Consider the following 46,277-nt stretch of genomic DNA (forward strand, 5'->3'; position numbering starts at 1 on the left):
TTCTTTTTCCATTTTTTCTAATCTCCGTAGACTTACAGTATGGACAATGCACAGTATGAACCCTCTCCTCATCCCTTTATTATGCAACACCGGAACATTTTATTAATTCGTAATTCGTAATTCGTAATTTTTGAGGTAATTGCCCTTTTTTATATATACGTGGCTTTATTTCAGTTTGGCTCTAAATAAGAGTCTGAAACAGTCTTTAATTACGAATTACGTTAGCGCAGTAGTAGCGAGTCCGCAAGCGATTAATTATAAATAATTTTGGACTATCCAGACTAACAGTAAATCCCCAGCACGCGCCACGGAGGATTAGTGTTATGAATCAAAGTAGAGTGGATATTGAATCAACTTTACCTAGACTAGCTATTTTTAATTACTAGCGCTACTACCTATAGTTGTGAGTTAATTTCATACTTGGGAGGGATGTTGTTACTCACCTTAAAAATTTAAGCATTAACGTGAGCTTTTGTTGAAGGCTCACGTTAAGCATTAGTGCAAAGCGATCGCTATACTTAATTCTGGTGTTTGTCTAGCAGAGGTTATGGCAAAATCAATTCCTATTCTTTTGCAGATTATAATTCTTACGACTGAAGCAGTATAGTTCATGTTTCTCCACCAACTACTACATCTCGAATTCGGAGGCTAGGGCCACCACAACCCACTGACAAGCCATTTTGCCCTCCTTTACCACAACCGCCGGATTCATCCCAATAAAAATCATCGCCAAGTGCCTCAATATCCGCTAAAGTTTGGAATACATTTCCTGAAAGCGTCACATCCCGAACAGGTTCAGCAATTTTGCCGTTCCTAATCATCCACGCTTCCCCAGCACTAAAGGTGAACATTTCCCCATTCGTCATCCCACCCAACCAATTACGGGCATAAACTCCTTCTTTGATATCGGTGAATAAGTCTGTGACTGGTGTTTTACCCCGTTCAATCCAAGTATTTGTCATCCGCACAATGGGAGTAAAGTGATAGTTAAGACAGCGGGCGTTACCTGTAGGCGCTTCCTCTAATTTGCCAGCAGTTTCACGAGAATGTAAACGTCCCACTAGAACTCCATCTTTAATTAGTTGAGTAGTAGTGGCAGATGTACCTTCATCGTCGTAAAAATAGCTACCGCGATGTCCCTCTGGAGCCGCACCATCAAAAATTTGCAGTTCTTCTGGGCCAAACCGCCGTCCAATGGTCATAACTTCCAACAGATCGGGGTTTTCGTAAGCCATATCAGCCTCAGAAAGATGTCCGAAGGCCTCGTGGACGAATAAACCCGTAAGAATTGGGTCAATGACTACAGTGTAAGTATTGCCTTTGACCGGTGGTAGAGATAAAGCGGCGATCGCTCTTTGAGCTGCACCTTTTACCTGTTCATCCAAACCAGCTAAATCTTCGTAAGCTTTGCGAGAGCCAGTAGTTTCCCGTCCAGTTTGTACGGTTTCGCCATTTCTAGCGGTGGCGGCAAAGCGCATTTCCATATCCACCCAAGATTGCTCGATCAAAGTGCCTTCGGAAGTAGCAATGATTACTTTTTGGGCGCTGTCACCGTAACGCACTGAGGTAGTGGTAATCCGGCTATCGACGCTTTTGAGCAATTGGGCATAGCGATCGCACAATTGTTTTTTCTGCAAGAGTGGGATTTTTCGGGGATCGGTACCTTTTAGGGGTAGAATGCATACTGCTTGCACCGGATCAATGGGTGCAAGTAAAGTTTCTTCATCACCAACCATCCGTGCAGCAGCGATCGCTTCTTCTATGCGATCCTTGATTGTCGCTAGTTGGTTAAAGCAGCTCAACCCCCATCCGCCTTTATAACAAGCGCGAATATGTCCACCAATGGAGATGCCTTCACTGAGAGTTTCCACCTTGTCGCCACGCAACAAGATATCAGTCCCTTCTGCTTCTTCCAGGCGAATCATCAGATAATCTACACGTCCACAGTAGCGGGCGATCAGGTCAGAAAGTAAATTTTGTGCGTCAGCAAGTGTAGTCGGCATTTCCAATTAGTAACAATGACTAACTGCATTTATTTTGCAATTATTTGGAGAATTTCTGCTAATCAATATTATGAGGAGACTCGGTACTAAGGGAGATGAAGAAGTGGAAAAACAGGGGAAAAGTTGCAGTAAGTTTTCCTCTTTGCCCCTTTGCACCTCTACCTCTTGTGCCCAATCTCTAATCCCCAATCTTTAGTTACAGTGGGTAAGAACTCAATGATGTGCTAAGGTAATCAAGTGAGAATAAAATTCGGTTACATTGTTTGTTTTTAGTATTGACAGGCTTTTCCCTTTTGGTCTTAACAAGCTTGCCTCCGAAATCTAAATCTCTACACACCTATGATTTTGGAGATAATGCATGTCAATTTATGTAGGTAATCTATCCTACGAGGTTACACAAGATGACCTCAATTCTGTGTTTGCCGAACACGGTACTGTAAAGCGGGTTCAGTTACCTACTGACCGTGAAACAGGACGTCCACGCGGCTTTGCCTTTGTAGAGATGGGCACAGAAGCTGAAGAAACAGCTGCCATTGATGCTCTTGATGGGGCTGAGTGGATGGGACGCGACCTGAAAGTGAATAAAGCTAAACCAAAGGAAGATAGAGGTGGTTCTTTTGGTGGTGATCGTCGCGGCGGTGGTGGCGGTGGATACAATAGATCGCGCTACTAAACTTTAAGATCGAAAATTAAGTTATAACGTCTAAAGGGCAGAATCATTATCTGCCCTTTTTGCGCTCCGGTCTACTGGATGGCTTAAATTGCCCAGTACCAATTAAGTAGGAGATGATAAATGACCCAAGCCTGACGGGGTGACAAGGAGGCTAGAGCGCTGATTGAATAAGCGTCATAGTACGTAAACCCCGCTGAAAATAGGGTAGTTTACCGGGCTTGAGACGCACAAGTGCGATCGCCAAATCTGACTAAAACTCCATAGCACCTACCCATAAACACTCATATAATCCAACCTAAAAAGCACTATGTCGGCGTGCATAACTTTAAAATTATTGAAACCGACCAACATATTGTTATAGTCCCATTTTTCGGGAGTTGCGACCAGCTAAAACTGCAATTGTGTAGGCGATCGCTGTACTCCAAAGGAGAATCTAATGAGTAAGTTTTGAACTTCAAAAACTTTTCCTGATATAAGCTATCTATCAAAATCATTATAAATTTGTTTGAGTTACTGTTGTTCTGTATCAATCAGAATTTCCAGGGGTAACTAATTAGAAAATAAGTCAAAAATATTCTTAATAATAAGCTGTACCAATCAATGCCAATAAAAAGCCCTCAAGTAAAGATGAGGGCTAGGCAATTTTTTTGCTAGAGATATCATCTCAATTCTTTCTAAGCACGAGCACGCGTAATCTGAGTAGTATCAAAGTCTTGTAGTCGAGTCATATTTCCACTGTTCTTGTCAACAATATACACAGCATTAGGTGTCTCATATCTCATAGCTCCAAAGGCGAGGAGTTGACCCGTTGCAGAGCAAACTAAGCTTTGTAAGCCATTATTCCATGCTTGACCATTAACTTTCAATTGTCCTAGTTTAATGGGCTTTTTTTGATTTGAATCTAACTGCACCAGGGTTGTATCACCATAGGCACCAACTATAGAGGTATAAAGTATTCCATCTGGGCACTCAGCTAAATTGTCGACCCGCTCATCGTCCAGGAATTTAATTTTACTAATAGAACTTATCTCTCCTGTTTGAAGGTTAATATCTACCAATTTGATTGGTGGTGTACCGTTCTTCTTACCTACTAGACCAATGAGTCGCCCATCATTAGTACCTAGCAAGCTCCCAAGCTGTTGATTTTGTTTAAGTCCTGAGACTATCAAAGTTTTTATAGGCGTACCTAAAAATGTAATACGAGTAGGTGTCGCCTGTCTTTGACTAATCGCAACCGGGGTAATGGCTACAACAAGTGTGCCATCGCTTAAAGAGGTAAAACCACTCAATATCTCATTAGGCTCTAACAGAGGTGTACTTTTATCCGTAAGTACCTGAGCCTTTCCTGTAACTAAGGATTGCAAAACTAATCCTACAGGCTTAATATCTGTGCTTACACTGTTTAAGGCAGTGTTCTCTACTAATTCAGTGGTGTTTACCTCTGTAATAGCCGTTTGGTCAGTAGTAACCATCGGGCTGGAACCTATACCTACAATATTTAAACTTGGTGTTTCTGCCAAGGCTTTCTTGGTGAGATAACTAAGTCCAGATACTACAGTTCCAGCAAGTGCCAATTGTCCAAACTGTCGACGTGATAGCTTGTAATTCATATTTTCCTTCCTAGAATTAATGACTTTTATTAGGTAGCAATGCAAACATAAACAGATAAGGCTAATATATTTGCGTCCAGGTTGCTACTGAGGGTGTTCCATTGTTGTCACTAATAAAAAGCATGTACCAGCCTGGGGGTGCGATGTTTCGATTGTTTATTACCGTGGCCTTAACAGAAGTAGCGTTTCTAGAAGTAATGGGTGCATCCACTAACCTTTGTTCTGTATCGCAAGAATGGGTAGTTGCCATTGGTCTAATAAAACTAACCCATTTAATATTCGCAGCCTGGGGTGTCTGAATTGTAAATTGCTGCCCGTAGGTCACTGTTTGAGGAGCGCTCTGAATAACTGGTCGCGATCGCGACATATACGCAGGACTGTAGATTTCTAATCGCAGTTCATTGACCGTCCGTTGAGGGTTCCCCCCAGCTGTGACGACCCTACCATCTGGTAGTAGCAAGGCCACTGAGTGATATACACGGGGGACATTTTGTTTAGCTACTACTGTCCAAGTATTTGTAGCTGGATTGTAGATTTCTGCTGGCAGCATTGATTGTTTTGTATCCTCATTCATTTTGCTACCATTGCAAACAAATACTGTGCGATCAGGCAATAAAACTGCGCTGTGATGCATCCGAGCATAGTTTAAAGGCTTTGCTGCTACGTAAGTTGGATTACTAGCTTTTAAATCGACAATATTTACCCTCTTTGTTGCTGTCTTACCACTACCTCCACCGAGAATCATCACCTTTTGATCTTGTGCAGGTGGTAAAAGCACACTAGCAGCTTGATCGCCAAAAGCTATGTCTTGCAGCCCTGTCACCACTTTTTCTGTAATGGATTGTGTAAATGTCTCTGGCAGGGTTAATATCCTTGGTGTCACTCCAGTAACACCCATCTGACCACCTGAATAAAAAATTTTTCCACTATTTAGTAGAAACAGATGCGCGTATGCTGGTAAACCACTAGTTGTTGGAAAAGCGTTCCAACCATTTGGAAAGAAAGCAGAATAAATTTCTGGTTGTTTATTGAGCTTGCCATCTTTATCCAGCCCAGACACTGCTAAGACTCGACCGCTGCCTAGTGTTAACACAGTAGGATACCAGCGACCATTATTCATTGATAGTATCTTGACCCATTTCTCAGTAATGGGATCGAACATCAAAGCATAGGGTGAACCATAAAATGGGTCATAGCGCAAAGTTCCACCTGCAACTAGTAACTGACCATCAGGGCGGAAAGAGTGACCAGCGCAAAAAAGATCCATCGGTTGCTTGTTACTATCCAATGGAGGCGTTTGACGGGAAAAGGTTCCCTTGTTTACATCCCAGACCACACTGTCATAGGGAGTATTTAACCGATTGGGATCGTTACCTGAGCCACAGAAAAAGAATATTTTACCAGTACGAAGTAGAGCGGCATGTATAGGTACAATTGGAGCACTGTACGACAATACTTGCCATTTATCTGTAGTAGTAGCCAGAGCAATGGAAGTCCCTAAATTTGTTTCCTCTTGAAGGTTAGTCTTGTTATTAGGTTGAGTCACTTTATTTACAATTCTTCCTACGTGAACTTGATTTTTTGTACTTTATTTTATTAATTTATTTCTTAATTCATATCTATACTTCTTTAGGCTTATTTAGCATCAAGATATGATGTGTTTTATAAGAAGGAGATGTAAAATCAGCTTTATAATATAGTAATTGCACTATCAATCATTCATCCTGTAAAGGATCTAATTAAGCCTGAAATACATTCCTACTATCAAGAATACTACATCTCGTTGATAAACTTTTTTCATATTTTATTTTCTCACAGAAGAAAATAAACATCTTTGGTTTTGCGGCCTCAGTTTGTGAAATAATCGAAAATCTCTAGTCACTTTTGGATAATCAGATAAATTAATAAAAAGCTTGTATAATAAGGGTTTTGTAGGTTCAAAATAGCAATATTAATTTGTGAATGTATATTAATCAAGAATAATTATCCAAGACCATCTGTATCCCTACAACTATTTAATGTGGCGGATTACTTCGGCAACTGACCAAGCTTGAGCGATCGCTCCTCTAGGTGTGTGAGGTGAATCGCCATCAAAAATCTCAGAAATAGAACCAAGACAAGCGTCAAATAAAAAATGATCTAGCAAGGGTTGCCAATCAAAAGGCAGCGACCGCTGTGGATAAAAACGTTGCCAAGCCCGAATATATGGCCCAATTAGCCAAGCCCAAACAGTGCCTTGATGATAAGCGCGATCGCGTTGCTGTTGATTACCCTCATATTTCCCTTTGTATTCGGGATCTCCTGGATCGAGACTGCGAAGACCATAAGGGGTGAGCAAGCTGGTAGTTGCCAAATCTAATATCTGACATCCTTGCTGTTCAGAAAACCCACAATGGTGTAGTGATAGAGCCAAAACGGCATTAGGACGAATTTGAAAATTCCGGCGATCGTCCGGCTCAATAGTATCGTACAGATAACCTAGTTGAGGATTCCAAAACTTTTGCAGTGAAGTTTTCACGTGTTGTGCTTGTTTAGCATAACGCTGTGCTTGCTTATTAAGACGTACTGGCGAGCCATACTCCATCAGGCTCAAGCGCTCTGCCCACTGACTCAGCCAACATAAAGCAGAATACCACAGCGCATTAATTTCCACTGGCTTCCCGTAACGGGGTGTGACGGGGTGTGCTCCAATTACCACATCCATCCAGGTGAGGGCTACACCACGAGCATCCCAACTAACTAGCCCATCTGTAGCATCGACCTGGATATTGAAATGTGTACCACCGACAAATGCTTTATAGATTTGCTGTACTACAGGGAATTGCTCTGCCAAAAAATCCCAGTCTTGGGTAGCTTCTAAATAAAGTCCTAAAGTTTCAATCCACCACAACGCCGCATCAATACTGTTATAAATTGGTTCGCCATTAAGATCGGGAAATGCATTCGCAATCAAACCGTGGCGACAATAATGTCCAAAAGTTCGCAATATTCCCTTTGCTAAGTTAAAGCGCTGTGGAACTAGTGCCAACCCCGGTAAAGCGATTAATGTATCGCGTCCCCAGTCATTAAACCAGTGATAACCAGCAATAACCGTAGGACCTGCAATTGAGGCTCGATAGACGATAAATTGATCGCTTGCTTTGAGTAGTTTTTGCCAGATTGGAGAGTGGGCATAAGAGGCAGAGACGTAAAGGGGCAGAGGGACAGAGGGGAAAAACTGACTGTAACTTCTCCCCTGCTCCCCTGCTTCCCTGCTTCCCTGCCCCTCTGCTCCTCTACCTCCCTCTCTCCATCCAAAAATCTGTGAGAGCCTTTCTTGCTCTGCCTCCACAACTTCTGCAAAGGTTTTGAGGGTGAGAACACTTGGCACTGAGTCGGGAAAACCTACTCGTGCTTCTAAAGTCACCGCATCTCCTGGTTGGAGTGTGACTATTAAGTAACCAGGACTGTGGAGGTCTTCCTTGTCGCCTAATCCCCGTTTTGTCTCCTCAGACAATCCATAATCCCAATACCAAACTGCATCCGGTTGATAATTTCCTTGTGTCCAGCGCAAATGCCAAGGTATGCCGAAGCGCCCAGAATTGATTGCTTGCAAACAGACTTGCTGTTGCCCTAGCAGTTGTGAGAACTGTAATTCTTGACTAACAGTCTGCTGGTGGTGAAAGTCACGTTCTGCTATCAACAGTCGCAACCGTAAAATTGCTGTATGACTTCCCTGGTAGCGATACTGAATTAAAATTCGATGGCAAAATTGGGCATTGGGCCATTGCTTATCCCCCCTTGTCTCCTTGTCCCCTTGTCTCCTTCTGGCTTTGTCCCCAATCCCCAATTCCCAATCCCCAGTCCCCATCAAACCATAGGGCATTACCAATTGTCTAGTTAATTGCCAGTTATCTTGACCCCAAGTCCATTTGGGAACTGGATTAATATCAAAATGGTGTAGCTGCTCGTAGCCTGTCAGCTCAATCTGACCGTTACTCCAAAAATTTGTCCCCAGTGCTACAACGCTTCCTAATATTTCCAAGCTAGCTTCTAGGTGCGAAAACAGCAAAGTCCGCCCAGAAGGTGGGTTTGTCGCAGCAAACAGCCAGCCATGATAAGTGCGCGTGCGAATATCAGAAACTGTACCGCTGGCAAAACTTCCCAAGCCGTTGGTAAGCAACCATTCTCTTGTATCTAAATCAGGCATTTGCTACTCAAAATCGTTATGAGTATGATATAGTCGTAACAGATCGTAATTAAACTGTGAGAGCGTGGATGGGTGAATTTTACTTGACCCAAATTCCAACGCTACTAAACCGATAAAGGAGAATTAGGTTAATGTCTCTTACTTATGGAACCGAAGGAAGCCTCCGCGTTGGTCAACAAACTCCCGATTTCACAGCAACGGCTGTGGTAGATCAGGAATTTAAGACAATCAAACTTTCCGATTATCGCGGTAAGTATGTCGTCCTGTTTTTCTACCCACTTGACTTTACCTTTGTTTGTCCTACTGAAATTACAGCATTTAGCGATCGCTACGAAGAATTCAAGAAAATCAATACTGAAGTCCTTGGGGCTTCTGTTGACAGTGAATTCTCTCACCTCGCTTGGATTCAAACAGATCGTAAGTCTGGTGGCGTCGGCGACCTGAATTATCCTCTAGTCTCTGACATAAAGAAAGAGATTAGCGCCGCTTACAACGTTCTTGACCCAGCAGCAGGCATTGCCTTGCGTGGTCTGTTCATCATCGATAAAGATGGTATCATACAGCACGCCACCATTAACAATCTAGCTTTTGGTCGTAGCGTTGATGAAACCTTGCGGACATTACAAGCAATTCAGTATGTTCAGTCTCACCCTGACGAAGTTTGCCCAGCTGGTTGGCAACCTGGTGATAAGACAATGAATCCTGACCCAGTGAAGTCTAAAGTCTACTTCTCTGCTGTCTAAATTTTGCTAGCTAAAAACTCTAATCGAGCCTTTTGAAGTTGAGAGCAAAATCAATGAAAACCACAGATAAATAGAGATACACATTAAACAATGTTAACCTCCGTATATATCTGTGGTTTTTTATAAAATAGTATTTAAATAGTCAAGAATCAAGGTTAAAAATATGCTGACTTCAACTGACTTTAGTGGCTTATTAAATGAGCGATTCTTCCGCAATTTTTTACCAATTCCAGCAACACATCAACTCAGATTGGGAGTGGGAACGCCAGACTTTCAACTGCCAGATATTACCAATGGTACTTTAGTAAAATTGTCTGATTATAAAGGCAAGCAACCAGTTTTACTCGCCTTTACTCGCATCTTTACCGAAAAGCAATATTGTCCTTTTTGTTTTCCTCACATCAAAGCTTTGAAAGAGAATTACGAGCAATTCAAAAAGCGCGGTATAGAAGTTTTGATGATTACTAGTACCGATGAACGGCAGAGTCAAATAGTTGTGAGAGATTTAGGCTTACAAATGCCGTTGCTGAGTGATCCAAGTTGTCGCATATTCCGTACCTATGAAGTAGGACAAGCACTGGGAGCGCCTTTACCAGCACAGTTTGTATTAGATAAAGAAGGAAAACTCCGCTACTGGCATTTATTTTCTTTTCTAGATCACAATGCCAGTGTTGAGACATTGTTAGAACAATTCAATTGAGTATAAGGTATAAGATTGACAATGTCTGCCCTACTTATAAAGCAGTGAGGTTTTCTCATGCTAAAACTTTACCACATGCCGATTTATCCCAACTTGCGCCGCGTCTGGATTACTCTACTAGCCTGACTTGCTGCAAATGACTGCGGGGATTATAGGTAAGTATAGCCCGGATTTTTTCATAATATTCCTGCTCTTGTTGACTGAGGTCTTTTGGTAGTGCGATCGCTACGTCCATTTCATACATGCCCAGAGTTGCCTGCTTTACCCTGTAAAATGCCAAACCTTACAAAATAGGGAATATGGAATATGCATCACCCTTGTACCTAAAGGAGAGTTATTGAGCATAATGCTCAACTTGTCATCCCTAAATGGTTACACTTATTTCGACAGAACGAATCGCACGCTATGAGAGAAGATCGTGGTCTTAATTTTCAACACTCGTAGGAGAAGCAGAATCTATTCCCAAAATCTTCTATCAACCGTACTCCAAATACTATGATGCTGACTATTTGAGACAAAACGAAAGCCAGCCACAACAAATGATTGCTGTAAAAATACCAGGCAAATATAGCTACTGGTGCAAAACCTACCCCCAAGGAAACTAGGGCAGAGTTACGCAAGGTTTTCCCTTCAGTTAACCCTATAAAGTACCCTTCTACTATGAGACTAATTGCACAAAATCCCTGACAAGGTAATAACCAAAATAAATAATTAACGATATTTTCAGTAATCTCAGTGTGGTTAGTTAACAGCCCAAATATATTTTCTGGAAATACAATATACAAAATAGCAACAGAAACACAGAAACTGAAAGGAATATACTGGTTATGACACCAGTTGTAATTAGAGGTTTTAACTGCTCGGAAGCTCCCTCACCTTTAAAGTTTCTAGTTAAGCTTTGAATAGCATATCCTACTGCTTGAACAATAAACATATTGAAAAATGCTGCTTGAATTAGTAGGCTATTTTCAGCTAGAATATCTGTTCCCATTGCGGAACTCAATTCTGTGAAAATCGAGAAAAAATAAAGTGTAAATAAACGGTGCGATCGCCGATGATTGTGTAAAGGCGATTAAAGCGCTTACTAGTAAAAGAGTTCCTCTTAAAGTAACTAGCAGATAGTTTCAACACTGCTGAACAAATGCCCACAAATCTTTCAGAAAAACTTTAGTAGTTTAAAATATGATAGCTACTACTCCTATATTTAAATTCTAAAATTTTATCCACTGCTTTATTGATGCGTTTCATCGCATATTTTTCAGTTAATTGCTGCCAAAGTTGATTGTGTCGGTAGAACCTTTGCAAATGTTTAGTAATATCGTTCAGGGGATAGACTGCTAATAGTAGTGACAATGGTGGTAAAAAGTGAGGCGGGAGCAGAAAATTTGTATGGAAGCAAACAGTAGGAATATTTAGTAAGTCAGCAGGAATAGCAGCCCACAAACATTTAGCATGAAAAATCACTAATTTCGGGCGATCGCGTTTGAGTTTTTCTAATAAAGTTGGTACAGCATCTAAGCAGTATTCTATCAAACGCAATTGCAGGGTTGGGTCTGGAGATGCTGGTTTCATGGTGGGGAATGGCTGAAATCTAGCACCTGCTAATTCAATTTTGTCTTGAAATTCGTCAAAGTAATAATAGTCTACTTTAAAGCTTGTTTTCAGATGGTATAAAATGTAGAGCAGCGGTAGCAGGTTGAAAAATTAAGATAAATTCATACTTAATTAATGTAGAGACGCACAATTTCACGTCTCTACAATCCAAAATTTTCACAGTCTAACTTGGTTCAAATGACTACGAGGGTTATAAGTACGTATAGCCCGGATTTTTTCATAATATTCCCGCTCTTGTTGGCTGAGGTCTTTTGGGGGAACAATCGCCACTTTCACCAACTGATCGCCGCGTCCACCCTTGGCGAGAGGCCAACCTTTACCACGTAAACGCAGCGATTGACCAGAACGCACTCCTGCTGGTAGTTTGACATTAACTGAACCATCGGGAGTGGGTACATCAATAGATGCTCCTAAAGTGGCTTCATCTGGTGTGATTGGCACTTCGCAAACCAGATTATCGCCTTCCATTTGGAAGAACGAGTGCGGCTGAAGTTCGACTTTTAAGTATAAATCCCCCCGTTGTTGAGTCATGGGGTTGATTTGACCTTTGCCCCGTACCCGTAGACGAGTACCAGTTTTAGCCCCAGATGGGATGCGGACATCTATTGTTTCGTTACCTAAACTGAAGCGCTTTTGCACACCATTAAATGCTTCAGTAAAAGTTAGAGCGATCGCAGCTTCACTATCCTGGGTACTACCCGCACCTCCATCTTGAAACCCAAAATCATTAAAGCTGCTGTTAAAATTAGTTGAGGTACCTGGAGAAGTGCGGTAAGAGTAACTTCGTGAGTGACTTTGTCGCGCCCCACCACGAGGGGTAGCACCACCAAAGCGTCCTAGCAACTCATTAATGAACTCATCAAAATTGCCGTATTGACTGAAGTCAAAGTTACCCATATCGGGGCCAGCGCCGCCAGATGGGAAACCTTCACCAGCTTGTTTCCAATATTGACCGAATTGGTCGTACTTTTTACGTTTATCTGGGTCTGATATAACTTCGTAGGCTTCGCTAACTTCTTTGAAACGTGCTTCTGCCTGTTTGTTATTTGGGTTGACATCAGGGTGATATTTGCGGGCTAGTTTACGAAAGGCCTGTTTAATTTCCTCTGAACTGGCAGTCTTACTGACTCCCAAAATAGCGTAATAGTCCTTGAAGTCGGTTGCAGCCATCTACTAGCCTCCTATAGAAATTCCTGTTATGTTTTTTTTTAAGATGAGAGATGTTTAATTTGCCTGGTATAGTGCCAAACAAAAAGAATCAAGAATCTGATTTTAAATTAACAAAAAATATAGAAAATCAAGTGTGGTTCTCGCTCACCAAGGAATCGCAATTCCCGTACTCCGATTTTTCTGATAAGCGGCTCAGGCTGTCTAATCCTTCGTCCCGGCTTGGCGGAGCATCCCGGAGTTGACGGTGCATCCGCAAAATAATTTCTTCTGGAACTTGGCGTGGTCGCTTTTTATTCCGTGCCAAACACAGCCAAACTGGTGTATCTACCCAAATTCCCCTAATGTGGTTAAAGCCCTGGTTACGGGCGAAAGTAATCACTTCACGACGATGGCGACGCTGGGCATTGGTGGCATCAAAAATAGCTGTATTAGTTGTGGAAATAGCTTGCTGAAATTGCCGCTCAATTTCGCGCCAAATTAGTAGCCATGATCCTTGAACAGCTTGGGAACCAAACAATTGCCCCCGAATGGCATCTGTAGAAATTAGCGCCATTTGGGGGCATTCTGCCAGTAATTGTTTTGCTAAAGTTGACTTACCGCTACCTGGAAGACCAATCAGCAAAAAAAGTGAAGAGTGAGAAGTAAGGAGTGAGGAATAATCAGAATTTTTAGTCATTAACTCCTAACTCCTAACTCTAACTATTAAATGATTGTTCCATCGGGAATTACAGCATTTTTTAGCACGACAACGACACCACTACGGATGTAGAAACCTTGACTTTCGCGGTCAGCTTCTTGGACGTTATCTTTATTGATGATTTTGACATTGTGACCGATACTAGCATTTTTATCAATAATGGCACCGCGAATAATCGAGTCAGTACCAATACCTACAGGAATTTCACCTTTTTCTAGATTACATTGACGTTCTACAGAAGCTTGATAAAAATCTGCACCCATGAGTAGGGACTCTTCGATGACACTACCAGATTCAATTCGCGATCGCACTCCCAACACTGAATGTTGAATGCGGCAATTTTTCAAAATACAACCTTCGCCAATAATTGATTCTGTGATCTGGCAATCTAAAAGTTTACTTGGAGGTAAGTAACGAGCGCGGGTATAAATTGGTGCGTGTTCATCGTAGAAACTAAAAGGTGGCTGGGGCTGCTGAGTCAGCGCTAAGTTGGCATGATAAAATGCTTCGATTGTTCCAATATCTTCCCAGTAGTCATCAAAAAGGTAAGCTTGAACGTTGTAATCTTTAGAGGCATCAGGAATAATTTCTTTGCCGAAATCAGTCCTTTCTATACCTTCTCTCAACAATTTGAACAAAACCTCTTTTTTAAAGACATAAATCCCCATTGAAGCGATGTAGGGCTGTTGCTGGGCTTGTTCTTTTGATAATCCCAGTACACTTGTATCAACTTGCATTTGGAGTAACGCTTCACCTTTGGGTTTTTCGCTAAAATCAATTATTCTGCCAGAATCGTCAATTTTCATTAACCCAAAATCTGAGGCGCGGCGCTCATCGATGGGAATGACTGAGAGAGTAATATCAGCCCCTGTTTCCCTATGACGGTGGATAAACTGGCGATAATCCATGCGGTAGAGGTGATCGCCTGAGAGAATTAGATATTCTTCTACATCCCATTCTTCCATTAACCACAGATACTGACGTACAGCATCGGCTGTACCTTGGAACCAGTTGGGGTTTTCTGGTGTTTGTTGTGCCGCTAGCACTTCCACAAACCCTTCATTGAAGCCAGTAAAGTTATAGGTACGAGCGATGTGACGATTCAGGGAAGCTGAGTTGAATTGTGTCAGGACATAAATTTTAAATATTTCAGAGTTTATGCAGTTACTGACAGGGATATCGATTAAGCGGTATTTTCCCGCTACTGGTACCGCTGGTTTAGCACGTAGTTTGGTTAGCGGGTAAAGCCGAGTACCTGCGCCACCACCAAGGATGATTGATAATACTTTTTTCACAAAATTTCTCCTGACTGCCTTTCAACTCTCATCTTCAGTTTAGGACTGTCTGCCACCACAGGTAAGGGGGATCGTCTGATTCTTTGGGATGAATTTTACAAAATGTTGATAGTGTATGGATGCTGTGGCTGCTCAGTAGAAATATAGAACATTTGTATTAATTCAAATGAATTAAGATAGCTTAAACTATGATCTTCGTCTACAACTTGAATATTTTATTGCATTACACTTCTCAATTAATAACTACTAAAACCGCTAAATTTCTTGCAACGTCGTTGTTAGTATGACAAAGTTTTCGCAATTAGCAAGGGAAAACTTTAGAGCTAATTTGTAGCACTAGTTATACAAAACAGGTTTTCGGGTGTTGAAAAACTAAATATAAATATACTAAACCAATATTTAGTTTTACCATCTTCAATAAAATTATTTAAAATGATTTTAAGGCAACCATTCCATCAATTTTCAAGGACAACATTTAGGTAGATGATTTCTACACTCGTTGGGGTTACATTTACATTTTGGACATGTAGGATTAATGAGAATAGCATTAATCATAAAATCGAAAAAATTTGATAAAAAACTTGTGGCGTTGCGTGAAGCAATACTTATGTTTTCCATAATATTGATATAGAGTCTGTCATAACCCTCAGAGCTATCAATATTTTTATCCAAGATAATTTTCCAACTTCTAACATTTGCGTCTTGACTTGCTGAGGCTATTAGAAGATGCTCTTGATAATTAGGGCTAAAACTAATTTCGTTTACTCCGCCTTTATGTTCTACTAAAATTTTCATTTGCCTGCCATCAATTTGCCATAATTTGATGGTTTTATCTTCGCTAGCAGAAGCTAATATTTTACCATTAGGACTAAAAGCTATTCCAGATATATATTTTTCATGAGCTTTAATACTAGTTAATACTTGACCTTCTTTCCAAAGTTGGATAATGCCATCGTTACTACTAGATGCGATAATTTGACCATCAGGACTAAATCTGACAAAGGTTGCTGGCTTTTGATGTTGGACAATAACTTTTGAAGTTCTAGTATTCAAATCCCAAACTTTTACACTTCCATCTTTGTATCCACTAGAAGCAAGCTTTGTTCCATCGACATTGAAATCAAGGCTATAAACTTTATCTTGACTTCCAAGATTTTCTAGAGTCTCCTGTTCATTTCCTGTGGATGTGTCCCATATCTTGATGGTTCCATCCCAGCTAGCAGTAGCAATTTTTTTGCTATCTGGACTAAAGCTGAGATCGTAAATAACGTTTGTATGCCCTTTGAGCGCTCTTAAAAATTTTCTGGTGTCTGCTGCATATAAAATCGCAGTTTTATCAATATCAGAAGAAGCAATCATATTACCACTCATTGGACTATATCTGACACGCCATATTCCCTCTTTCTGATCTGTAAGTATCTTTGATTCTCCACTTTCAATATTCCAGAGTCTGATTGTTTTGTCTTTGCTGGCTGAGGCTATAGTTTTACCATCAGGACTAAAACTTACGCTATTAACTTCTTCTTGATGTCCTTGGAAACGATCCGAAATTCTATCGCTAAATATCAAATTAGCCATTTTTTACCTTATTATTTGTTTATTTTTTCACAGATATAATGCGTTTTCTTTAAAGTAATATCTTCGCTTTTATTTAGGTAATTACCTATGAAATTGCAGATATATTTTTGTAATACATCAAGGTTATTTATGTAATGATTATTAAGGGTTTTGTTAGTAAATTTCCAAAGTCTGACAGTTTGATCTTGCCCTGATGAAGCCATAAATAAATAGTCATTTTTCTTAGGGCTAAAGCTTATAGCATCAACATCACTCTCATGACCTTTTAAAGTTTCTAAAATTTTCATTTGCCTACCATCAATTCGCCATAATTTGATGGTGCTATCGCCACTAGCAGAAGCTAATATTTTACCATTAGGACTAAAAGCTATTCCAGATATATATTTTTCATGAGCTTTAATACTAGTTAATACTTGACCTTCTTTCCAAAGTTGGATAATGCCATCGTCACTACTGGAAGCAAGAATTTGACCATCAGGACTAAATCTGACAAAGGTTGCTGGCTTTTGATGTCGGCCAAGAATTTTTGAAGTTCTAGAGTTCAAATCCCAAACTTTTACACTTCCATCTTTGTATCCACTAGAAGCAAGCTTTGTTCCATCAGTATTGAAATCAAGGCTGTAAACTTTATCTTCACCTCCAAGATTTTCCAGCGTCTCCTGTTCATTTCCTGTGGATGTATCCCATATCTTGATGGTTCCATCCCAGCTAGCAGTAGCAATTTTTTTGCTATCTGGACTAAAGCTGAGATCGGAAATAACGTTTGTATGTCCTTTGAGGAATCTTAAAAATCTTCCAGTATCTGCTGCCCACAAAATAGCAGTTCCACCAATATCGGAAGAAGCAATCATATTCCCACTCATCGGACTATATCTAATACGCCAGACGCTCTCTTTATGTTTTTCAAGTGGTTTTGATTCTCCACTTTCAATATTCCAGAGTCTAATTGTTTTGTCTAGACTAGCTGAAGCTATGGTTTTACCATCAGGACTAAAACTTACGCTATTAACTTCTTGTTGATGACCTTGGAAACGATCCGACTCTCGTACTTTATCAATTACAGAAGTTTTAAGTTTATCTATAGCATCATGGTTTTCTGCACCTATTTCTCTTAGAGCTTCTAGCGCTTTGATGCTTGCTATCATTGCTTCTAGTTGATTATTCGTTCCAAAAAGCTGTATAGGTTCAGAAATCAAGGCTTCAATAGCTTTATTTTTGTTCTGTTCTGCCTTGATTCCAAATCCTACAGTAAAAATAGCCAAGAATGTCAGTCCAAAGACTGATGTGATCGCCAGGCTAGTTCGTTGTTTTTGATATTTAGCACTGGTTTCTGCTTCTTTTGCTCTTGCAGCTTCCGCTTTAGCTTTATCTTCTGCTGCTATAGCTTTTTCAATTTCGGCTATGGCTCTAGCTTCTGCTTCTTTTTGTCGAGACTCAGCTAGTTCTCTAAGTTGACGTTCCTGCTCTAACTGATCTTGAATTTTTCTGTCACGTCTTTCCAAACTCTTACGCAAAAACTCTTCTTCCAATGGCGTAAGTCTTGGCTGAGTCTTATTCACCCACTCAGAAATTACAGCTAATTTTGCACCAGCCAACAGTGCATCATCCGATTTATTAAATCTTTGTATCCATTCCTGACAATCTACTTCTAAAGAACGACTGAGACGAATATTTTCTATATTTTCAGCAATCCAACTATTTAATAATTTCCACTCAGATAAAAGTGCTTCATGAGCAACTTCTACAGTATTTTGATCGGTGATAATTAAACGTTGTTCAGAACCCGCTAGTGCTCCTACAACATTTTGCAATTGTTGTGGAGAATCTGCAACTGATTCTAATCTTTCCCAGTTAGCACGCCGCCGTGTCACTTCTCCAGTTTCACTTAATTGCACCAATTCCATAAACAAGCGACGTGCAAAAGCCTGATTTAGGGGCATTAAACCTTGATACCAATTTGTTGCTTGTTTGTCTAAAGCTTTTTTAACTGCACCAATTTCTTCATAGCCTTTGCGAGTCAAAAGCGGTTCTGGTGATTCAGGTTCTTCAATGCAAACTCGCCACAATTCCTTAAGCGCATATTGCAATATAGGTAATGCACCCGGACGGGTGACAACATCATTCATAATTTGCGACACTAAACCATGCTCAAAATTCACACCATGCAACTTTGCTGGTTTTTCAATTGCTTCTTCTAACTCGACAAAAGACATCGGTGGTACTAAAAATGATGTGGGAGGAGTGCTATTAATAAGAGTAATAATTTCTAAATAGTCATTACAACGTTTTAAGAAATCACCACGAATTGTCAAAATTATGCGTGTTTGTCTCTCAGTTGTTTTTACCTCTTCTGCTACTAAGCGGATAAAAGCTTTGCGTTCCTCATCATCTTGGCAAAGGGTAAATATTTCTTCAAATTGATCGATAAACAATATATGTGGCTGATTTTGCTGCTGTTGTCGAGCTAAAATATCAAATAGTTTTCCGTAAGGGTGTTCTCCTGGTGTAAAAGATGCGATCGCCCATTTGCTGCTTCCAGGAAGGCGATCGCTTTTTAGTTGTGGTAAGACACCTGCTTTCACTAAAGAAGATTTACCACTACCTGAGTAGCCAATTACAGCTAAAAATCGGCTCTCTGCTAACCGTGAAACCAGTGTACGAACTGCTTCATCACGTCCACAAAAATATTGTGCTTGCTCTGATTCAAATGCATAAAGTCCCCGATAGGGATTTTCCTGATTGAAAGCAATTTCTTCTTTAAGAATATCTAATTTGGGATAACTTACCAAAGTAATTGGCCGTCCCAAACTCATGCGAATGGGTTCTTGTATTGAACCTATCAATTCGTTGCTGACAAAATCAAATAAGCGATCGCTACTAATTCGTCCACTACTACCTGCATTTTCAGCTGCTAATCCCTTAATAACTGCACCTGTGAAAATACTATATTCTTCACTCATAATCGCTGCTGCTTGTTCAAAACGGCGACAAGCTGCTATTAAGTAATAATCTTTTAGGGAACGAAAAGCGGTCAGAGTTTGTTCTATTAACTCTCTTTCTAGGAAATAGCCACTATGACAGCAATCGAGTAGCACTATCAAACTACTTAATTGAGATTCTCCGATTAATTTATTAAGCTTGTTGAGGGAAATACCATATTTTTGTGCCACAATTTGGTTTCCCTTAACTTCAACCTGACAATCAGAAGTTGCTAAAAATCCCTCTTGTTGTCCCAAAGTATCAGAAGTGATAAAACCGTGTCCGCTAAAATAAATCAGCGCTTCATTATTTTTAGCTTTCTCTAGCAGCAATTTTCTGAGTTCTTGACCGATTTCAGCCTCAGTAACTTTTGTCTTCCGACCTTGTGGTAGTCTTTGCACAGACTGGAAATCACCATATTGCTTTAGGAGTTGTGCTATAGCCTCAGCATCATTTGTAGTCTTCGACAAACGCGGTAATGATGGGCTGAGATACTCGGCGATGCCAATAACAAGCGCGTATCGTGCCATTTAACACACCTTGGCTTGGTAAATGCGGGATAATCTTGACAGACACAATCAATGACTGTGTTACTAGAAACAATACCATCTGTTAGTTTTCTGCAAGCAAGCTGAAATTTATTCAGATACATTACAAAACTTTAATCGAGGTAGCTTATGTCAGAGGTGCAGCAACTATTTTTCCAAGCAGACGGGGAAATTGAGCAGATTGAGATTAACGTCACAGCCACTGAAATAACTCAGGAAATTGAGGAGGACGATGATGGCATAGAATACAAGGATGTGCGAACAGATGCGATCGCTCGGATGCAACAAGCTCGTCAAATGATTCGCTCTTATACTATCTATGCTCTGAGTGCTTTTAAAGACTTTAATACTGCTGAGATTGAGGAGATAAAACTTAAATTTGGTATTAAGTTGGGTGGCAAAGCAGGTATTCCTTACATTACCGAAGGCTCTGCTGAAAGTAATCTGGAAATTGAGGTGAAGTGTAAGTTTCCAGAAAAACAACAACCGGATTCACAGTAACAGCAAAAAACTATCCACACATTATAAAGTTAGGCAATGCCCATTAAACGCCTAACTTGCCTGTATTGATTCTCCTATTAACCAAACGTAATTGCTGCGATCGCTTCAGACTCATCACCCAAGGTTGCTCTGATAACTGAGAAATGGCATTTGGTGAAAGTGTTGCTGTGAAAATATCTTTCCCACTGGTAACACCACTAACGCCTAAAGTTTCTAAAAAACTAGTTGCAGCAGAGTCTAAAATTGGTTCAGTATGGATGAAAACCCCCAAACTAGTTTCTTGTGAATTTTGAACATCATTCAGCGCTGTAGCAAGAGCGGCATCTAGTTTCTGATAATTCATCAGCAATTCCTTGGTAAACAGGGCAGGCAATAATTGCCTACCCTAACTTATCAAAGTTGTAAGTTTTTATCGCCTACCCTTGTGCAGAAATAATATCTACCTTTTTCAGTCTAATTACAGATTTAAAGCGTTAATCACTCCATAACCCCATTTGTCATCAAATGTACCTGCGGGTTTTCCGGGAATGGTACTATTTTTACGTAGCAAGTCTTTCACCGCAGCCGGATCGAGTTTAGGATCTCGCTGCAACAGCAGTGCCACTAATCCACTAATAAACGGTGTTGCCATACTTGTACCAGCCTGAACCACAAACTTAGAATTAATCATTGATGAACGGTCAAAATTTGCATCGGCGGAAAGGGTGGAAACAATCATTGCTCCTGGTGCTGCTACATCAGGCTTCTGTCCATCATTGCGTAGAGGTCCTTCACTACTGAATTCCGAAATAGTATTCAGTTCTAACCCCATTTCTCGCACTTGGTTATCAATATCTGTATATTTAGTTTTAGTTGTATAGGCAGCAACTGTAATTGCACTGCTAGCAGATCCTGGCGAACCAATTTTTAACGCATCCTTTACACTTTTACCTGTAAAAAACACTGATGAACTGTCATCTAGTGTCCACACATTTAAACATGTGTCAGTTGAAGAAGTGTTGCGGACTCGCAGCTGCCAAACACCTCCCATTACTTGCGAGGGGTCAATACCGCGTATTTGTACAAAGAAATTATGGTCGCCGTTGGCTTGGTCTGGTGCTGGTGTCGCTAATTGCACCCGTGCATCTGGTAATTGGTAATCTTGGGCAGCATTACCTTCAGTAATGATTTTTTGAAAGGGGGTGACAAAACCGTTAGGACTCCGTACAGACACTTCCAATTCGCTATCTTTGGCATACCAAGCGTTTAACCAAACTATGCCTACTTGATTCAAAGGAACATTAAAGCGCATACCACGAGTACGTCCACTGGGTATTGTTGCTTGTCCATGAATGTTGTCGTTTCCTTCGTTACCCGCAGCACAGCAAACAATTCTTCCAGGGCCAGTTTCGGCATCGATAACTTTGGATAAGGAATCACTACCATCATGGGCATCAGCGTGTCCGCCCAAGCTGAGATTTACCACTGCTGGGCGTCCCAACTCTCTAGCAATTCGGAAAATATAACGCACGCCATCAGCAATGTGGGCATCCTGTAAATCAGACCTGACGACAACTAATTCCGCTTCTGGTGCAACACCACTATAACTAGCATCGGCACCAGCGGCAATTCCTGCAACGTGAGTACCATGACCACCAGTATCCTGAGAAACTGTCAGTTGCGCTCCCGTAAATTCAGCCCCATAGCCGCCCTCTATAACTCCTGGGCCTGGCAATGTTTGATCCCAAATGTGTAAAATTCGTCCAGCAAAGGCGGGATGCTTCGGATCGATGCCACTGTCTATAATGCCGATGATTACTCCTTTTCCAGTCAGTCCGGTTTTATTCTGGAACTCTGGCAGTTTGACTGTTTTCATTGCAGTGTCCATCCTTAAATGAAGTTTGCGTGATGGCTTAATCCGCTGAATCACATCTTCTTCAGATAAGACATCTAAACTCTCTATGGGTAAGAAAGCTGTCCGCACACTCCCGGAGTTTTGATTGACTTCAATATTATATTGTGATAAATAACTTAAGTCTGCATCAGGGTCGCAGTAAATAAAAACGACGCTTTTAGTGGGCTTGACCGGGCTTTTGTGGGCAATGATACCAAGCGATCGCTTGTGTGTAACTAAAGCTTTATCTCCTTCATTTTGATAGTCTTGATATGCCAAAAGTAGTCCAGGAGAAAGTTTTTCGTGTCTCATTTTTACCTCAAACTCAATTTATTTGCTGTCAATAAAGTAGTGATTCTAGCAGGATAAGTCGCTCTAGATTAACGCAGACTATGTAGTTTTTTAGCTTCGATTATTTGATGCGACTATAGTTATCTATTTATTTTATAGATAACATCAAATAAGCTTAGGAGGTAATATCATGTCCGGTTAAAGACTTATCATTAAGACCGCTCTAGGGGCAGAGGGGCAGAGGGGAGGGTTTTTGGGGTTTCTGCATAAATATTGGGAATTATAACTAATTAGCCGGACATGATATAAAAGTTATTCCTAAGACAATTGCTAATTCATAACTCATATTCTTGAATTACGTATTTTTCATAGTGATTTTCTGTGGTTCCTGAGATATCTTTGATCGGTTGCATCTAAGAATTACCGGAATCTGAGATAACAGGTAATTTTTATGAAGCTATTAAACTAATCCATTGTCTGCCTAAATAATTACGGACAAAGTAAAGGAAATAAAATTAAGAAAAATTAAGTAATAAATAAATTTCTTAAAGAAGAATTCAAGAGCAGAGGCAAAGATGCTGCGCGGCTTGGCGTCAGAATACAATCAGTGACCAGAAAGAAAAAGGTACAGAGCAAGTAAATTGATTTATGGGCTTGGTAAATGTTTGACTTTTGACTTCCCCGTACCCCTGCGGGGAAGCAAGCTACGCGTAGCGTCTCGCAGAGAAGGGGTTGACGAGTCTATCTAGTTGACCTGTTAAAAACTAAAATAAATTGTAGTCAAAATAGTTAAAACTGATAATATTTGCGTATAAAACAGCATGAAAAAGGCTAAATCACTAATGAATACTGAGCAAGGACAGATTCTCTATCATAAGTAAGAGCCATAAAGAAGCTAATATTTGCAACGATCGCTTCTGAACAGACAAAAAATTATTCATGCAAATTCAAACACCAGACTGGGTGAAACACGCTGTTTTCTACCAAATCTTCCCAGATCGCTTTGCCAGAAGCAAACAGCCGCACAAACGGTTATTGCAGGAAGCCCGCTGGGAAGATTGGGACTCTATGCCAACCCTCCAAGGCTACAAGGGCGGCGATTTATGGGGCATTATGGAGGATTTAGACTACATCCAGAATTTAGGGATTAATGCGATTTACTTCACACCCATTTTTCAATCTGCCAGCAATCATCGCTATCATACCCACGATTATTATCTAGTTGACCCGATGTTAGGGGGCAACGAAGCTTTTAAAGAATTGCTCGATGCAGCCCATCAACGAAATATCAAAATTGTTCTAGATGGGGTGTTTAACCATTCCAGCCGGGGCTTTTTCTTTTTCCACGACGTTTTAGAAAATGGCCCCCATTCGCCTTGGGTGAATTGGTTCAAAATACAAGGCTGGCCCCTTTCAGCATATGATGGAAACTTCCCTGCTAACTACGTGGGTTGGGCGGGAAATCGTGCTTTGCCAGAATTTAATCACGATAATCCAGAAGTACGAGAATATATTATGGAAATTGCCGAATATTGGATTAAATTCGGCATCGATGGTTGGCGATTGGATGTACCATTTGAAATCAGAACTCCTGGTTTTTGGCAGGAATTTCGCGATCGCGTTAAAGCAATCAATCCCGAAGCTTACATTGTGGGCGAAGTCTGGGGAGATTCGCGTGAGTGGCTAGATGGGACGCAATTTGACGGCGTGATGAATTATTTATTTGCTGGGCCAACAATTGCTTTTGCAGCTGGCGATCGCGTAGTCTTAGAACAAGTCCAAAGCCGCGATTATCAACCCTACCCACCCTTATTTGCCGCCGAGTACGCTACCAAAATTCAACAAGTACTGCAACTTTACCCTTGGGAAATTCAGCTGACTCAACTCAATTTGCTTGCAAGTCACGATACAGCGCGATTGATGACCATTGCAGGCGGTGATATAGCCAGTATAGAATTGTCAACTCTACTACTACTCACCTTTCCCGGTGCCCCCAGCATCTACTATGGTGATGAAGTTGGTTTACCTGGTGGAATAGATCCCGACTCACGCCGTGGCTTTCCTTTAGAGAGTAACTGGAATCAAGAAATTTTTAATACTCACCGTCAATTAATTGCCCTACGCCTAACTTACCCAGCCTTGCGTACAGGTGATTACCAAGTTCTCTATGCTCAAGGACAACTTTATATCTTTGCGCGAACTTTGGGGACAGAAGAATTAATAATTGTCGTCAACGCTGGTACAAGTTCGGCAACAGCGAATGCAGATGTTGCCATGCATACTCAACCTAACAAACTTTTATATGGTAATGCTGAAGTTGAGTGGAATAGTAAAGGAGAAACTCAGCAGTTGTCATTGACTGTTCCCCCACGGAGTGGGTGTATTTTGGGGACTGGGGATTAGTTATTGGGGACTGGGGAACTGGGGAGAAGTTGCAGTAAGTTTTTCCCTCTGCCCCTAATGGCACTAAGATAAGGCAGGAGGCAGGAGGCAGAAGGGAAGGAAAGCTGCATAGTTTAAAAGTTCTAGCTTACAAGAGTTTTAAGCTCCTGCCTCACCTCAACAAAAAGCTTTTCTTGGTGCCATTTTCCTCTGCCCCGATGCCCCATGCCCAATGCCCCATACCCAATTACATTACCTTCCTGCCACCATTGCAGGCATCAACACCGCATCAATGATATGGATCACGCCATTGTCTGTTAGAATATCTGTTTTCAAGACATTGGCGTTATTTACCTTAAATTTACCATCGGCAGATTCAATGGCTACAATTGATCCCTCCAATGTTTCTGCCTCGTTAATCTGTACCAAATCATCAGACCTGACATCCCCACTAGCGATATGATACGCCACAATTTTCTGGAGCTTGGGGATATCTTGTAGTAGAGAGTCTAAAGTTCCCTCTGGCAGATTAGCAAAAGCTTCGTCAGTCGGTGCAAAGAGCGTGAAAGAACCAGGGCTTTTCAAAGTTTCAATGAAATTTACAGCTTTAGCAGCCTTTATTAAAGTATTGAAATTACCCGCTGCGATCGCAGTTTCCACAAGGTCAGCCATGAAGGTGCGTTATTTAATACTACAAGTTACTTATAAAGTGACTAAAATATCTTAGCCTCTATCAATAGAGAGGTTGCTGGCGATTTAACAGACAGCAGCAGACTGATTTAGTACTGTTACACTGGAGAATGACCCCAAGAACCACTGATTATGCTAAAGCGTTCTAAGTTCGAGACAACTCAATCTCAGATTATGCACCGTGCTGAGGATCTGATTAGTGCAGCCTCAAATCGATACCGCATTACAGTTCAGGTGGCAAATCGTGCTAAACGTCGGCGTTACGAAGACTTTGAAACTAACGAAGATGCAATGATGAAGCCAGTGCTAAGGGCAATAATCGAAATGTCCGATGAATTGACTCAACCAGAAATTATCGGCGAACTATAAGATTGAGTGCTGAGTGCTGAATTCTGAATCAGGCAAATTCATATTTTCACTCAGCAACGCCCAAAATATTGTTCTATGAAAAAGAAAAAATTTCTGTTTAAATCAATTTTCTCAAAACTCGCAACTCAGCACTCATTACTACTGCTTACCTTAATGTTACTGAGTGTAATTGTTTTCGGTTCAGGGACGCATAAATCAATACATAGAAATTTATTTAGTATCCAACCTGCTGATGCTCAGAGAATCACTCCTGGCGATGTTTGGCAGCAAGTATATCAGCAATTGCCAGATTTTCCCAAGGAAAATAAGTATATCAGCAAAGAAAATGGGAAAGTTGCCGAAAACAACACCTTAGCAAATCGCCTAATTAGATATCACATTTATACTAAAGGGCGTGCTCCTATTTATCGCTTGGATTGGAAGCTGACTTTAGCTGATTACCTGGGTGCAAATGAAATTATGTATGATACTACCTATCCAGGAAATGATGCACTACGGGAAAATCCCATAGAAGGCGATCGCAAAGCCATCAAGAGTCTCACCCGCAGCCAGCGAGATGCCTTAGTGCAAGTCTTAGTCAATATTTTTAATCCTACTTCTGAAAATACCCTATCCCCTAACCCCAATACCGCACCCAATCCGACTCCATCAACTACACCACAGCCACCGCAACAAGGAGGTGCCGAACTACTAAAATGATAAATTTTCCTTTGCGTCTGTATGCGTACCTCTGCGTTTAAAAAACTAAACTATGGAACGCCTTGTCAAAACCGGATCGGGTTGGCGTATTGGCTGGAACCCCGATACACTCGAGTTTAAAGGTTTAGTCGGAACAGATGATTGGGCAATTGAGTTAACTGAAGTCGAGTTAAATGATTTTTGTCGTCTACTAGCACAGCTAGCAGACACTATGAAGCAACTCGCAACTGAATTGATGGAAGAGGAAAAAATTACTTGTGAAGCCGAAAGCGATTTATTATGGATGGAAGTGGAAGGCTATCCTCATGATTACAGTCTGCGTTTCATCTTGAATACAGGGCGATGTGTAGAAGGTAAATGGAATGCTTCTGCTGTTCCAGATTTACTGCAAGCTAGTGGGATGCTTAAGGTTTTTTAAAATTGCCTCTTGATTATCCTACAGTTTTACTATATGATAGAAATTCTGACCGGGGCGTAGCGCAGCTTGGTAGCGCGCCACTTTGGGGTAGTGGAGGTCGTGGGTTCGAATCCCGCCGCTCCGATTGATGATAAGCCATACCTGCTAGTCTTTTTAAAACGATTGGCAGGTTTTTTCATAGTTTTTACCTGAAAAAACCTAACCGAACAGTAAATTGGGATATACCCGCACAATCAAAAATGATAAGTAATTAGGTGGACTTAATATAAAATCTCTAGCAGATTAGTAGGTAGATTGGTATGAGTGAAAGTACAGAAACAATTTTCAGCAAAATCATTAGTCGGGAAATTCCCGCTGATGTTGTTTATGAGGATAATTTAGCCCTAGCATTCAAAGATATCCATCCCCAAGCGCCCGTTCACATCCTGATCATTCCCAAAAAAACCATTGCTACACTAGCTGACGCTGAATCTGAGGATCATGCCCTGTTGGGACATCTTTTGTTAACTGCTAAACGTGTTGCAGAAGTTGCTGGACTAAAAAATGGTTATCGAGTTGTCATCAATGCTGGTGATGACGGCGGTCAAACAGTCGATCATTTACATTTGCATATTTTGGGAGGACGACAGTTAAATTGGCCCCCTGGTTGATAAGAGGCAGTAGGCAGGGAGTAGGGTAAAAGGTACAAACTGAGCAAAATTGTAGGCTAAAAGCACCCCTGCTTCCTTGCTTTTTAGTATCAACGATCATAGTGCTTAATTCTGGCAGCGCGTTTTTACTTGACTGGGCGGTAATGTAAAAACAAATTACTTTCAACCTGACGAGTTTCTATGAGTTGGAGATGAGGAGCAGCATTGGGAACAAAACCCTCTCCCTCCACTGGGCTAGGGGCGTGCTTTCCTCCATAAATGACCGGCCAAATGGTCAACCACCAATCGTCAATTCGTCCTGCCTGAACTAGAGCAGCCGTTAAAGAGCCGCCTCCCAAAGCAACGACTTTGTGAATACCCCGCTCTGCCATCAAGGTGTAGGCCCGATCCCAATCCAGGTCTGTATCTCCCAAATCAATTAATTCAGCCAGTTTTTGTAAGGTTTTTGTATCAGAACTGTGCTGCAAACCAGTCCGTGTGGTAAATATCCATCGCTCAATGTCCTGACTCAAAAAAGGCAAGTCGGGCGATAGGTTAAGGGAACCTGAAACAACGCAAGTAATCGGCTGAGGAGACTGACCCCGAACCTCACGTGCTGCCAACAGTTCGGGATCGCGAATTGTAAAGGTTTCCCCCTCAGCCCGAATCGTTCCTGCTCCTACCAGGATTAAATCGGCAAGGGAAGCTTGATACTCCAAGTGTGCTTGATCGACTACATTGGGTTCACGAGGCGCTTTCGGATCTACGGCGCTAATTTTTCCATCGGCCGTCATGGCAAGAACCACAGTTGTTTGGATAGCTGACATGATTATGTTGTGACGTAAAATAAAAGGATTACTTTCAGGCTAGAAGAATATCAGCGACCATCATGAGAAGACAATTTGTCCGATTATTCAAAACACCTCTCAGGACTGACACTAATCAGGAATCAGGACTTTTGTAGAGAATAAACCACCACAACTCTAGTCCAATTAAAGCTAAACCAGCGATCGCAACACCAATTTTCAAGCCCAAAGGTTGCTCAATGCGTTGAAATTGGCTGGTTTGCTCTGATGAATGGGCTGGCATTTGTGCTAATGTTACACCTGATCTACCAGTGAGAAGTACTAAAGCTATCAGGCTTCCCCAAAGCGTTTTTTGACTGAACATTTTCTAAATTACCCTGAAATTATGAGGTAGTTTTTGGTTGAAAGTTACGCAATCTGAGCGCATTGCTAACAACAGAAAGCGAAGAAAGAGCCATTGCAGCGCCAGCGATAATTGGATTGAGTAACCAACCAAAGATAGGAAACAGAATTCCCGCCGCAATGGGAATACCAATGACGTTGTAAATAAAGGCAAAGAAGAGATTTTGCCTGATATTGTGGATGGTGGCGCGGCTAAGTTGAATTGCTGTCACAATTAAGAGCAAATCTCCAGAAATTAGGGTGATATCGCTAGCTGCGATCGCCACATCTGTTCCCGTACCAATGGCAATTCCGACATCAGCCTGTGCTAAGGCTGGCGCATCATTTATACCATCACCTACCATTGCGACAATTGAGTGCTGAGTTTTGAGTGAGAATTTATGATAATTCTCTCCCCTTACTCCTCTGTCCCTCTGCTCCCCTTGCAAAGATTGAATAATCGCCGCCTTTTGATCTGGACGCACTTCAGCAAAGATTCGCTGGATGCCAACTTGTAGAGCGATCGCTTCGGCTGTTTTGCGATTATCTCCGGTGAGCATTACTACTTCTAAACCTAACTTCTGTAAAGCTTTTACCACTGCTGTTGATGAAGGTTTGAGGGCATCGGTAATACCGATTATTCCTTGTAGTTCGCCATCTACAGCAATCAAAATGACTGTTTTACCAGCGGCTTCCCAGGCATCTTTATACTGCTGGAAACTTATGGTACTAACTCCAAGTTCTGTTAACCAGCGTTGTGTACCAATTTGCACAAGCTGATTTGCAACAACTGCTTGTACACCATTACCTGCATTAGCTGTGAAGTTCTTTGCATCTATTAAAGTCACTTCTTGAGACTGAGCGTATTTCACCACCGCTTCAGCTAAAGGATGCTCAGAATTGCGTTCAACTGTTGCTGCTAACTGTAAAAGCTTGATTTCATTACCATTAGCTGTGCCGTTGACTGTTACAAAGTCTGTAACTGTAGGTTTCCCTTGAGTCAAAGTGCCAGTTTTATCTAGGACAATGGTTTGAATTTTGTGTGCTAGTTCTAAGCTGTCAGCACCTTTAATCAAGATGCCATTTTCTGCACCTTTACCCGTCCCTACCATTACAGATGTGGGGGTAGCTAAACCCAAAGCACAGGGACAAGCGATAATCAGTACACCCACCGTTGTCATTGTGGCTAGGGTGAGGTTGCCAGTGAAATTAAACCAAATGACGAAAGTGGCGATCGCAACGGCAATCACAGCAGGTACAAACCATCCTGTCACTTGATCTGCCAAGCGCTGAATAGGTGCTTTAGAACCTTGTGCTTGTTGCACCAGTTTGACGATTTGAGCCAAAAACGTATCATTTCCGACTCGTGTCACCCGAAACTGAAATGCACCTGCACCGTTAATCGTCGCCCCAATCACCTCATCTCCTGGCTGCTTTTTGACTGGCAAACTTTCACCTGTCACCATTGCTTCATCTACTGTCGAAGCGCCTGCAATCACTTCCCCATCCACCGGAATCTTTTCACCAGGACGCACCAAAATCACATCGTTGATTCTGACTTCGGCGATGGGAACATCAATTTCTATTCCATTACGGATAACTCTGGCATTTCTAGCTTGCAGTCCGATAAGTTTGCGGATAGCTTCAGAAGTTTGTCCCCTAGCGCGATTTTCTAACAACCGCCCCAGCAAAATTAAGGTAATGACAATGGCGGCAACTTCATAATAAAGATGAGGTATCAAGCCCTGAGCAATAAAAAATTTTGGGAAAACAGTGACAAACAAAGAATATAGATAGGCTGCACTTGTACCTAAAGCAATTAACGTGTCCATCGTCGCTGTATGGCGCTTGAGGGATTTCCAGCCATTCCGGTAAAAAGATCCACCACACCAAAAGATTACGGGTGTTGTCAGCACTAACTGCACCCAAGGATTCTGAAGAAAACTTGGAATTAAGGGTAAATTTAGCCCAGTCATCATGGGCAACGATCCTAAAAGTAGGAAAGTGCTGATTACACCTCCCACCACTACTTTGAGAGAGAGTTGGCGTTGTAATGCTTGCCTACTCGCTTTTTCAGCATCATCTTCTTCAAAGAGCAATTCTTCTTGGAGTGAGTCAGAAGAGTATCCCGCAGCTGCGATCGCAGCTTGGATTTTCTCTAAATTCGCTAGAGAGCTATCGTACTTGATGGTAGCTTGTTCGGTTCCAAAGTTAACATTGCAGTCAATTACCCCAGAAACAGAGCGAATTGCCTTTTCGATATTGTTGGCGCAAGCAGCGCAACTCATGCCTTGAAGTTTGAGTGTAAGAGTATCCATGCTGGGATTGGGGATTGGGAAAGGTAGGGCCCCCTCTGGGGATAAGGGGTAATGGGGATTAGGGATTGGGGAAGGTGGGGCCCCCTGTGGGGATATGGGGTAATGGGGATTAGGGATTGGTTATTCTCCTAGTACCCAGTCCCCAGCCCCCTTTGTTTAAGCAACTGGATAACCCGCAGCAGCTAACGCTTCCTTAATTGCTGTTTCTGATGCTTGAGTTTCTACACTGACAAGCTTGGTTGTTGGATCGGCCTGAACACTAGCATTGGCATCGACTGCCTGAAGTGTTTTGGTGATGGTGCTTGCACAAGCAGAACAAGCCATGTTGGGAACTGTGAGTTGGAGAGTCATAGATTTACGGGATAAAATGAACAACCTAGCCAGATCGAGCTGGATAACTGAGACGTATCCCTCACACATCAGAAATTTCTGGTTGAGAGTTGCCTTGAATTTATCCTAGACTCTCCAGCTGGCTGGAGAGTCTAGAGATTTTTAAAAGTTTTTCGTTAAACTTCAAATTTATTTACAACTTTGGTTTGACTGAGTAACTGTTGCCCATCAAAAAGACAACGTACTACAAAACACTTGTCATCCGATGAAACTGTGTGTTATTAAGGCTATATAACCACATTAGTCAGAATTAACTTATTGTTTTCCCCACAGTTCTGGGAAAATAACCTTCTGCACTAATTGAGACGCGGCTGCTGAACCCAAGTTTCTCATCTCTTCACAACAAAGGGTCTTTTTTAAGACCTTATTTGGAGTTTTCATGCAGCCAAAAAATCTCAAACGTCTCCTGCGTGCTTTAGAGCGGCAAGGTTTAGATGTAACTTATAAAAATCGCATTTATTCTGTGCGTTTAGTTAATTCTCCTGATGCCCCTGTAGCAGAAGTACTACTACAGGAAGACTTTCCCATAGAAGCTAAGGCATTGAAGCAGTTAGCAAATTTAGCAAGCGTCCGCCACCCATCGGGTGGATACGTTTGTCGTGCCTGTGCTACACCTGACTTTCACCCAGGTGATACGGGTGTTGCCATTGGTTCAGTGGTAGAAAATGTGGGTCAGGTCATCCCCAGCGCTGTTGGTTCTGATATCAATTGTGGGATGCGCCTCCATGTTGTTGATTTGACAATTGACGAATTCCTGGCAAAGCGCGACCAATTCGTAGAACGGATGAAGGGGGATTACTTCTTTGGTACGCGTGATGTGACAATGACTGCTCAGACAATGCAAGCTCTATTTCAGTATGGAGTTCCCGGTTGGCTAGATGCCATGCTAGATCGGGCTACAGGCAGTATAGTCAAATCTGATTTGCAGCAACTTGCCCAAGAGAGCGATGGCTTTGCCAACGCCAAAGGCGAACGCATCTTCTTAGGTGGTTCAATGAATGGTAACTGGAAACTTGCGCCTGAAGAATTAGTTCCTGATGCTGGACTAGTACGCGATGGCGGACTGGCAACCATTGGCGGCGGCAATCATTTTGTCGAAGTGCAACGGGTTGATAAAGTCGAAAATCGCCTACTTGCCCACGCTTGGGGAGTGCGTGAGGGACAGCTAGCTTTTATGATTCACTCTGGTTCTCGAAACGTGGGTAAGTTTATTGGGGGAATGTGGCGAGATAAAGCTAAGGCGACTTGGCAAAAAGGTTTGAAGTACCCTGATTCTCAGATTTTTCCTCTCTCTACTTATTCGCACCCCGAACTAGTTGCTAGTTACCTGCAAGCTGAGGCCACTGCTGCTAACTATGCTTTTATCAATCGCCTGCTATTAGCAGAATTGCTACGTCTGCGTTTGCGGGAAGTATATAAAGATGTGGAAGCACCTCTAGTTTATGACTTGCCCCATAATATCACTTTGGCAGAAGGTGAAGGATGGGTAACACGCAAGGGCGCTTGTCCTGCCCATCTAGGGCAACCAGTGATTATCCCTGGTTCAATGGGTGCTTATTCTTATCTGATGGTGGATAAAGGCAATGCAGCATTTTGTAATTCGGCGTCACATGGGGCGGGAAGAATTCGTTCTCGCTTCGATCTCAGTCGTAAAGGTGCATCTCAAAGTGAAGCAGAACTGGGATTAACTGGGGTAGACTGCATCACCCTGCGTGAAGAACGTCGAATTAAGGAAGCACCTGCTGCCTACAAACCGATTCAGTCTGTGATTGATGTGCAGGTTGAAGCAGAAATGGTAGACGTTGTAGCGTGGTTGAGTCCGGTGTTGACGTTTAAGGCGTAGCTGCTAAATAAAAAGCCCCTGGTATTGACCAGGGGTATCCATCTTTATTCCCTCATTTAGAATGGCATCTATGAAGCTATTGAAAATCCGTATTAATGCAATAATTGCATATTCATTATGATTATTTTGCAATCAAGAAATGAAATGAAGTTGTGGCACTCGTTTTGTGTAAATATTGGCAAATTTAAGTAACCTGGATTGTGGCGATCGCCTTCTGATCAAATGTAGATTTTAGTTGCCATCGCAGCCTTTGAACATGGAAACCACTATTTCGAGATATTCTTCAATCATCAACAACAGTAGAGTTGGGGCACAAAGATTATTAATCGTCTAACAGCCGACTTGCAGAAAGCTTCTCCAGAGATGAAGGGATTTCCAGTTTGCAATGTCAAATATGTGCAAATGCGGGGGATTGCTGAAGCTTATGCAGATGAAAAATTTGTACAAGGAGATGCAAAAAACGGAGAAAGTATTTGATAATTTCTCCGTCTTTCTGCATATTCAATAAATAACTACTAGAAAATTCTATTTCCGTCTTCGTCAACTCGCATTTGCCGAATTACGTCGGAAATCTCTTCAGCATCTTTAACATGGTGAAGTGCCTTTTTTTCGCCGTCAGGTTCATCTACAACGAAGTAAGTTGGGACTGTGATTCTCTCACCTGCAATATCTGGTACATCATCAACCGCTGCCTGTTTAGCCTTCTCTTCAACTGATTGAGGCTTATCAGAAATTCTATCTCCTGGATTTGCAGTTAAATTTTCTTTGTTTACGTCTAACTCACGAGAATCGCGGTCTTCAGTTACTGGTTGATTAATTTGATTTTCTTGATTTTTCTCACTCATGGCGCTTTCAGTTGTTAAAATATGGAACTCGACTAACAACAGCTTAAAAAATTAAAGGTATAAAGAATTCTCTCTCTGGAGAGAGTTTGAAAATATATTTTGAAGATATTTTTTGAAGAACATATCTTAGGTCATAGCCTAGCTCTGAAGTTGATCAATAACCTCCTACTCCAGAAATAAATAGTAATTAAAAATTAAAGTTCAGGAGCAACTCTTAAAAAAAGCAAATTTTCTGAAAATTAACCGACAGGAAACACAAATGTATATTAATCCTAATGCGATCGTACCGTAGTATAGTAAAAGACCTTTATTGGAAAATAGAACTGTAAAGCGGGGCAAAGCCCCTCTAAAAATGCCTACTTCACCGCGTTGAGGGATTACCAAACTACTTACTAAAACCCCTAGAGCGAACTATTTGGTATCACTAACAATCCATCTGCTATTTTGGGCATCCCATAAAAGAAAAAAGCGTACAGAACCAGGAATTACTTTTCCAGTGTTCATCAAGTATTTGAATTTAGCATTTACTGTAGCTGTTTGTGTACTTGCTTCTACCAAACTAACTTGTTCGATATCTACGCTTTGAACCTTCCCTCCCCACCAGTCAATATATGAAAGATAGCCATCTGGATGCAGTCGTTTATTATTTTGATAGCTAGGAGATAGTTGATTCCATCCAGTTTGAAAATCACGTTTATTAATAGTTTCAAAATAATTTTGCACAGCTTGTTCTGGTGTTTGTCTATCGATTTGAGGCTGTGTTGAAGAAGGCAGTTGAGCAGATTGAGTGGGACTATTAACGTTATTGCTGGGAAATTGCGATCGCGCAGATAATACTTCTTGATCCTGTGGTTCTTTACTTATAGTAGGTTCTGGAGTGATGAAAACTGGGGATTGTGCAGGTGTCGGCGTATCTTGCACTTCATCGCGGGTTGGGGATGAAGTGCTTGACTGTACCACTGATTGAGGCGATTTACTAAGGGCAAAACCAATGATTATAGAACCACCAATCAAACCACCTGCTATTAAACTAGCGAGAAATATTTCTCTGTGCCTAGTATTTTGATGGACAGGTTGATACGAAGGCGCTGGACTGACAGAAACTGTATTTTGAAGCGTTGCAGGAGGTGCAGTTACTGCTGGTGGTTGGATATAAGCCACTGTAGGCGGGAAGGTTGCTGCACCAAATTGCAAGACTTCCAGCATTTCTTTAGCAGTGGCAAAGCGATCACGTGGATGGTAGGCAATCGCCCGATCTATCGCCTGTACCATTGTCTGGCTCACACTTTGAGCGTATTTGTGCCAGACAATTTCTCCGGTACATGGATCTGTTTCTAATTCTTGTGGCTGCTTCCCCGTGAGGAGATAAATTGCTGTGATTCCTAAACTATATAAATCACTAGAATAAACTGGTCTACCTGCTGCTTGTTCACTTGGCATATATCCAGGCGTACCAATCACAATTGAACTGGTAGGATTTCCTTGGGAATTCACCACTGTTCCCATCGTTTCCCGTATCGCACCAAAATCAATCAGCACTGGCTTACTATCGCTATGACGCAAAATAATGTTATCTGGCTTGATATCTCGATGAATAATCCGCTGATTGTGTACGTATTCTGTTACTGGTAATAAATTTACTAATATTTCTTTTACCGCACTTTCACTTAATGAGCCTTGTTCGTGAACTTTTTTAGTTAAGGTATCACCTTCAATCCACTCTTGAACTAAATAGAATTGACCATTTAGCTGGAAGTAAGCATACAAGGTGGGTATCTGTTTAGTTGCACCGCCCAAGTTTTCTAAAATTGCCGCTTCCCGCTTAAACCTCTCTTGCACCAACTGGTAAATCTGAGGATTATTTTGAATTGGTCTAAGTTGTTTAATTACACAACGACGGTTAGAAGGCATTTGGGTATCTTCTGCCAAGAAAGTTTCACCAAATCCGCCACTTTCCAAAGTCCGAATTACTCGATAGCGTTTGTTTAGCAGTGTTTGCATAAATTAGCACTGGTAAGGACAAGGGGGTTTTGTGCTATTGTTCCATTTACTTTCTCTACAATTTAGTTTTTTGGTTAGCAGCAATTTAAACATTCTTGAGTTCATTTCACTAAAACTTAGTATATTATGCGTAAATTAGGCTACTACTTAAAACAGTTAAAATAACTAGAATAGAAGTATTTTGAATTTGGATTAATGCGTACTAATACTGAAAATAAAGACTAGAAACCCTTTGCTCACTTTATCCCAAGAATTGACGCTCTTCTAGGATCGGTGGTATTGGCTAAAGACGGCAAGGAAATTGAGGTTAATGCACTATTAGCAACCGCAAAGCCAGAAATTTTGATTCTCGTAAAAGGCTTGCCAGACCGTAGCGTTGATTATCTTATTATTCAAGACGGGCCACAAATTGCTGAGTACGCTATTAGTCCATGCATACATTTAGGATGTACAGTGGAGTGGGATCTTGAGAAGAATCAGTTTATTTGTCCTTGTTATGGATCTCAATACGATTCTCAGGGTAGAGTTGTTCCTGTCCCAGCTAAACGTTCCTTACCATTAATCAGCGTAGTAGTCAAGCAAAATCAAATTTGTTTAGTTGATCGTAAACCTGCTGTAGATCCTTGTTAATCTACTAATAACCAATCAAATGTCACAATTCCACCATACTTTTTCAGCAAGTTATAAATTATAAAAGACTAACAAAAATTACTGCATGATTTAAATTTGTCGGGTAAGCTGACAACAGCAGTTTTATTCTCAAACCAATGACCGCAAGTAGTCCCAAAATTTTAGCCCTAGACTTTGATGGAGTGATTTGCGACGGATTAATTGAATATTTTGAGGTAGCATGGCGTACCTACTGTGAAATTTGGTCTTCTGCTAACGACACACCACCAGATGATTTAGCTTTAAGATTCTATCGCCTAAGACCTGTTATTGAAACAGGTTGGGAAATGCCCATTTTAATTAAAGCCTTGATAGATGGAATTCCTGACGAAAAGATTCTTCATGAATGGGTAAGCATTGCCCCACAAATTTTGTTAAATGACAAGCTACAAGCAAAAGAAATAGGTGCAAAAATAGATAAGCAGCGAGATGAATGGATTTCTAGAGATTTAGGTGGTTGGCTGAGTCTGCATAGATTTTATCCGGCAGTAGTAGAAAAAATCAAATTAACTATTGACAGTGGAGTTAAGCTATACATTGTGACAACTAAAGAAGGGCGTTTTGTACAACAGTTGTTGCAACAAGAAGGAGTGAATTTACCATCAGAAGCAATTTTTGGCAAAGAAGTCAAGCGTCCCAAATATGATATTTTGCAAGAATTAATCCAGTCAGTAGAAGACAAGCCAGTTAGTCTCTGGTTTGTAGAAGATAGACTCAAGACATTACAGTTAGTCCAACAGCAAGCAGACCTTGAGGATGTGAAACTTTTCCTTGCAGACTGGGGCTATAACACCCAAGCCGAACGGGAAACTGCTCAAAACGATCCACGAATTCAGTTGTTATCACTTTCTCAGTTTGCCAAAGATTTCTCAGCTTGGCTTTAATATATTAAATATCTAGTGAAAAAGAGATGTAGCACTGCTACGTCTCTACAATAGTTCTGAATAATACATATCTAATTTATGGATGTATCTATCTAAATAAAATTATGTATTTTATAAATTTAGGTGAAATAATAACTTAGAAGCATTCACTCCTCACTTCGCACTTACTTTTATGCTTGACCTAACAAAACTAGCGCGAGAAATGCAGGGTTTAAGTCAGCATCTTACCTTAGAAGCTGCTGCCAGTCGTCAGCGTTTAGAACTGGCACAACAACATTTAAAAAATGCTTACGAGTGCCAACAAGATTTAGTCGATCGCCAGGAGAAATGGCGCGATCGCATTCTCTTTACTAATGCTACCCCAATAGAACCACTAGAAACCTGCATCGATATCCCAGTTCCGCCAAAAATTCACACCGTCATTGCTACTGATGGTTCCCAAATTGCCCCCAATCATCATGAAATTGCTTACTGTTATCTCTTAAATATCGGCAGAGTCGTCTTACACTACGGACAAAATCGCCATCCGCTACTCGATAGTTTGCCAGAAGTATTTTACCGCTCAGAAGATTTATATATGTCTCGGCAGTGGGGAATTAGAACTGAGGAATGGATGAGTTTTCGCCGTACGGCTTCAGAAACAACGGTGTTAGCAGAACTGGCGTGTAGTGCAGTCTCAGCAGAAACACCAGCACTAGCGATGGTAGATGGTTCGCTAATTTACTGGTTTTTAGAACAGTTACCTATGGATGCACGCGATCGCATTTTACCCCCCATCCTAGAAGCTTGGCAGCAGATGCGTGAGGCTAAAATTCCCTTGATGGGCTATCTTAGCGCCTCTCGCAGCATCGAAACCATGAACTTTTTACGGTTATTAGCTTGTTCTCATCCAGTACCAGACTGTAAAAGTCATTGCCCAAATCAGCTAGAAAAAGTACCTTGCAAAATTTTTGAACAGTTGCGAGATACTTCTGTTTGGGCAACCCGGCTCAAACCAGGACAACGTAGTACCTTGTGGCGCAGTAATTCCCCCATTTTGGAACTCTACGGCGATCAAACAATTTACTTTTGCTACGTCCACGTTGGCACCGAAATCGCCCGAATAGAAGTTCCGGCATGGGTGGCACAGAATGCAACCATGTTAGACCAAGCACTGGGACTGATGTTAGCACAAGTGCAAAAAGGATATGGTTATCCTGTAGCGATCGCTGAAGCGCATAATCAAGCAGTAGTAAAAGGTGGCGATAAAGCGCGTTTCTTTGCCCTACTCGAACAACAAATGATTAAAGCTGGTTTAAAAAATGTCGGAACTTCCTATAAAGAAGCTAGAAAGCGCGGGAGTATTGCTTAAAATAATTCGTAATTTGTAATTCTTAATTCATAATTAAATTCTTAATTACGAATTATGTTTTACGGTCTTAATACCTTAGCTATTTAAGGAAAATGACAGATAAAAAATTACGTAACACTTCTTATCTTAAATTTAAAATCTAAATGTTTACTTTACAGCTTTTTAGGGAAACCTTTATTTAGTAGAGAATTAAGTTAGCAACTAGTTTACTCAGTAAAAACTAGTAGATACTTATTGATTTTACTATCAAGCTCATTACGTTTTTATTCGTAAGTAACCAGTCTTAGTCATAACTGACATTAGGCTAGTCTCTAGATTGAAATATTTTATTGCAATGATTATTCAATGTTAACGATAAACGTATTAGCTTTTCTCCAAAAATTATACCTAAAAAGCTGATGAAACTAGTTGAATCTGAGTACAAACAATCTGAAGAAAAATACTCTCGATTTTTCTCACTTTCTATAGATTTATTGTGTATTGCTAATTTTGATGGTTATTTTAAGTATTTAAATCCAGTATGGACAAAAACATTAGGTTGGTCAATTGATGAACTAGTTGCTAAACCTTTTATCGAATTTGTTCACCCTGAAGACCGGGAAGCAACTATTGCAGTAGCCCAAGAAATTACACGATCTGTAGACGCAATCAGGTTTGAAAACCGCTATCTTTGTCGGGATGGTTCTTACAAATGGCTGTCATGGAATGCGACTGGCTTTCCTGAAGAAAAATTGATTTATGCAGTAGCCCATGACATTACTATTAATAAAAAAAATCAGATAGCACTAAACAATTCTATCCATGAGTTAGAAGCTTTTAAATTTGCCTTAAATGCCCATTCACTGGTAGCTATTACTGATAGAGCTGGAAGAATAACCTATGCCAATGACCTATTTTGTAAAGTTTCTCAATATTCTCCAGAAGAACTTTTAGGGCAAGATCATCGAATTATCAATTCTGGACACCACACAAAAGAATTTTTTGCAAATTTATGGAAAACTATTGCTCAAGGAAAAGTATGGAAAGGAGAAATTCAAAATAAAGCCAAGGATGGTACTTTTTATTGGGTAGATACTTTGATCGCCCCAATGTTGGGACAAGATGGGAAACCCTATCAATATGTATCAATTCGTACAGATATTACACAGCGCAAGCTTTCAGAGTTAGCTTTATTAGAGCGATCGCGCTTGTCAGTTTTGAGTGCAGAAGTCAGTTTAGCCTTATCTCAAAGTGGCACACTGCCAGAAATTTTGCAAAACTGTACAAATACTATTTCTCAATATCTTGATATCGGCTTTGTTTGTATCTGGACATTTGAAAGACAGACAAACCAGTTACAATTGCAGGCTGGCGTTCATTGCACAGATATTACTTGTAGTGCTTTGAGCGATACCCAAGATTTCCCAGAGCATATTGCTTTAGTCAATAATATTATTGGCTTAATGATTCAAAATCATCAAGCAATTTTTAACGAAGAATTATCAATTAATAATTCCAATGAACTTCTCAATTCTACATTATCAATTTTACGATTTTCTGCTTATCCTTTAATAGTAGAGCAGCAAATAATTGGTATAATGACTTTATTTAGCAAACAATTATTTACCGAACCAACTCATAACTTATTAAATTGGATTGCTAATAATATTGCTGTAGCTATTGACCGAATCTGGGCACGAGAAGAACTCTTCAGTCGTCGGGAAGCTTTATTACTACGTTTAGCTAGCCAAATCCGCAGTTCTCTTAACCTAGATTATGATCTTAGAAACTGCTGTGAACGAAATTCGCAGCTTATTGCAAATTGACCGTTGCTACTTTCTTTCTTATTTACCGCATCCATCTCAACCAAGCCTGACTATTAGCTATGAAGCACGAAACCCTAACTTGGCAAGTATGTTAGGCAATATTCCATTGCAAAAAAGCAATTTTTTAACTCAAAACCTTCTCTCTCAACAACTAAGCTGCATCGACAATATTAATAGCAAATCACATCTCGAATATGATGTGCAAGAACTTTTAACTGAGTTTGGGATCACATCTCAACTAATGCTACCAATTAAGAGTAATTCTGGGGAAATTGGAGCAATTGTGTGTAGTCATTGTAGTGGCGATCGCATTTGGAATAACAGTGAAATTAGCTTACTACAAGCTGTTTGCGATCAACTAGCGATTGCTATCGATCACGCACAACTTTATACCCAAAGTCGCGTTGCTACTTTAGAAGCTCAAACTCAAGCTGAAAAACTTACCGAAACCTTGCATAAATTACAACAAACTCAATCTCAACTGATCCAGAATGAAAAAATGTCTAGCTTAGGACAATTAGTCGCTGGAGTTGCCCACGAAATTAACAATCCAGTTAATTTTATTCATGGCAACTTAACCTATGCTAATGAATACTTTCAAGAGATGCTAACTCTTTTGCACCTTTATCAACAACACTATCCTCAACCCACAGCAGAAATCGAAAATTTTAATGAAAAAGTTGATTTGGAATTCATTACTGATGACCTTTCTAAACTCCTATCTTCGATGAATATGGGTACTAATCGTATTCGAGAAATTGTTTTAGGATTGCGAAATTTTTCTCGTCATGATGAAGCAGATAAGAAACGAGTTGACATTCATGAAGGAATTGATAATACGTTATTAATTTTGCATCATCGCTGGAAAAATAATGGAATTGGCTTGGATATCTCTATAGTTAAACAATATGATGAGTTGCCTTTGGTTGATTGCTATCCTGGGCAGCTTAATCAAGTATTTATGAATATTTTAACTAATGCGATCGATGCCTTAGAAGAGTCAATGGTCAAGATAAAAACAAATCAAAAACCACAAATTATAATTCGTACTGAAATTTTAGAGAGTAAATTTGTTGTCATCAGAATTGCTGACAACGGATTAGGAATGGTAGAAGATATTAAAAAGCGGTTATTCGACCCATTTTTCACCACAAAACAAGTAGGTAAAGGAACAGGTTTAGGACTGTCAATTAGCTACCAAATTATAGTAGAAAAACATGGTGGAATTTTGAATTGTTTATCAGAACCAGGAAAAGGTACAGAATTCTGGATTCAAATTCCAATTTAAAAATACTCTACGTTTAAAATACGATTTTATGCAAAGCTGTACAAAAATATCTAAGATTTGCAATTGTTCTACAAATTAATTAAAAAATAGTTTTTTTAAGAATTACGAATTCATTAGTGAAGCGGTAGCTAAAAACAAGCGTCATTACGAATTACGAATTATTTTTTATTCTCTCCACAGTACCACTTGCTGTTTCAGTTCTCTCATATCCAAATAATCATTAGCAAATGCTTTCCATAAAAGTGGATGGGGAATAAAACCATCATATTTTTGAATTTCTGGTGCTTCTGAAGTACTGACTAAATCTTCTGAAGTGATTCTTTGTTCACACAATGAAGTAATTTCACGATGAAGATATTTCAATTTATCCTTGTTTAATTTAATTGTCAAATAATAAGGATTTACTCCACCAATACTTGTAATTTCCAACGATTCCCGGCAATAGGAGTTAAGTAATCTTTCTAAAGTACGATAAGCAATCGTACCCATCCAAGGAAAAATGCAGCATTTACCTTTTTCCAATTGCAAAATATTGTGCTTATCTAATCCAACTTGCTGAACCAATTGGCGAACTTGACGTAAACGTTGCAAAGCATTTTTTTGCAAGTAACTATACTCAATATTCTCAAATAAAACTTGCTGCATTCGTTGCAAAACTTTAGTATGAATAGTACCACTACCACCACGCCAATAAATACTAGATTTACCCTCAGCTTGTTTAACAAAAATAGCCTTTTTTTTAAAGTCAACTTCTATTACTTCCCAAGTTCTACCAGCTAATGCGAATTGATTACCAACAGGAAGCGGCATGACAATGCTACCAATTTCTGTTGCACCTTGCTTAACAATATATTCTTGCTGTTCAGCAAAGACAGCATAAAACTGAAATTTTCTCACCACCTTTTCTCCTGCTAAACCCAGGATTAATTTACCTTGTTCAGTATGCTGAATATGACCAATATCAATTAAATAGCGTAGTAATAGTTGTAAATCCTCTTTAGAAATCGTAGCAAAGGGCGGCAGACTAAAAATTTGTTTAGCTAAAGTATTACCTGAAATTTCTCTTGCAGCTGTTAAAATACTCATTGTTTGGTGATAAAGCAAACTCAAAGGATATTTAATTGGTCTAATTGGTTCAATCCATTGTTCCTCTAAATAAAGTTGAATGATCGCAATACACTGTAAAAGTTGCCAGGGGATTTGTTCTGGCAAAGAAGCTTCTGGTAAGGGCTTCTCTTCAGCGCATACAAAACGCATATCAGCAGCTTCTCCTCTTCTACCACTGCGTCCCAAGCGTTGTAAAAAGCTAGCTACAGATAAGGGTGATTCTAACTGAATCACTCGCTCTAAATGACCAATATCTATGCCTAATTCTAGAGTCAGAGTGGCGGCGGTAACAGCTAAATTGTTGGGTTCACGCATCGCATTTTCAGCAGCTTGCCGTAAGCTAGCAGATATACTCCCATGATGCACATGATATATATCTGGTAATCCTTGTTCTATGGCAATTTGTCGCAAAGATGCAATTACAGATTCGGTTCGTGTGCGATTATTAGCAAATATCAGGCATTTGCGAGACTTGCTGAGGTTAAAAATATATTGTTCATCATCTGTCGCCTCTAATTCATCTACTTTATCAGTAATATAAAAATGTTCTACAGCTAGTTTTATTTGCCGTTTTATACCGTCAATTTTTGGTGTAATTACTGGCTTATCTGTTCCCGCTCGCAGCCAATTCTCAGCTATTGAGTAATCACCAAGAGTTGCTGACAAACCAATACGACGCGGTTGTTTTTGCGTCAACTTCGCTAAACGTTGTAATTGGCAAATAATTTGACAACCGCGTTCTGAACCCATAAAGGCGTGAATTTCATCAATAATGACAAACCTTAAATCACCAAATAAGCGAAGTAGGTCGTTATTTTTATTAATTAACAAACTTTCTAGAGATTCTGGGGTAATTTGAAGAATGCCTTGCGGATTTTTTAACAGTTTGTTTTTTCGAGTTTGCGAAACATCGCCGTGCCAGTGCCAAACTGGAATATCTGCTTCTTTGAGTAAGTCATTAAGACGCTCAAATTGATCGTTAATTAAAGCTTTGATTGGACTAATATATAATGCGCCAATTGTCGCAGCAGGGTTAGTATGTAATAGGGTCAAAACTGGTAGAAAAGCTGCTTCTGTTTTACCAGCAGCAGTTGCAGCGGTAACTAGCAAGTGAGCATCAGTGTCAAATATAACTTGACAAGCGGCAATTTGAACTGGACGTAATTCAGTCCACTGGTGATGATAAATATATTCTTGGATAAAGGGTGCAAGTCGGCTAAAGGCATCGCTCATATTTTTTATGGATAAAGTGTTATCTAATAGGTAATTTTTGAAAAATCTTGTAGATTTTACTCCTATTGACTCAAGGCAGATTAACATCTGTCAGTCAAACTGAAGTAATAGGGCAAGTATATAATGAAGCAAAAACTATGAAGAAGTATAAGGAAATATTACGTGTCATCCTTGCTATATCCATCATTGTGGTTGGAGTGACACACTTTGCTATTCCAGAACCTTATGTCAAAATTATGCCCCCGCAACTTCCTTACCCTTTAGGATTAGTTTATCTCAGTGGCTTTTATGAAATTTTGGGTGGTATTGGATTATTAGTTCCGCCTGTAAGTCAAGCTGCTGCTTGGGGACTTATTGCTCTTTTTATTGCGGTTTTTCCTGCCAATATCAATATGGCGGTTAATCACATTCAGCTAGAACATATACCAAACTCACCTTGGGTACACGTAGTTAGACTTCCTCTTCAAGCTGTTTTAATTGCTTGGGCTTGGTGGTACACGAAATCTTCGATTGGGGAAAAACAAGCTTCTATCATTCCTAAGTCACTGATTCCCAAGGAACTAGAATTAGAATAAGTGCGTTTTTTTATATTTGAATCATGCGCCTTGCAACTTTGTTTGGAATAACACTCTCGTTAGCAATAGGTATTGGAGAAGTTACGCTTCCGGTGACTCAAGCTGTGCAGCTTAGAGATGGACTAGTCTATTTTGTCCAACCCCCAAAACTTGTTGACGCGACAACTATTTACAAAGAGGTGAATGTTTGGGGCGGAACTTACTATTTCACTATCAATGTGCCGGAAAATGCTGGAGAATCCCTCCAGAAGGTAACGATCGCCCAAAAAGAGGGATCGGAAAACATCCGCTACAATCTTGATGATACCCGTGCATTTGTCGGAACACGCAATCGCAAAGAAACGCAACTGAAACTAGGTCCAGTCACAAATGAGCGCAAGACACGCACTGTTTCTGTAAACTTTGACCCACCTGTAACTCCAGGACAGACAATTACAATCGCCCTTCGCCCTGTGAGTAATCCCAGCTTTTCTGGTGTCTACTTATTGGGTGTTACAGCATTCCCTGTGGGTGAAAAATCTCACGGTCAATTTCTTGGCTTTGGACGCTTTCAGTTCTACAGCAATAGGGGAAGTTGGTTATTTCCATAGAGAGAATAGGGAACATTTTTTAAAAGTTGTGTTAAAAAAACAGGCAACAGTCTTAAACAATACGAAACGGCAAATGTGAGTTTATAGCAGGGGACAGGGGACAGGGAACAGGAAATAGGGTCGAAAGTCGCTTGGTGTCTGGGTTTTATATTAGGTTTGTGTCCTAAACGACTTGGCGACAGCTATAAAACTAACTTTTGGAGTCGCAAAAGCAACAAATGTGACTTCAAAACTAACTTTTGGAGTTGCAAAAGCAACAAATGTGACTTCAAAACTAACTTTTGGAGTCGCAAAAGCAACAAATGTGACTTCAAAACTAACTTTTGGAGTCGCAAAAGCAACAAATGCGACTTCAAAACTAACTTTTGCGTAGACGTGACCTACTTTTTCTGGTTTCTCATTTCGATGTAAGAATTCTTTAAATGTTCTGTAGCTTGCACCCAGACATCTATAGCGGTTCTCAGTTGGGTGCAATATAGTAACAGCAGTGGGTGAACCATCCAATAATGTCTTTTTTAGTTACCGCATTCAGAGCATTTG

At 40.5% G+C, this 46,277-nt stretch carries 41 protein-coding genes, 1 tRNA gene and 1 pseudogene; 19 read left to right on the top strand and 24 right to left on the bottom strand.

Annotation, left to right across the window (positions count from 1 at the left end; all coding sequences use genetic code 11):
• Window positions 1-608: 608 nt before the first annotated feature.
• Entirely contained in the window at window positions 609-2,003 is a 1,395-nt protein-coding gene (locus tag V7K89_RS23035) for a TldD/PmbA family protein (RefSeq protein ID WP_335191279.1), read from the bottom strand.
• A gap of 358 nt (window positions 2,004-2,361) precedes the next feature.
• Between V7K89_RS23035 and V7K89_RS23040 the strand changes: the two genes are divergently transcribed.
• The gene (locus tag V7K89_RS23040; protein WP_334854549.1) at window positions 2,362-2,676 is read left to right on the top strand and encodes an RNA recognition motif domain-containing protein; all 315 of its coding nucleotides are present in this window, start codon (window positions 2,362-2,364) and stop codon (window positions 2,674-2,676) included.
• A 674-nt stretch (window positions 2,677-3,350) separates the two neighbouring features.
• Here the strand turns inward: V7K89_RS23040 and V7K89_RS23045 are convergent.
• The 3 genes from V7K89_RS23045 to V7K89_RS23055 all read right to left on the bottom strand — a co-directional run bounded on the left by V7K89_RS23045 (window position 3,351) and on the right by V7K89_RS23055 (window position 8,475).
• The gene (locus V7K89_RS23045; protein WP_335191281.1) at window positions 3,351-4,286 is read right to left on the bottom strand and encodes a hypothetical protein; all 936 of its coding nucleotides are present in this window, start codon (window positions 4,284-4,286) and stop codon (window positions 3,351-3,353) included.
• 61 nt (window positions 4,287-4,347) lie between these two features.
• Window positions 4,348-5,832 (bottom strand): galactose oxidase-like domain-containing protein, encoded by a 1,485-nt coding sequence (locus V7K89_RS23050; protein ID WP_335191283.1) that lies wholly within the window; start codon window positions 5,830-5,832, stop codon window positions 4,348-4,350.
• Window positions 5,833-6,297: 465 nt separating this feature from the next.
• Window positions 6,298-8,475, bottom strand: a complete 2,178-nt coding sequence (locus V7K89_RS23055; RefSeq protein ID WP_335191285.1) for an amylo-alpha-1,6-glucosidase — start codon at window positions 8,473-8,475, stop codon at window positions 6,298-6,300.
• Window positions 8,476-8,606: 131 nt separating this feature from the next.
• Between V7K89_RS23055 and V7K89_RS23060 the strand changes: the two genes are divergently transcribed.
• On the top strand, window positions 8,607-9,218 hold the full coding sequence (locus tag V7K89_RS23060) for a peroxiredoxin (RefSeq protein WP_335191287.1): 612 nt from the start codon (window positions 8,607-8,609) through the stop codon (window positions 9,216-9,218).
• Window positions 9,219-9,381: 163 nt separating this feature from the next.
• Complete coding sequence (locus tag V7K89_RS23065; RefSeq protein WP_335191289.1) at window positions 9,382-9,918, top strand: peroxiredoxin family protein; 537 nt, start codon at window positions 9,382-9,384, stop codon at window positions 9,916-9,918.
• A 109-nt stretch (window positions 9,919-10,027) separates the two neighbouring features.
• Here the strand turns inward: V7K89_RS23065 and V7K89_RS23070 are convergent.
• From V7K89_RS23070 to V7K89_RS23100, 9 genes and pseudogenes are all read right to left on the bottom strand, one after another.
• Window positions 10,028-10,147 (bottom strand): annotated as a pseudogene (locus V7K89_RS23070) (J domain-containing protein); the annotation flags it as partial.
• Between the two features lie 202 nt (window positions 10,148-10,349).
• On the bottom strand, window positions 10,350-10,736 hold the full coding sequence (locus V7K89_RS36020; RefSeq protein ID WP_442941741.1) for an MATE family efflux transporter: 387 nt from the start codon (window positions 10,734-10,736) through the stop codon (window positions 10,350-10,352).
• Between the two features lie 150 nt (window positions 10,737-10,886).
• Window positions 10,887-11,036 (bottom strand): DUF5989 family protein, encoded by a 150-nt coding sequence (locus V7K89_RS36025; RefSeq protein ID WP_442941742.1) that lies wholly within the window; start codon window positions 11,034-11,036, stop codon window positions 10,887-10,889.
• 49 nt (window positions 11,037-11,085) lie between these two features.
• Window positions 11,086-11,490, bottom strand: coding sequence for a hypothetical protein (locus tag V7K89_RS23075; RefSeq protein ID WP_335191290.1), 405 nt, complete (start codon window positions 11,488-11,490; stop codon window positions 11,086-11,088).
• A 198-nt stretch (window positions 11,491-11,688) separates the two neighbouring features.
• Window positions 11,689-12,702 (bottom strand): J domain-containing protein, encoded by a 1,014-nt coding sequence (locus tag V7K89_RS23080; RefSeq protein WP_335191291.1) that lies wholly within the window; start codon window positions 12,700-12,702, stop codon window positions 11,689-11,691.
• Window positions 12,703-12,829: 127 nt separating this feature from the next.
• On the bottom strand, window positions 12,830-13,378 hold the full coding sequence (locus tag V7K89_RS23085) for an AAA family ATPase (RefSeq protein ID WP_335191293.1): 549 nt from the start codon (window positions 13,376-13,378) through the stop codon (window positions 12,830-12,832).
• 26 nt (window positions 13,379-13,404) lie between these two features.
• Window positions 13,405-14,694, bottom strand: a complete 1,290-nt coding sequence (locus V7K89_RS23090) for a glucose-1-phosphate adenylyltransferase (protein ID WP_335191295.1) — start codon at window positions 14,692-14,694, stop codon at window positions 13,405-13,407.
• 462 nt (window positions 14,695-15,156) lie between these two features.
• Entirely contained in the window at window positions 15,157-16,272 is a 1,116-nt protein-coding gene (locus tag V7K89_RS23095; protein ID WP_335191298.1) for a WD40 repeat domain-containing protein, read from the bottom strand.
• Window positions 16,273-16,283: 11 nt separating this feature from the next.
• Window positions 16,284-19,781, bottom strand: a complete 3,498-nt coding sequence (locus tag V7K89_RS23100) for an nSTAND1 domain-containing NTPase (RefSeq protein WP_335191300.1) — start codon at window positions 19,779-19,781, stop codon at window positions 16,284-16,286.
• 147 nt (window positions 19,782-19,928) lie between these two features.
• Here V7K89_RS23100 and V7K89_RS23105 point away from each other — a divergent pair, with 147 nt between their 5' ends.
• Window positions 19,929-20,300 (top strand): CU044_2847 family protein, encoded by a 372-nt coding sequence (locus V7K89_RS23105; protein WP_335191302.1) that lies wholly within the window; start codon window positions 19,929-19,931, stop codon window positions 20,298-20,300.
• Window positions 20,301-20,343: 43 nt separating this feature from the next.
• Here V7K89_RS23105 and V7K89_RS23110 read toward each other — a convergent pair whose 3' ends face one another.
• Both V7K89_RS23110 and V7K89_RS23115 read right to left on the bottom strand, forming a co-directional pair.
• Window positions 20,344-20,643, bottom strand: a complete 300-nt coding sequence (locus V7K89_RS23110; protein WP_335191304.1) for a hypothetical protein — start codon at window positions 20,641-20,643, stop codon at window positions 20,344-20,346.
• A gap of 114 nt (window positions 20,644-20,757) precedes the next feature.
• A complete protein-coding gene (locus V7K89_RS23115) occupies window positions 20,758-22,485 on the bottom strand; it encodes a S8 family peptidase (protein ID WP_335191306.1) in 1,728 nt (575 codons plus the stop codon).
• Window positions 22,486-23,403: 918 nt separating this feature from the next.
• Here V7K89_RS23115 and V7K89_RS23120 point away from each other — a divergent pair.
• A complete protein-coding gene (locus V7K89_RS23120) occupies window positions 23,404-24,867 on the top strand; it encodes a glycoside hydrolase family 13 protein (RefSeq protein ID WP_335191308.1) in 1,464 nt (487 codons plus the stop codon).
• A 231-nt stretch (window positions 24,868-25,098) separates the two neighbouring features.
• Here the strand turns inward: V7K89_RS23120 and V7K89_RS23125 are convergent, their stop codons facing one another.
• On the bottom strand, window positions 25,099-25,518 hold the full coding sequence (locus tag V7K89_RS23125; RefSeq protein ID WP_334915974.1) for a fasciclin domain-containing protein: 420 nt from the start codon (window positions 25,516-25,518) through the stop codon (window positions 25,099-25,101).
• 150 nt (window positions 25,519-25,668) lie between these two features.
• Between V7K89_RS23125 and V7K89_RS23130 the strand changes: the two genes are divergently transcribed.
• From V7K89_RS23130 to V7K89_RS23150, 5 genes are all read left to right on the top strand, one after another.
• Entirely contained in the window at window positions 25,669-25,905 is a 237-nt protein-coding gene (locus V7K89_RS23130) for a DNA-directed RNA polymerase subunit omega (protein WP_322697759.1), read from the top strand.
• Between the two features lie 153 nt (window positions 25,906-26,058).
• Window positions 26,059-26,604, top strand: a complete 546-nt coding sequence (locus tag V7K89_RS23135; RefSeq protein ID WP_335191310.1) for a hypothetical protein — start codon at window positions 26,059-26,061, stop codon at window positions 26,602-26,604.
• Window positions 26,605-26,656: 52 nt separating this feature from the next.
• The gene (locus V7K89_RS23140) at window positions 26,657-27,022 is read left to right on the top strand and encodes a DUF1818 family protein (protein WP_335191312.1); all 366 of its coding nucleotides are present in this window, start codon (window positions 26,657-26,659) and stop codon (window positions 27,020-27,022) included.
• A 50-nt stretch (window positions 27,023-27,072) separates the two neighbouring features.
• Window positions 27,073-27,146 (top strand) — tRNA-Pro (locus V7K89_RS23145).
• Between the two features lie 175 nt (window positions 27,147-27,321).
• On the top strand, window positions 27,322-27,672 hold the full coding sequence (locus V7K89_RS23150) for a histidine triad nucleotide-binding protein (RefSeq protein WP_335191315.1): 351 nt from the start codon (window positions 27,322-27,324) through the stop codon (window positions 27,670-27,672).
• 125 nt (window positions 27,673-27,797) lie between these two features.
• On the opposite strand, the gene V7K89_RS23155 is transcribed toward V7K89_RS23150, so the two are convergent.
• The 4 genes from V7K89_RS23155 to V7K89_RS23170 form a co-directional block, all read right to left on the bottom strand.
• Entirely contained in the window at window positions 27,798-28,478 is a 681-nt protein-coding gene (locus tag V7K89_RS23155; protein ID WP_335191317.1) for a RibD family protein, read from the bottom strand.
• A 115-nt stretch (window positions 28,479-28,593) separates the two neighbouring features.
• Window positions 28,594-28,821, bottom strand: a complete 228-nt coding sequence (locus V7K89_RS23160; RefSeq protein WP_335191319.1) for a hypothetical protein — start codon at window positions 28,819-28,821, stop codon at window positions 28,594-28,596.
• Window positions 28,822-28,840: 19 nt separating this feature from the next.
• Entirely contained in the window at window positions 28,841-31,156 is a 2,316-nt protein-coding gene (locus tag V7K89_RS23165; RefSeq protein WP_335191321.1) for a heavy metal translocating P-type ATPase, read from the bottom strand.
• 156 nt (window positions 31,157-31,312) lie between these two features.
• A complete protein-coding gene (locus tag V7K89_RS23170) occupies window positions 31,313-31,507 on the bottom strand; it encodes a heavy-metal-associated domain-containing protein (RefSeq protein ID WP_094350009.1) in 195 nt (64 codons plus the stop codon).
• Window positions 31,508-31,925: 418 nt separating this feature from the next.
• Between V7K89_RS23170 and V7K89_RS23175 the strand changes: the two genes are divergently transcribed.
• The gene (locus V7K89_RS23175) at window positions 31,926-33,389 is read left to right on the top strand and encodes an RtcB family protein (RefSeq protein WP_335191323.1); all 1,464 of its coding nucleotides are present in this window, start codon (window positions 31,926-31,928) and stop codon (window positions 33,387-33,389) included.
• Between the two features lie 342 nt (window positions 33,390-33,731).
• Window positions 33,732-33,866 (top strand): hypothetical protein, encoded by a 135-nt coding sequence (locus V7K89_RS23180; RefSeq protein WP_335191325.1) that lies wholly within the window; start codon window positions 33,732-33,734, stop codon window positions 33,864-33,866.
• 38 nt (window positions 33,867-33,904) lie between these two features.
• Here the strand turns inward: V7K89_RS23180 and V7K89_RS23185 are convergent, their stop codons facing one another.
• Both V7K89_RS23185 and V7K89_RS23190 read right to left on the bottom strand, forming a co-directional pair.
• Complete coding sequence (locus V7K89_RS23185; RefSeq protein ID WP_335191327.1) at window positions 33,905-34,234, bottom strand: hypothetical protein; 330 nt, start codon at window positions 34,232-34,234, stop codon at window positions 33,905-33,907.
• Between the two features lie 411 nt (window positions 34,235-34,645).
• Window positions 34,646-36,235, bottom strand: a complete 1,590-nt coding sequence (locus tag V7K89_RS23190; protein ID WP_335191329.1) for a serine/threonine-protein kinase — start codon at window positions 36,233-36,235, stop codon at window positions 34,646-34,648.
• Window positions 36,236-36,508: 273 nt separating this feature from the next.
• Between V7K89_RS23190 and V7K89_RS23195 the strand changes: the two genes are divergently transcribed.
• The 5 genes from V7K89_RS23195 to V7K89_RS23215 all read left to right on the top strand — a co-directional run bounded on the left by V7K89_RS23195 (window position 36,509) and on the right by V7K89_RS23215 (window position 42,232).
• Window positions 36,509-36,865, top strand: a complete 357-nt coding sequence (locus V7K89_RS23195) for a Rieske 2Fe-2S domain-containing protein (protein ID WP_335191330.1) — start codon at window positions 36,509-36,511, stop codon at window positions 36,863-36,865.
• A 137-nt stretch (window positions 36,866-37,002) separates the two neighbouring features.
• Complete coding sequence (locus tag V7K89_RS23200) at window positions 37,003-37,788, top strand: HAD family hydrolase (protein ID WP_335191332.1); 786 nt, start codon at window positions 37,003-37,005, stop codon at window positions 37,786-37,788.
• A 172-nt stretch (window positions 37,789-37,960) separates the two neighbouring features.
• Window positions 37,961-39,139, top strand: coding sequence for a DNA double-strand break repair nuclease NurA (locus V7K89_RS23205; RefSeq protein WP_335191334.1), 1,179 nt, complete (start codon window positions 37,961-37,963; stop codon window positions 39,137-39,139).
• A gap of 398 nt (window positions 39,140-39,537) precedes the next feature.
• Window positions 39,538-40,944: a PAS domain S-box protein gene (locus tag V7K89_RS23210; RefSeq protein WP_335191336.1), complete on the top strand. Its 1,407-nt coding sequence runs from the start codon at window positions 39,538-39,540 to the stop codon at window positions 40,942-40,944.
• Entirely contained in the window at window positions 40,913-42,232 is a 1,320-nt protein-coding gene (locus V7K89_RS23215) for a GAF domain-containing sensor histidine kinase (RefSeq protein WP_335191338.1), read from the top strand. The genes V7K89_RS23210 and V7K89_RS23215 overlap by 32 nt, the downstream gene beginning before the upstream one ends.
• A gap of 165 nt (window positions 42,233-42,397) precedes the next feature.
• On the opposite strand, the gene V7K89_RS23220 is transcribed toward V7K89_RS23215, so the two are convergent.
• Window positions 42,398-44,572, bottom strand: coding sequence for a DEAD/DEAH box helicase (locus V7K89_RS23220; protein WP_335191340.1), 2,175 nt, complete (start codon window positions 44,570-44,572; stop codon window positions 42,398-42,400).
• A 137-nt stretch (window positions 44,573-44,709) separates the two neighbouring features.
• Between V7K89_RS23220 and V7K89_RS23225 the strand changes: the two genes are divergently transcribed.
• Together V7K89_RS23225 and V7K89_RS23230 are read left to right on the top strand one after the other, a co-directional pair.
• Window positions 44,710-45,147, top strand: a complete 438-nt coding sequence (locus V7K89_RS23225; protein WP_335191342.1) for a DoxX family protein — start codon at window positions 44,710-44,712, stop codon at window positions 45,145-45,147.
• 23 nt (window positions 45,148-45,170) lie between these two features.
• The gene (locus tag V7K89_RS23230) at window positions 45,171-45,737 is read left to right on the top strand and encodes a DUF2808 domain-containing protein (protein ID WP_335191344.1); all 567 of its coding nucleotides are present in this window, start codon (window positions 45,171-45,173) and stop codon (window positions 45,735-45,737) included.
• A 150-nt stretch (window positions 45,738-45,887) separates the two neighbouring features.
• Here V7K89_RS23230 and V7K89_RS23235 read toward each other — a convergent pair whose 3' ends face one another.
• Complete coding sequence (locus V7K89_RS23235; RefSeq protein ID WP_335191346.1) at window positions 45,888-46,241, bottom strand: hypothetical protein; 354 nt, start codon at window positions 46,239-46,241, stop codon at window positions 45,888-45,890.
• Between the last annotated feature and the right edge of the window lie 36 nt (window positions 46,242-46,277).

The organism is Nostoc sp. (assembly GCF_036917515.1).
GTDB lineage: Bacteria > Cyanobacteriota > Cyanobacteriia > Cyanobacteriales > Nostocaceae > Nostoc.

Coding starts and splice junctions, on each gene's coding strand:
- V7K89_RS23210 (WP_335191336.1), top strand. CDS start 39,538: ATGAAACTAGTTGAATCTGAGTACAAACAATCTGAAGAAAAATACTCT.
- V7K89_RS23060 (WP_335191287.1), top strand. CDS start 8,607: ATGTCTCTTACTTATGGAACCGAAGGAAGCCTCCGCGTTGGTCAACAA.
- V7K89_RS23205 (WP_335191334.1), top strand. CDS start 37,961: ATGCTTGACCTAACAAAACTAGCGCGAGAAATGCAGGGTTTAAGTCAG.
- V7K89_RS23160 (WP_335191319.1), bottom strand. CDS start 28,821: ATGTTCAGTCAAAAAACGCTTTGGGGAAGCCTGATAGCTTTAGTACTT.
- V7K89_RS23150 (WP_335191315.1), top strand. CDS start 27,322: ATGAGTGAAAGTACAGAAACAATTTTCAGCAAAATCATTAGTCGGGAA.
- V7K89_RS23130 (WP_322697759.1), top strand. CDS start 25,669: ATGCTAAAGCGTTCTAAGTTCGAGACAACTCAATCTCAGATTATGCAC.
- V7K89_RS23080 (WP_335191291.1), bottom strand. CDS start 12,702: ATGGCTGCAACCGACTTCAAGGACTATTACGCTATTTTGGGAGTCAGT.
- V7K89_RS23065 (WP_335191289.1), top strand. CDS start 9,382: ATGCTGACTTCAACTGACTTTAGTGGCTTATTAAATGAGCGATTCTTC.
- V7K89_RS23085 (WP_335191293.1), bottom strand. CDS start 13,378: ATGACTAAAAATTCTGATTATTCCTCACTCCTTACTTCTCACTCTTCA.
- V7K89_RS23175 (WP_335191323.1), top strand. CDS start 31,926: ATGCAGCCAAAAAATCTCAAACGTCTCCTGCGTGCTTTAGAGCGGCAA.
- V7K89_RS23075 (WP_335191290.1), bottom strand. CDS start 11,490: ATGAAACCAGCATCTCCAGACCCAACCCTGCAATTGCGTTTGATAGAA.
- V7K89_RS23035 (WP_335191279.1), bottom strand. CDS start 2,003: ATGCCGACTACACTTGCTGACGCACAAAATTTACTTTCTGACCTGATC.
- V7K89_RS23115 (WP_335191306.1), bottom strand. CDS start 22,485: ATGAGACACGAAAAACTTTCTCCTGGACTACTTTTGGCATATCAAGAC.
- V7K89_RS23045 (WP_335191281.1), bottom strand. CDS start 4,286: ATGAATTACAAGCTATCACGTCGACAGTTTGGACAATTGGCACTTGCT.
- V7K89_RS23230 (WP_335191344.1), top strand. CDS start 45,171: ATGCGCCTTGCAACTTTGTTTGGAATAACACTCTCGTTAGCAATAGGT.
- V7K89_RS23120 (WP_335191308.1), top strand. CDS start 23,404: ATGCAAATTCAAACACCAGACTGGGTGAAACACGCTGTTTTCTACCAA.
- V7K89_RS23225 (WP_335191342.1), top strand. CDS start 44,710: ATGAAGAAGTATAAGGAAATATTACGTGTCATCCTTGCTATATCCATC.
- V7K89_RS23185 (WP_335191327.1), bottom strand. CDS start 34,234: ATGAGTGAGAAAAATCAAGAAAATCAAATTAATCAACCAGTAACTGAA.
- V7K89_RS23190 (WP_335191329.1), bottom strand. CDS start 36,235: ATGCAAACACTGCTAAACAAACGCTATCGAGTAATTCGGACTTTGGAA.
- V7K89_RS23040 (WP_334854549.1), top strand. CDS start 2,362: ATGTCAATTTATGTAGGTAATCTATCCTACGAGGTTACACAAGATGAC.
- V7K89_RS23165 (WP_335191321.1), bottom strand. CDS start 31,156: ATGGATACTCTTACACTCAAACTTCAAGGCATGAGTTGCGCTGCTTGC.
- V7K89_RS23125 (WP_334915974.1), bottom strand. CDS start 25,518: ATGGCTGACCTTGTGGAAACTGCGATCGCAGCGGGTAATTTCAATACT.
- V7K89_RS23200 (WP_335191332.1), top strand. CDS start 37,003: ATGACCGCAAGTAGTCCCAAAATTTTAGCCCTAGACTTTGATGGAGTG.
- V7K89_RS23110 (WP_335191304.1), bottom strand. CDS start 20,643: ATGAATTATCAGAAACTAGATGCCGCTCTTGCTACAGCGCTGAATGAT.
- V7K89_RS23140 (WP_335191312.1), top strand. CDS start 26,657: ATGGAACGCCTTGTCAAAACCGGATCGGGTTGGCGTATTGGCTGGAAC.
- V7K89_RS23220 (WP_335191340.1), bottom strand. CDS start 44,572: ATGAGCGATGCCTTTAGCCGACTTGCACCCTTTATCCAAGAATATATT.
- V7K89_RS23095 (WP_335191298.1), bottom strand. CDS start 16,272: ATGGCTAATTTGATATTTAGCGATAGAATTTCGGATCGTTTCCAAGGA.
- V7K89_RS23055 (WP_335191285.1), bottom strand. CDS start 8,475: ATGCCTGATTTAGATACAAGAGAATGGTTGCTTACCAACGGCTTGGGA.
- V7K89_RS23170 (WP_094350009.1), bottom strand. CDS start 31,507: ATGACTCTCCAACTCACAGTTCCCAACATGGCTTGTTCTGCTTGTGCA.
- V7K89_RS23100 (WP_335191300.1), bottom strand. CDS start 19,781: ATGGCACGATACGCGCTTGTTATTGGCATCGCCGAGTATCTCAGCCCA.
- V7K89_RS23105 (WP_335191302.1), top strand. CDS start 19,929: ATGTCAGAGGTGCAGCAACTATTTTTCCAAGCAGACGGGGAAATTGAG.
- V7K89_RS23155 (WP_335191317.1), bottom strand. CDS start 28,478: ATGTCAGCTATCCAAACAACTGTGGTTCTTGCCATGACGGCCGATGGA.
- V7K89_RS23135 (WP_335191310.1), top strand. CDS start 26,059: ATGTTACTGAGTGTAATTGTTTTCGGTTCAGGGACGCATAAATCAATA.